This window comes from Mesorhizobium sp. P160187, from assembly GCF_057766425.1.
The window spans coordinates 2,397,387-2,455,057 of the sequence record NZ_JBYMDX010000003.1; the positions used below are offsets into that span (position 1 = coordinate 2,397,387).

The window sequence follows — 57,671 nt, forward strand, 5'->3', positions numbered from 1 at the left end:
CGCAGATGGGCATGTTCCAGGTCTATCGCGTCGCCGGCGGCGAGGCAGGCATGCGCCACTTCATGGCGCAGTTCGGGCCGTGCCTGAAATGGCCGTGGACCAAGCTTATGGATGTGCCGGAGTTCAACGACGAGCTGGTCGATCTTATCGCCTCCCAGTCGGACGACCAGGCGCACGGCCTGTCGATCCGCGAGCTGGAAAAGATCCGCGACGACAATCTGGTCGCGATCATGGATGCTCTGTCGAAACAGAACAAAGGCAAGGGCTGGGGCGCCGGCGCCTTGCACAAGGACTATACCAGGCAGCTGGCCAAGCTGGCAGCGAAGAAGCCGGCCGCATCCAGGGCCGCCGAAAAGGCCAAGGCATCGAAGCCGGTGAAGAAGGCGGAAAAGCCGAAGAAAAAGAAGAAGGGCTGAGGACCATGGATTTCGGTCTTTCGGAGGAACAGAAGCTCATCGTCGAGACGACGCGCGCGTTCGTCGAGAATGAGCTTTACCCGCATGAACGCGAGGTCGAGCGCACCGGCGTGCTGCGCCGCGAGTTGATCGAGGAGATCAAGGTCAAGGCAGTCGAAGCGGGGCTCTATGCGGCCAACATGCCGGCCGATGTCGGTGGCGCCGGCCTCGATACGGTGACCTGGCTGCTCTACGAGAAGGAACTCGGCCGCGCCAACTATGCGCTGCACTGGACCTGCGTCGCGCGCCCCTCCAACATCCTGCTCGCCGGCACGCCCGAGCAGCGCGAAAAGTACCTGTTCCCGTGCATCCGCGGCGAGAAGTGGGACTGCCTGGCGATGACCGAGCCCGGCGCCGGCTCCGACCTGCGAGGCATGAAGGCGACCGCGGTGCAGGACGGCGACGACTGGGTCCTTAACGGCACCAAGCATTTCATCTCCCATGCCGATCTTGCCGATTTCGCGATTTGTTTCATGGCTTCGGGCGAGGAAGAAACGCCGCGCGGCAAGCGCAAGAAGATCACCGCCTTCTTCGTCGACAAGGGCACCAAGGGGTTCACCGTGCGCGACGGCTACCGTAACGTCTCGCATCGCGGCTACACCAACGCCATCCTCGAATTCGACGATTGCCGCCTGCCGGCAAGCCAGGTGCTGGGTGAGGTCCACAAGGGCTTCGACGTCGCCAATTCCTGGCTCGGCGCCACGCGCCTGCAAGTCGGCGCCACCTGTCTCGGCCGCGCCGAGCGGGCGCTCGGTCATGCCATCGAATATTCCGCGCAGCGCCAGCAGTTCGGCCAGCAGATCGGCAAGTTCCAGGGCGTGTCGTTCAAGCTCGCCGACATGGCGACCGAATTGAAGGCGGCGGACCTGATGGTGTTCGAAGCCGGCTGGAAGTACGATCAGGGCACCGTCACCGATCAGGACATGGCCATGGCGAAGCTGAAGGCTACCGAAATGCTCGCCTTCGTTGCCGACGAAGCCATCCAGATCCATGGTGGCATGGGGCTGATGGACGACCTGCCGTTGGAACGCATCTGGCGCGACGCCCGCGTCGAGCGCATCTGGGAAGGGACGTCGGAAATCCAGCGCCACATCATTTCGCGGGCGCTGCTGCGCCCGTTCGGGGCATAACCCATGCACAAGCTTGAGCGTCTGTTGCGCCCAAAATCCATCGCGGTGTTCGGCGGGGCCCAGGCCGCCGCCGTCGTCGCCCAATCGATCAAGATGGGCTTTGTCGGCGAAATCTGGCCGGTGCATCCGAACAAGGACGAGGTCGCCGGCCGTAAGGCCTATCGCTCGGTCGCCGAATTGCCCGGGGCGCCCGACGCCGCCTTTGTCGGCGTAAACCGGCATCTCACCATCGAGGTGATCAAGGCGCTGGCCAAGCGTGGCGCCGGCGGCGCCGTCTGTTTTGCCGCGGGCTTTCTTGAGACCGAGGCCTATGACGATGACGGCGAGCGGCTGCAGGCCGAACTGGTGGCTGCCGCAGGCCAGATGCCGATCATCGGGCCGAACTGCTACGGCCTGATCAACTATGCCGATGGCGCGCTGCTATGGCCCGACCAGCATGGCGGCATCAGGCTGCCCGAAGGCGCCAAGGGCGTCGCCATCATCACTCAGTCCTCCAACATCGCCATCAACATGACGATGCAGAAGCGCGGCCTGCCGATCGCCTTCCTGATGACCGCCGGCAACCAGGCGCAGACCGGCCTCTCCGAAATGGCGCTCGGCCTGATCGAGGACGAGCGCGTCACCTCGCTCGGCCTGCACATCGAAGCCTTCGATTCGGTAGCCGGCTTCGAGAAGCTGGCGGCGCGGGCGCGCGAACTGAAGAAGCCGATCATCGCCATGAAGGTCGGTCGCTCCGAACAGGCGCGGCAGGCGACGGTCTCGCACACGGCATCGCTGGCTGGCTCGGACGCTGCCTCGGGCGCATTCCTGCGGCGGCTCGGCATTGCCCGCGTCGATTCCATCCCCGCCTTCATCGAGGCGCTGAAGCTGCTGCATGTCACCGGGCCGCTGCCCGGCTATCGTCTGTCGTCGATGAGCTGCTCAGGCGGCGAGGCCTCGGTGATGGCCGACAGCGCCGAAGGCCGCTGGGTTAACTTCCCGGAGCTCACCAGCAAGCACCGCGCCCATGTCAAATCGACGCTCGGGCCGCTGGTCGCGGTCGCCAACCCGTTGGACTATCACACCTTCATCTGGAACAACGAGCCGGCGATGACCGCAACCTTCACCGCCATGGTGTCGGGCGGCTTCGACCTCAACATGCTGGTGCTCGACTTTCCACGCCCCGACCGCTGCTCGGTCACCGACTGGTGGGCGACGCTGCGCGCCTTCGAATCGGCGCTGAAGACCAACAAGGCGCATGGTGCGATCGTCTCCTCGCTGCCGGAGAACCTGCCGGAGGAATACACCGCCGAACTGATGGCGCGCGGCATGGTGCCGTTGTTCGGCATTTCCGAGGCCATGGACGCCGCAGGCGCGGCAGCCTTCATCGGCTGGGCCTGGGCCGAGCCGCAGGCGCAGCCGATCGACACCACGGCTGCAGGTGCGGCCGGAGGCGACCATGTCACGCCTGATGAGGCCGAGGCCAAGGCGCGGCTGATCGAGGCCGGCTTGCCGGTGCCGAAGGCCGAACGCGCCGCCAATGCCGTCGAAGCGGTGATTTCGTCGATGGCGCTCGGCTTCCCGGTGGCGTTGAAGGCGCTTGGCGTCACCCACAAGTCGGAAGTCGGCGCTGTCAGGCTTAACCTCAAGGACGCCGAATCCGTCAGCACCGCGGCGCACGATCTCTTGCCGCTCGGCACCGGGCTCTATGTCGAGCGCATGGTGCGCGACGGCGTCGCCGAGCTGATTGTCGGCTTTACCCGCGACCCGATGTTCGGCGCCGTCATGACGCTGGGAACTGGCGGCTTGCTGGTCGAGCTGTTGCGCGACAGCGTGACCTTGATGCTGCCGGCAACGCGCGACGATATCGAGGCGGCGCTACGCGGCCTGAAACTGTTCCCTCTGCTTGAGGGCTATCGCGGCCGGCCGAAGGCCGATGTCGCCGCGGCCATCGACGCCATCGCAGGCATTGCCGGCTTCGTGCAGAAGAATGCCGGCGAGATCGAGGAACTCGACATCAACCCGCTGATCGTCTGCGCCGAAGGCAAGGGCGCCTGGATTGCCGACGCGCTGCTGGTGCTGGGAGAGAAGAAGAATGTCTGACGTCATTTCAACTCGCCGCGAAGGCACCATCCTCGAGGTCACGCTCGACCGGCCCAAGGCCAACGCCATCGACCTGAAAACGTCGCGGCTGATGGGCGAGACCTTCAAGGCGTTCCGCGACGATCCGGAACTGCGCGTCGCCATCGTCAAGACCGCCGGCGACAAGTTCTTCTGCGCCGGCTGGGATTTGAAGGCAGCAGCCGGTGGCGATGCGGTCGACGGCGACTATGGCGTCGGCGGCTTTGCCGGCCTGCAGGAGCTGCGCGACATGAACAAGCCGGTGATCGCCTGCGTCAACGGCATGGCGGTGGGCGGCGGCTTCGAATTGGCGCTGTCCTGCGACCTCATTTTCGCCTCCGACCATTCCTCCTTCGCCCTGCCCGAAATCCGCGCCGGCACGCTGGCTGATGCCGCGACGATCAAGCTGCCCAAGCGCATTCCCTACCATGTCGCCATGGACCTTCTGCTCACCGGCCGCTGGATGGATGTGGCGGAAGCGCATCGCTGGGGCCTGGTCAACGAAGTGCTGCCCAAGGACAAGCTCGAGGAGCGCGTCTGGGAGATCGCAAGGCTGCTCGCCAGCGGCCCGCCGCTGGTGTTCGCCGCGATCAAGGAGACGGCGCGGGTGGCGGAGGCGCTGACCTTCCAGGACGCGATGAACCGCGTGACGCGCCGGCAATTGGCGACGGTCGATGCGCTGTATGGCTCGGAGGACAATATGGAAGGGTTTCGCGCGTTCGCAGAAAAGCGCGACCCGGTGTGGAAGGGGAAGTAGCCTCTTTACCCTCCCCTCGATGGGGAGGGTCGGACCGAAGGTCCGGGGTGGGGTGATGCGCCACCACCCCCACCCGCCGCTTCGCGGCGACCTCCCCCATCAAGGGGGAGGTAAAGGAGCTGCATGACCGACTACAAAACCCTCATCGATGCCGAGACCTGGGCCTTCATCGAGCGGACCAATTCCTATTACCCGCCCGATACGATCGACTACACCATCGCCCAGCAGCGTGCGATTTATGACCGGATGTGCCGCGAGTTCTTTGCCGGCTATCCCAATGGTGTGACGGCGGAAACGACTTTCATTGCCAACCGATCACACGACATCCCGATCCGCATCTATCGCAGCGCTACCCCGAACACGGCGGCGATGGTGCTCTACATCCATGGCGGGGGTTTCATCCTCGGCGGCCTAGACAGCCATGACGATGTCTGCGCCGAGCTCTGCGCCCGCACCGGTTACGAGGTGGGTTCCATCGATTACCGGCTGGCGCCGGAGCATTTGCACCCGGCCGCTTTCGACGATGCTTTACGTGCCTTCGAATGGGCAGCCAAAACCTACGACCGCCCTATTCTGCTGTGCGGCGACAGCGCCGGCGGCAATCTCTGCGCGGCTGTTGCTCACGCAAGGCGTGGCCATGCCAAAAAGCCGATCGGCCAGGTGCTGATCTATCCGGGCCTCGGCGGCGACCGTTCGAAGGGCTCGTATGTCACGCACGCCGAAGCACCGATGTTGACCATGCGCGATCTCGAATTCTACAAGCACATCCGCACCGGCGGCGCTGACGGTACTGGTGACATCACCTTGTCGCCGCTCGCCGACACCGATTTCACCAAACTGCCGCCAACCGTGCTGATCACCGCGCAATGCGACCCGCTGTCGTCCGACGGCGAGGCCTACCGCGACCGCATCCTTACCGCAGGCGGACACGCCAGCTGGTCCGAGGAGCCGGGGCTGGTGCATGGCTATCTCCGGGCCAGGCACACGGTCGGCCGGGCCCGCGCCTCCTTCAGCCGCATTGTCGAGGCGGTTTCCGTGCTGGGCAAGGGCGACTGGATCTGGTGATCCGGCTCAACCGCGGACAAAGGCGATCAGCGCCTCGGCCATGCGATCGTTGAACTCCCGGCGAAAGCGGTTTTTCTTCAGCCATTCCGGATTTGAGCCGACGGTCTTGTTGGCATCGACGACAATACCTTTGCCGTCGACGATGAAATAGTCGATGGCGCCGAAATCCAGATTGAGCCTTTGCCGCACCGCCAGCACCTCCGGCGGGACGGCGCCGCCCACCTCATTGCTCAGGATTTTTGAGCCGGCGCACAACACATCGTCGTAGACCTGCCGCATGTTGACCTCGGCACCGAGCAGGAACATGTAGCGGTGCTTGACGATGGGCAGGTCGAGCGTATCGAAAGCGAACTTTTCCACCATCAGGCGATTGTTGCGCCATACATCCCGCGGAACCTCGCCGATCGTCTGGTAGACCTTATAGGGCGGGCAAAGGCGGTCCTTGTAGCCGGGTTCGAAGAGCTTGCGGATGGCATGCGCGCTCCTGGTCAGGCCGTTGCGATGCTGCCACCAGCGCTGCTCTGGTCGGCCGCTGGAGTTGAGGACCGTCTTGACGACAACCGGCCCCTCGTGGCTGTCGCCTGCCTCCAGCTTCAGTGTCGAATAAAGGTGCCGGTGGATGGACAGCGCGCGGCCATTGATGGTGCGGTCGTAGAGGTGGCCGAGCCCGCGGTACGTTGGCGGCACGACTGTCAGGTCGACATGCAGAAAGGCCACCGGCGCCCGATCTCGGCCGGCTGGCCGGTCGAGCAGGCGCACTTTCAATCCAGCCTGTTCCAGGTAAGGCAGCAACTGCGCGATGCTATAGCTCCGCACCAGTCGGAAATTGCGCAGGCTCTCTACATAGACATCGAGATCGGCGGCAGACACCGAACGCTATTCCTTGATATCGACGCCCGAGAAATCATGGTGATCAAAGGGGTCCATGACATAGCCCGTCACCTGTTCGCGCATCGGCATCGAGACCACGGAGTGGGCGATAGCGACCCACGGCATCTGCTCCCTGAAGATCGTTTGCGCCTGCGAATAGAGTTTTGCGCGGGCAGCGGGATCGACGATCCCGGCTGCCTGCTTGAGCAGATCGTCGAAGGCCGGAAAACACCAGTTGGCACGATTGGTGGTGCCGACGCCGGCACAGCCAAGCGGCACCGACAGGAAGTTGTCGGGGTCGCCATTGTCGCCGGTGAAGCCGAACAGCATGGCGCCGTCGCGGTCGCGTGACTTCGAGCGCGCAAGGTATTCTGTCCACTCATACGTCACGACTTCCACGTTGACACCGATCTTTGCCAGGTCGGACTGGATCATTTCGGCCATACGCTGCGCATTCGGGTTGTAGGGACGCTGCACCGGCATCGCCCAGATCTTCATGTGCAGGTCTTTTACGCCGGCATCGGCGAGCCCCTGCCTGGCGGCAGCGGGGTCGAAGACATGATCGGGGCTCGTCTTGTCATAGGCCCAGGAGGTCGGCGGCAGCGGATTGCGTGCGACTTCACCGGTGCCGCGGAACACGACGTCGACCAGCGCCTGGGTGTCGATGGCCATGGCGATCGCCTTCCTCACCCTTGGATCGTCGAAGGGCTTCTGCAAGGTGTTGAAGGCGAGGTATCCCGTATTGAGGCCCTCCTGCCGCATGACCTTGATGCCGGGTGTCGCCTTGATCGCCTCCAGGTCGGCCGGATTTGGATAGGGCATGAGATCGCATTCGCCGGCGCGCAGCTTTTCCATGCGAATGCTGGCATCGGTGGCAATGGCGAAGACGAGATCGTCGATCGTCGGCTTGCCGCGCCAGTAGTCCGGATTGGCCTTGTAGCGGATGACTGCATCCTGCTGGTAGTCGACAAGCTGGAATGGACCCGTCCCGACCGGCTTCAGCGCCAGGTCGAGAAGCCGCTTCTCGGCGACGAGCTTGTCGGCATATTCCTTGGAAACGAGCGAAGCGAAATCCATCGCCAGGTCGGCAAGCATCGGCGAATGCGGCGCCTTCAGCGTCATCACCACAGTATGGTCGTCAAGCTTGCGCCAACCGGCGACAAGATCCGGCATGCCGATGCCGTCGAAGTAAATGTACTGGCGTTTGGCGTAATTGTTGAACGGGTTCTGCGCGTTGGCCTGCCGGTCGAAGGTAAACAGCACATCATCGGCGTTGAAGTCGCGGCTCGGCGTAAAACCCTCGACGCTGTGGAACTTCACGCCGTGCCGCAGGTGGAATGTGTAGGTGAGGCCGTCGTCGGAAATCTCCCAGCTTTCGGCAAGGCCGGGGCGCACCTTGGTGGTGCCGGGATCGAACTCGACCATGCGGTTGTAGAGAGCGGTGGCCGAGGCGTCGCGGGATCCGGAGGCGAGTGCGGGATCGAACGTATCGGGGCTAACCTCGGTGCAGTAGACCAAGGTCTTGGCTACGGATTGATGGACCGGCAACGCACATGGAAAAAGCGCCGCCAGCAAGAGAACGAAGTGCCTGCGTGTCATGATCCCCCCAGGGTTGGGAAGACGCTAGCAGAAGCCGGCACTGACGGTAAGTAAGCCGGCCGGTCTTTCGCGCGCCAAGACTGTTTTCCACCTTGAGTTGACACAAGGAATTGGCCGCGCCTATGTGAAATGGCGGACAGACCCGGCCGCCGTTTTGCATGAACCTTTCCGCTTCAGCCTGCGACTGACGACCAGGCGCCGCATGGTGCGGGCCGGAAAGGATGCCCCCATGACCAGGACCCCAGAGGCTCCACGGTCTCCGGGACTGACGCAAGCTCAGCGCGACCACCGCCTTCGGGATGGAGTCGATGCGCTGGGCTTTCGGCTGATTCCGTTGACCCTGCGCAGGAGCAGGCGTATCGTGAAGATGAGGAAAGCAGACAATTCGATCAGGGACGAACGTGCCGGAACGCCGCGCCTTGCCCTGTTTCGCGCGGCCGCACCGGATGTTCCTCCCGAAAACTTCGGGGGGAGTTTTATGTCCTGCGATCGCGGCGCGTCCATGTCGTCTCCAAGCGGCGGTTTGCGCCGTTCGCTCCATCTGGGCGGCGGTTTGCTTGCCCTGGCGCTGAACGCCGCGCTCTGGTTGGGCACAGCCGCCCAAGCGCAGGAAACCCGGATCATCTATCCCGGCTCGATGGCGGTCACCGGATTTTCCGGCACCGTCATTCCCAATTTCGACTCTGCCGATTCCGAAAGGGGGGGGCTGCCGCCCGGCGTCGACCCGGTCGACGAAACCTTCATCGACACGACGCGCGCCACCTTGCGCGTCTTCGACGTTTCGGCGCTCGGCGGACCGGCTTCCGGCCAGCTCGTCTACACGCCGCCGCCTTTCGAGGTGACGGCCGAACAGATCGGCCAGGTATTCGCCATCACCTATGATGACGGTATGCGCGACGGCGTTCCCTCGGGCGTCCCCAATCTCTATGCCGGCGCGACCTCGCTGCACGGCATCCGTATCGTCACCCCGGACGAAGATGCCGACGGTCGGCCCGAGCGACAGCGCCGCGGCACCGCAGGCGCCGTCTTCATGGACGGCCAGTTCGGCACCGAAAGCGGTGGCGGTCCGGGCACGATCTGGAAGATCGACGGCATCACCGGCGCGGTCTCCAAATTCGCCGACATTGACACCAACAGCGGTTCCGGCATCGGCGACATCAGCTTCGACAGCAATCACCGCGAGTTCTTCGCCAGCGATCTCGACACCGGCCTCATCCACCGCCTCGACGCCAACGGCACGCTGATCGACACATTCGATCACGGCGTTGCCGGGCGGCCGGCGCATGGGCTGGCTCCCGTCGCCGATGACGGTGCGGTGATGGACATACAGGGTGCTGCCTTCGACTCGGAAGACCCCGACACATGGGGCTACACGCAGGACGAACGCCGCGTCTGGTCCGTCGCCTATCATGGCGGCCGGCTCTATTATTCGGTCGGCGAAAAGGCCGAGATCTGGTCGGTTGGCATTGCCCGCGATGGCAGCTTTGCCGGTGATCCGCGCTGGGAGCTGACGGTCAAGGCCGACAAGGACTACGCCGTCACCGACATCGCCTTCGACAACCAGGGCTTCATGTATCTGGCGCAGCGCGGCCCGGTCGAGAATCGCTACGATTACAGCCAGTTCGCCGATTCCGGCAAGGGCGAGGTCATCCGCTACTGGCGCGAAAACCCGGACGATCCGGCGACGGAATCGGTCTGGGTGGAAGAGCCGCAGGAATATGCAGTCGGCTTCCCGCAAGGCAACCGGCAGTCGGCCGGTGGGCTCGACCTGCAATATGGCTATGACGCCGACGGCAATCTCGACACCGGCGTGTGCACCGACACGCTGGTCAACACCGGCGACAAGCTGCGCGACAACCCGACACTTGCCGACCAGCTCGCCGCCGGCGGGCCGCTTGCCGTGCACGGCGTGCAGATCACGCCGACGCCGTTGGTCAAGCCGGCCAACGTGCCGCCTTTCGGCTCGTGGTTCGTCGACTTCGACGGCTATTTCGAAGACCCAGAAGTGGAAGGCCATGTCGGCGACGTCGAGGTCTGGCACCCCTGCGAAGGCCGGGCCGGCTATTATGAAGAGATCCCCGGCGGTTATCTGCCGCCGTTCTATCCGCCGGACTTCCCACCGCCCGGCGATCTGCCTCCGTGCATCGATGTCGAGGATGTTCAGTTCTACTGCACGCCTCGCGGCCTCCAGGCCGACCTCTATCTCCATGACCATGCCGGCTTTGGCGGCGATTCGATCAAGGTCCAGCCTTCCAGTGAGACAAAGTCCAGGACACCAGGCGTCGGGGTGACATCACCCCAGTCGCATGCTCCCGGCAAGCCTTACACGGTCGACATCACCGGCCATTCTCCGGGCGACAGAGTCGATGTTGGACTTTGCTTCTACAGGCAGTCCGACAAGGACAAGGGTGGCTACTACCCTTGCTGCAAGATGACTTTGCCGCTCAGAACCCCAGCCGTCAGCTGCGAACGTTGAGGAGGGGAAGATGAAAAATCTCGCACTTTCCCCGACCGCGAACAGCAGTCAATCCACCGGCAAGCAGCCAACCGTCATGGAGACCATCATGAAACCCCCGTCATATGCCAGGCGCGGCGCGCGCTGGCTGATGGCGGCCGGTATCGCGGTCGCCATGTTCACCCCTGTGGCAAGCCACGCCGAAGATGCAGTCCCGATCACTCCGGAACTGCGGCTCGACCTCGACAATTCAAAAATCGTCAATCCGAGGCCGGAACGGATCGTGCCGTTCTTCACCAAAACAGGCACACAGAGGAGCTGCGACTACGTCGTCTACTCCCTGAGCTTTGGCCTGCGCGGCGACTCGCAAGGCTTTGCCGACCCAAGCTTTTCGGCCAGGCTGAAGAAACTCCAACTCGACTTCAAGGATCAGCTTCCGCACGGTCTTGCGATCGTCAACGTCAACGTGTCCGGCGACGGCACGGATGCGTCTGGCGGACCGCTGCCGGGTGCGACAATCAGCACCTCGGCTAATCCGAACGATACGGCAACGGTTTCCGATTTCCGGATTTCCACCACCGATCTCGACGGCGCTGGGGCTGGCAATGAACGCGTCATCAATTTCAAGATCACCGCCAAGATCGACCATGCGGCGTTTCCTTCGCCGACCATCGTCGACAACCAGGGCATGATCAAGGTGACGCCGGGCGTCGGCACGGGGGCCATCATCCCGTCGCAGGATCCGGGCAAGCCCGACGACGGCGACTACAAGACCGGGGCCAAGACCTCGATCAAGATCGACCTCACCAACTGTGACAAGCGGCCTCCGCCTCCCGACCGGGAATGTTTCAAGGTGGAGCGCGGCACGGTCGATTGCGTGCAAGGCGGCGGCGCGTTCATCTACCACATGCCTGTCGGCCCGGAGATGGGCGGAAAATGGGTGCAGGTATCGACGACGACCCCAGGCATCACCATCATCCCCGACACGCAATTGGTGCCGGCGGGCGGCGGTGTGCTGAACTGGAAGATCGTCGGTGCATCGCCCGGCGACGTCATCCACCTCATCGTCACCGGCATCGAGACCTATGCCGGCCCGAAGGAGGGTTGGGGACTATGCTGCACGCAGACCATCGACATCGTCATCCCGCGTGACTTGAGATGTCCCCCCAAGGACAAGGAACCGGACCTCAAGGTCGAGAAACGCGCCGACGTGACGCGTTGCACAATGGGGGGCGGCTGCGACTTCACCATCAAGGTCACCAATGTCGGCGACGGGCCGTATCACGGCAAGATCGTGCTCGACGAGGTGACGCTGCCGGCCGGCTCGACTCTGGATTCAGGGCCCAATCCGCCCTGGGTATGCATGCCCGGCGTGACCCCGATGACGTGCACCTATCCGGTGACCACGCTCAATCCGGGGGCCTCCATCAACCTCAAGCTCGGCTTCAAGCCGGCGGGTGGTTGGCAAGGCAGCGCGCTGCGCAACTGCGCCACCTATAATTACGGCGCCAGCGGCAAGCCGCTGTTCGGCAGCCAGCAGAACGATCGCGGCTGTGCCTCGATCCCGATCTGCCGGCGTGGCGACCGCGACCGCGATTGCCGGCCCCCGGTCGACAAGAAGGTCGACCTGATCCTGAAGAAGCGTGCCCGCATCCCGGTCTGCACACCCGACGGCATCTGCTACTTCGTGATCGACATCATCAACAATGGCAGCGTCCCCTATAATGGGCCGCTGACGGTTATCGACAATTACCCGGGCGGCGCGCCGGCCTCTTCGACCTTCGGCCCGTCTCCGCCCTGGACATGCGGACCGAACGGTCCCGGCCAGTTCCGCTGCGACAATGCAGGCATCGTGCTGATGCCGGGCGCCTCGACGCCGATCGTCGTCAGGGCGGTCATGCCGGCCGGCTACCAGTCGGATTCGGTCGAGAACTGCGCGGCGCTGAAGCCCGTCCCCGGTGAGGTCGACCTCACCAACAACAAGGCCTGCGCCAAGGAACGCTTCCGTCATCCCAATGGCGGCAAGCCGACCCTACGCATCACCAAGGTCTGCAATGGCTCGCTCGCCGGTGCGGCGGTGGTTTCCTGCCGCATCACCGTCATCAGCCTTGGCACCTCTGCCCCCACCGGTCCGGTGCGGGTCAACGATGCTGCCACGCTGATATCGGGTGGCGCGCCGGTCCAGATCCAGACCGTCACACCCGACGGTGCGGAATGGGCCTGCGGAGCGGTTCCGGCCAATGCGCTGTCATGCCAGATACCCGGCGCCGCGATGACGCCCGGAACCTCCAGGCACTTCGACGTGACGGTCTTGGCCAATGGCGCGTTCGAGAACTGCGCACGCGGCTCATACGGCCCGGCCCCTGGAGACGACGTCGTCTACCCGATCGGCCAGGCCTGCGCCAAGGGCGGCGGCACGTCCACCATCAGCGTCAAGAAGACCGGCGATGCCGAGTGCCAGCCGGGGCAACCCTGCTCGTTCGAGATCACCATCACCAATGATGGCCAGACCGCCTTCTCCGGTCCGGTCCGCATCGGCGATGCGATCGGGGTGGACGGGCTGGGGCGGCTGCAAGGCGTCGCGATCACCTCGATCGAACCGCCCTTCGGCTGCTCGCCCGAACCGACGACCTTGCCGTTGACCTGCATTGCCAACCTGACGCTCGGCGCCGGGGAAAGCCATGTGCACAAGGTCACCGTGGTCCTTCCCGACGCTCCCTTGGTCAATCTGCGGGGCAACGTCAGCGGCCAGAACTGCGTCGGCGTCTTGTCTCCCGACACCAGGGTGCAAGGCGGCGGCGACGTACTGCCCGGCGACCTGACCAACGTCCAGGGCGATCGCGGCAAGGCCTATGCCTGCCATCCGTTCACCATCAAGCGCGAGGTGAAGAAGGAATGCTCGCCAGGCTTCGTCATGAACGATGCCGGCCGGTGCGTGTGTCCGGAAGGCACGACGTTCCGCAACGGCCAGTGCTCGCCCGACGGCGGCGTCATCATCCAGCCGAAGGATCCGAGGCCCTGCGTGCTGCTCAAGGGCCAGATCCGCACCGAGGATGGACGCTGTGTCTGCCCGCGCGGAACCGAGCTTGAGAACGGCGCTTGCGTCAAGACCGACAAGCCTGGCTGCACCATCCCCGGTTCGGTCCCGACGTCGGACGGCAATGGCTGCTACTGCCCGGAAGGTACGCATCTCGACCGACAGGCAAATGCCTGCGTGCGCGACAAGCAGAAGCCCGAGCAGTGCGGCATACGCGGCCAGGTTCATGACGCCGATGGCGATTGTGTCTGCCCGCGTGGGACAGAGGTGCGCAATGGAGCCTGCCGGCCGATCCGGCCAAAGCCTGAACAATGCTCGATCCGTGGTCAGATCCAAAACGCCAATGGCGATTGCGTCTGCCCGGACGGCACAGAAGTCAGGGGCAAGGTCTGCCGGCCGATCCGGCCGAAGCCCGAGCAGTGCTCGATCCGCGGCCAGGTCCACGACGCCAACGGCAATTGTGTCTGCCCGCGGGGTACCGAGGTGCAAGGCAATGCCTGCCGGCAGAAGAAGCCTGTGCTGGAACAGTGCGACATACGCGGCCAGGTGCACAACAAGCGCGGCGAGTGTGTTTGCCCGCGCGGCACCCAGGTGATCGACGGCGCATGCCGTAAGCCGAGGCCGCAGGTGGGAGACTGCGCCCCGGGCTCGCAGATGGTCGGCGGCCAGTGCGTGCCGATCATCAGGCGGCGCTGCCCCGAAGGCACCGTTGGTCGGTTCCCGAACTGCAGAGCCATCCGGCAGCAGCCGTCGCTCGATCCGACCCTGTTGCTCAATCCAGGTGTCCTTCAGCAGTTCATACCGAAGCGCACGCCGCAGACGCAGGTACAGCCGCAAAGGGATCCGGCGGCCAACTTCAAGCCATAGGATCTGGATACGAGTCAAAATTCAGAGCCCCGTCGGAGCGATCCGGCGGGGTTTTCCTTGGGCGCGCTGCGGCGATCGGGCGGCCAGGTATTCGCCGAACCCGCTGCCGGGCGCAGCAAATACCGACTTTCCCTTTTCGGGATCATGGTCTAGAGCAGTTCATCGTTTCGTGGAAACGCCGAACCGCTCTATCTCTTTGTTTTCACGCAATTCCGGACGGAAAGCCGTTCCCACTTTTCCTGGAATTGCTCTAGCAGTCGTCAAGGCCGCGCCCGCAAACAGGGCGCCCAAAGGGGCCGCATCATGAGCAGGAAGACCCTGATCGCGCCATCGGTGCTGGCGTCGGATTTCTCGAAGCTCGGCGACGAGGTCGAGGCGGTGACGGCGGCCGGCGCCGACTGGATCCATCTCGACGTGATGGACGGGCATTTCGTGCCCAACATCACCTTCGGCCCGCCGGTGATCAAGGCCATCCGCAACCGCACCAAGGCCTTTTTCGACTGCCATTTGATGATTGCGCCGGCCGATCCTTATCTGGCCGCCTTTGCCGATGCCGGCTGCGACGGCATGACCGTGCATGCCGAGGCCGGACCGCATCTCGACCGCTCGCTTCAGACCATCAAGGGTCTCGGCAAGAAGGCCGGCGTATCGCTCAATCCGGCGACGCCGGAAAGTGCGATCGAATATGTGCTCGACCGGCTTGACCTGATCCTGATCATGACCGTCAATCCGGGCTTTGGCGGCCAGGCCTTCATCCCGGCCATGGTCGACAAGGTCAAGCGGGTGAAAGCGCTGATCGGCAACCGGCCGATTCGCATCGAGATCGACGGCGGCGTGTCGCCGGAAACCGCCCCCCTGGTCACATCAGCCGGCGCCGATGTGCTGGTGGCAGGCGCCGCCATCTTCAAGGGCGGCAGCGTCGAAGCCTACCGGGCCAATATAGAAGCCATCCGAACCGCGGCCGACCGGGCTGCCGGCTGACATCAGTTCCAGGGCAAGTTCCCGGCTGGTCGGTTCTCCTCGGCCTGATCTCCCTGCCTGATCCTTCGATCTCCCAAAAAGCCGTCAACGGGTGGCAGCCGCAAGGGCATCGCGGCAAGCGACAGGATCGCGGCATCCGGCACTAGTTTTGGCCCATAAATCTAGTGGATAACTGCCGAAGGGATCTGCATGCGGGGAGAGGTCAATCCGGCGGCATGACGCGCGTTAAGAAAAAATTATCCGTATTCGGGATCTCGAAGCTGTTTCTCGAGGGCACCTGCCATGCTGGCAGACAAACTTTCTTCAGAAGAACAAGTTTTTCACGATTTTAGTTACTTCCGGCGGATAAGATGCGGTCAACCTTCCTCTTTAAGTCGAATATCGTGATCTTTCGCTTGAGGGGCGGATGCCTTAGGAGTTACAGTAAATTTACAGGGGAAATCGTTTGCTTCGCGAACGGGCTAGCGGAGCATGGGAGAGCTACAGGAGTCGTATTGACCTACGGATCTGCCGATGTGAGCGAAGGCGCGGGACCCAAGAGCACACTCGCTAGTACGGTCTATCAACAGCTTCGCGACGATCTCCTGCGCGGCGTGTTTGAAAGTGAAAGCAAGCTTCGTGTCGAATGGGTGGTTTCCCGTTACGGCGCCGGCGCCTCACCGGTTCGCGAGGCCCTCAACCGACTTGCTTCGGAAGGCCTGCTCGGCCGCCACGACCAGCGCGGTTTCTTCATCATGCCGGTCAGTGCCCCGGAACTCGAGGAATTGACGCGCACCCGCTGCTGGCTGGAAGAGCGGGCGCTGCGTGAATCCATTGCCAACCGCACCGGCGAATGGGAAGAGCAGCTCGTGCTGGCCTTGCATCGCCTGGCGCGTGCCCCGCGCCGCTTGCCGGAGGATCCGTCCTCGAACAATCCGGAATGGGAAAAGCTGCACCGCGCCTTCCATCGGGCACTGATCGCAGGCTGCCGCTCGCATTGGCTGACCGGCTTTTGCGACCAGCTTTCGGATCAGGCCTCCCGTTACCGGCTGATCTCCCAGGACGGCAGCGAGCGCGACGAAATCAGTGAACATCGGCTGATTGCGGAGCGCACGGTGGATGGCGATGCCGATGGCGCCGTTGAAGCCCTCCTCAGCCACTACCGTCTGACGGCAGCCATGTGCATGGAGCGCTTCAACGACAGCGGCGATCCACGCGTGAGCGCCACCAAGGCGCTGCGCAGCCGCAGATAGAAGCGCTTCCGGTCCGCTATCCAAAATCCGCCCGCTATCCAAAATCGCCCGTTATCCAAGTCCGCTTGCCTTCATCTGATCGGCGGCAAACCCGATTTCACGTTTTTGCCGGACGGAGGCGAAATCGTTTCCTTTGTTCCAAGGCCATCCGGCTCTAAATCAAAGGGATAGAGCATGATGTCCTCCGAAAAACCGCTTCACACTTTTCGGCATCATCTCTAGGGAATGCGCATGACCAATCACCTGTTCGACGCGTTCCGCGGCCGGATTTCAGCCTCCGAGCGCATCCTGATGGCGACCGATGACGGACGCGCGATCGCCTATGGCGACATGTTGGCGCAATCGGCACAGCTGGCACATGCGCTGAGGCATTTTGGCGTCGAGCCGGGCGACCGCGTTGCCGTGCAGGTCGAAAAAAGCCCCGAATGCATTTTCCTCTACCTCGCCTGCCTGCGCGCCGGCGCGGTCTTCCTGCCGCTCAACACCGCCTACACGCTGGCCGAACTCGGCTATTTCTTTGGTGATGCCGAGCCGCGGCTGGTCGTCTGCGACCCGGCCCGCGCCGGCGCTATCGCGCCGTTGGCGCAGGCGTCGGGTGCTGCCACCGTCACGCTTGGCAGCAATGGTGAGGGCTCGCTGACCGCACTGGCGGCACAACAGCCCACGGATTTCGACGCCGTGGCGCGCGGGCCGGACGATCTGGCCGCAATCCTTTACACATCCGGCACCACCGGACGCTCCAAGGGCGCCATGCTCAGCCATGAAAACCTGGCCTCCAATGCGCGCGTGCTGGTCGAGCAATGGCGTTTCACCGGGGATGACGTGCTGATCCACGCGTTGCCGATCTTCCATACGCACGGCTTGTTCGTCGCCACCAACGTCACCCTGATGGCCGGCGCCTCGATGCTGTTCGAGCGGAAATTCGACGCCGGCCGCATCGTCTCGCTCTTGCCCCGCGCGACAGTGATGATGGGGGTGCCGACCTTCTATACCAGGCTCCTGCAGCAGGACGGGCTGGATGCCCAGGCGGCGAAGAACATCCGCCTGTTCGTTTCCGGCTCGGCGCCGCTGCTCGCCGAAACGCACAAGGCCTGGCGCGAGCGCACCGGCCACGCCATTCTCGAGCGCTACGGCATGACCGAGACCAACATGAACACGTCGAACCCCTATGAGGGCGAGCGTCGGGCCGGCACGGTCGGCTTCCCGCTGCCCGGCGTTTCGCTGCGCATCGCCGACCCTGACAGCGGCGATGCGCTTGGCCAGGGTGAAGTCGGCATGATCGAGGTCAAAGGTCCGAATGTCTTTTCCGGCTATTGGCGCATGCCGGAAAAAACCAAGGCGGAGTTTCGCAAGGACGGCTTCTTCATCACCGGCGACCTCGGCATCATCGACGCGGACGGCTACGTCCACATCGTCGGCCGCGGCAAGGATCTCATTATCTCCGGCGGCTACAACATCTATCCCAAGGAGATCGAGAGCGAGATCGACGCCGTTGCCGGCGTCTTGGAAAGTGCCGTCATCGGAATTGCCCATCCCGATTTCGGCGAAGGCGTCACCGCTGTCGTGGTGCGGGCGCCGGCATCGCGGATCACCGGGGCCGAGATCGTTGGCGCCATTGCCGGCCAGCTGGCCAAATACAAGCACCCGAAGCAGGTGATCTTCTCGATGAGCTGCCGCGCAACACGATGGGCAAGGTGCAGAAGAACCTGCTGCGCGAGACCTACAAGGGTCTCTACGGCTAATCCATAGCCGGCTAATGTCTTTGCCCAAGCGCTTCGCCTGGACATCTCTGTTCGCGGTTCGGCAGTGGCGCCTTTTACCTGCGCGGCTTTTTCACCCGAGTGCTGGAACCCCACAAAGCGCGGTTCAGCAGGCTGCGTTTGCGCTTGCGCGGGATGAGGTCGACGTCGCTGACGAGCTTGGCGCCGCCCTCCCGCCGCTCCAGGGTGATCTTGCGGCTGTGGAAGGCTTCGAGCTCCGCACGATGCGCCACGCTGATGATGGTGACGTCAGGCAGTTCGCGGATCACCGTCAACATCATCGTGTCCTGGCTCTTCTCGTCGAGCGCCGAAGTCGCTTCATCCAGCACCACGATATCGGGGCGATGCAGCAGCAGGCGCGCGAAGGCGAGGCGTTGCTTTTCGCCGCCCGACAGCGTCTGGTCCCATGGCGCCTCTTCCTTGATCCTGCCGGTGAGATAGCCAAGCCCCACCTTGTCGAGGGCAGCCTTGATTTGCTTGATGGTCCACTTGTCCGCCGCCGCGGGATAGGCGACCGCGCGGCGAAGCGTTCCGGAAGGGATGTAGGGGCGTTGCGGCAGCATGAACAGGCGCCTGTCGGTGTGGAAATTGACGCTGCCGCCGCCCCATGGCCACAGGCCCGCGACGGCCCGCACCAGCGTCGACTTGCCTGAACCGGATTCGCCTGAAACCAGCACCCGCTCGCCCGGCTCGATCACGACCTCGGTTTCCTTGACCACGGAGGTGCCGTCGTCGAGTGTCACGGAAAGATTGTCGAGGCTGAGGATGGCGCCGTCTTCCGCTTCGCCCCGGTTGATGCGTCCGAGCGCATCGCTCTGCTCGGCGCGCTCGAGCCCGTCGAGCGACATCATCAGCGAGGCAATGCGCCGCGCGGAGGCGTTCCAGTCGGCGAGGCGCGGATAGTTGTCGACCAGCCAGCCGAACGCGCCTTGCACGATGCCAAAGGCAGACGCCGCCTGCATCACCTCGCCAAGCGTCATCGAGCCTTCGAGGAATTTTGGCGCGCACAAAAGGATCGGCACGACCGGCGCAAACAGGCTCGATCCCTGCGACACCGCCGCCGTGCGCATGTGCTGTCCGGTCAGCAGAGCCCATTGCCTCAGCACGTGGCCGAAATTTCTGTCGATGCCGCTGCGCTCCTCGTCCTCGCCTCCCAGCAAGGCGATGCTCTCGCCGTTTTCGCGCACGCGCGTCAGCGTGTAGCGCAGTTCGGCCTCCGCCTGGTTCTTCCGCTCGGAGAGCTGGACGAAATCGCGGCCGATGACCACCATCGAGGTCGAGGTGATGGCGGCATAGATGATCGCGGTGATGACCAGAAAGCCGGGAATGGTGATGCTCTCGCCGCCGATCGGCAGGGTGAGCGCGCCGCCGATGGTCCACAGCACGACGATAAAGGTCGAGGCCGACAGGAACGCGTTGAGGACGCCGGCGGTGAAATCGACCGGCGACTCGGTGGCGATGCGCAGGTCCTCGGTCATGCGGGCCTCGGGGTTCTGGTGGTCGCCGCCCACGAGGTTCAGCTGGTAGTAGCGGCCGTTTGCCAGCCAGCGCGCGACCACCCCGGTGGTCAGCCAGGAACGCCAGCGGCGCTGGATCGTCATGCGCAGGTAGACCTGCGCGACGACAAGGCTGCCGCTGCAGATCACCAGCGGCACGAATACGGCGCTGAGGAGATAGACCGTGCGGGCGTTGCGCTGCTCGAGGGCATCGAACATCGAGCGGTTCCAGACATTGATGCCATACTGGAAACCGATGTTGATGCAGATCAGCAGCAGCACTCCGATCGTCAAAGGCCAGGCGAGCTTGTCGCCATGCCTCCCCCAATAGCCGCGCCCGCTGATCCAGAAACGCCGCAGCAGATATTTCTTGCGCGCCTGCTCGGCCTGCTCAGGCGTCAGCTTGGGATCGGGTTCGACGGCATCCGGCGGCGGCGCAGCCTCGCCAACGGGCTCGGAGGCGGCTTCCACTGTCGATGCTTTTTTCTCGCGCGGCGTGTCCTCGCGCGGTCCATCTCCGCGCGTTTGCCGTGACGGCTTTTCCCGGCGCGACTTCGTGGCATCGCGCGCTCCGACACCGTCGGTCGGTTCCGATTTGGGTTTTGCCTCGGACATATGCCCCGACAACGACCTCCATATCAAAAGGTTTCATGGTATGCGCCTGCCCGACGTTTCAGGAAACGTCCGTCATTGCGGATATAAAAGCCCAACGACATGCTCTGCCATGGCGAGGCTGGCGGTAAGGCCAGGGCTCTCGATGCCGAACAGATTGACGATCTGACCGCCCCCGTGGTCAGCCGGTCCCTGGATGACGAAGTCGGCGGGCGGCTGGCCCGGACCGGACAGTTTCGGCCTGACGCCGGCATAGGCCGGTTGCAGGGCGCCGTCCGCCAGGCCGGACCAGTAGCGCCTGATTTCGTCGTAGAAGGCAGCGCCTCGTGCGGGATCGACGGTATAGTCGACGCGATCGATCCATTCGACATCCGGGCCAAAGCGCGCGCTCCCCGACATGTCGAGGGTCAGATGCACGCCGAGGCCGCCATGGACCGGCACCGGATAGATCAGCCGCGAAAAGGGCGAGCGGCCGGAAAGCGCGAAATAATTGCCGCGCGCCAGCCACAGCGGCGGAACACGGTCTTGCGGGAGGCCTTCGATGCGGCCGGCGAGCGCCTGCGCGTCGAGGCCGGCGGCGTTGATGAAGGCGCCGGTCTTCAAGGTGAAACCCTCGCCATCGGCGTCGCGCGTGTCGATCCGGATGCCGTCCGCTTCGATGCTCGCGCCTGAGACAACGGTGAGCAAGGCGAAAGATGCGCCGGCCGCTTCCGCGTCTCCACGCAATGACAGCATCAGCGCCTGGCTGTCGACGATGCCGGTTGACGGCGACAGCAGCGCGCCGGCGCAGCTCAGCGCCGGTTCCAGGCTTTCGGCCTCTGCGCGCGTCAAAAGCTTGAGGTCACCGACTCCGCATTGCGCCGCGTTGATCTGGATCGCCTGCAGTTTGTCCAACTGGTCGGGTTCGACGGCAACGATCAGTTTGCCGGTGCGATGATGGGCGACGTCGTGCTCGCGGCAATAGGCATAGAGACGCTCGCGGCCGTTGACGCAGAGACGGGCCTTCAGGCTGCCCGGCGTATAATGAAGCCCGGCATGGATGACTTCCGAATTGCGCGAACTGGTGCCCGTGCCGATGGCTGCGGCCTTCTCGACCACCAGCACCTCGCGGCCCGACAGCGCCAGCGCGCGGGCAATGGCGAGGCCGACAACACCGGCGCCAGCGACAACGCAGTCGACATCATGCATAAGTGGACTTTAGCGCGAACTTCCCGCGCCTGCAAAAACCTTGTCGCCGCCAATCCACGCACCGGTGACGTCGAGGGCGTCCGACAGAGCGACGATATCGGCAGCCGTGCCATTGGCGAAGCGGCCGATCCGGTGGGCCTGGCGGACCGCCTGCGCCGGATAGAGCGAGGCCATGCGCAACGCTTCCGACAGGTCCAGCCCGACGATCCGGTGGACGTAGCGAACCGCCGAGATCATATCGAGATCGGCGCCGGCCAGCGTGCCGTCGGCCAGCCGCAGACTGCCATCCTTGCGATAGATGATGCGGCCGTTGAGGGTGAACGATGTCATGTCGGTGCCGATCGTCGCCATGGCGTCGGTGACCAGCACGATCCTGCCCGGCCCCTGCTTGGCGCGCAGCGCGATTGCCATGGTGGCGGGATCGACATGGATGCCGTCGGCGATGATCCCGGCCGACAGACTGCCTATGTCGATGGCCGCACCCGCCAGCCCCGGCTCACGGTTGCCGATCTGGCTCATGGCGTTGAACAGATGTGTGACCACGCTGGCGCCGGCATCGGCAAAGGCTCTGGCCGTGGCGTAGCCGGTGTCGGAATGGCCGAGGCTGACAATCACACCGGCCTTGGCCAAGGCCGCAACGCGGGCAGGCTCGACGGATTCAGGCGCTATCGTCGTCAGCAGCACCGGCAGGTTTTTGCGTGCCGCGACCAGCGCCGCTTCATCCGCATCCGTCATCGGCCGGATCAGCGCCGGTTCATGCGCGCCCTTGCGGGCGACGGAGAGATGCGGCCCTTCGAGATGCAAGCCGAGAAATCCCGGCAGTTTTTGCCGTGCCGCCCCGGTGCCGGCGGCAATGGCCGCGGCGGTGATGTCAGGCGTATCTGTGATCAGCGTCGGCAGCAGTGCGGTCGTGCCGAACGGCGCATGCGCCCGGCAGATTGTTGCCAGCGAGGCGACATCGGGATGGTCGTTGAGCATGACGCCGCCGCCGCCATTGACCTGCAGGTCGACAAAACCCGGCACCAGCATGCCGCCCCCGGCGTCGATGCGGGCAACGCCCGACGGAATGGCGCCGACGGGATGAATGCCTTCGACCACATCGCCGTGCACGACAAGGGCGGCGTTGTCATGCCAGTCGTCGCCATCGAAAATTCGGGCGCCAGTCAGGGCAAAACGGTCGCTCATACGGTTTCCGTCACCTTGCGCAGATTGCGCGGTACATCCGGATCGAGGCCGCGATGGCGGGCGAAGGCTTCGACGAAGCCGTAGAAGGAGACGATCAGCGTCAGCGGGTCAGTCAAGGGATGACCGGTGGCGACATGCGGCAGCCGCGCCGCGCTCTTGGCTTTGTCCGAGGTTACAAAAACGGCTGCACCCTTGCCGGCAAGGTTGTCGGCAGCCTCTGCCACGGACGGCTCGGAGGCATCGCGGGCGGCGAGCGCCAGCACCGGGAAGCCTGGCCCGACCAGGGCCAGCGGGCCGTGCATGACTTCGGCGGCGCTATAGGCCTCTGCATGCATGCCGCAGGTCTCCTTGAATTTCAGCGCCGCCTCGTTGGCCATCGCCGCCGACGGGCCACGGCCTAGGATGAACAGCGATTGCGGCGTCTCCAATGCGCCGGCCAGCGCCATCCAGTCGCAGGCGATCGCCTTGCTGAAATGCTCGGGCAGGCGGGCAAGGGCGGCCAGCAGTCTGTCGTCGCCGGTGCAATGCGCCATCAGCGCCAGGCCGGCGACCGCCGAATTGACGAATGTCTTGGTCGCCGCGACGCTGCGCTCGGGGCCGGCCAGAATGTCGATGGCAAAATCCGAAGCCCGCGCCAGCGGCGAATCGGCGGTGTTGGTGATGGCGACGGTGAGCGCACCGCCGGCTCGTGCCGTCTCGGCCAGGGCGACGATATCAGGGCTTTTGCCGGATTGCGAGATGGCGAGGCAAGCCGAACCGGCGAGCTTGAGCTTGGCGCCGTAGATCGAGGCGACCGATGGACCGACCGAAGCGACGGCCAGGCCGGCGGTCAGTTCGACGGCATATTTCATGAAGGTGGCGGCATGGTCGGACGAACCGCGCGCGACGGTAACGACGAAGCTCGGATCGCGCTCGCGAATGCCGCGTCCGGCCTCGGTCAGCACCGCCGCCGAGCCATCGAGCAGACGCGCGACGGCTTGCGGAATTTCGTCGATCTCGCGCCGCATATGGGTGGTCTTGGGGATCATGGTCGGCCCTCTTCGCTCGGCCCTGTCAGGCGCAGTTCGGCGACGAAATCATAGGCGTCGCCGCGGTAGATGGAGCGGGTGAACTCGATCACCTTGCCGCTCGCGAGATAGGAAATGCGTTCGATGTGCAGGCCGGCAATGCCGGATGGCACTTCGAGCAGACGCGCATCGGCGTCGCCGAGATTGGCGGCCGATATGCGCTGCACCGCCCGCACCGGCCGGTTACCGGTCAGTTGCAGCGCCGCATAGAGTGACGAGCCTATCCCGGCCGGATCCGGCAGCACGCTGGCCGACAACGAGGCGCGCTCGATGGCCAGCGGCGTGTCGTTTGCGATGCGCAGGCGCGCCACGCGCGCCACCAGCTCGTTCGAGGACAGGCCGAGCACCATCATCTCGTCGGGCGAGGGCGGGTAGAGGTCGCGGTCGAGCCAGGCTGAACGCACCGCCATGCCGCGCCTTGCCATGTCCTCGGTGAATGAAGTGAGCCTGGACAGCGACTGCTCGACGCGCTCCATGCGCGGCGCCACGAAGGTGCCGGAGCCGTGGCGCTGCACGAGGATGCCGCCCTTGACCAGGTCCTGCACCGCCTTGCGGACGGTGACGCGCGAAATGTCGGCCTTGGTGGCGATGTCGCGCTCGGAAGGCAGCGCATCGCCCGGCCCGATCAGGCCGCGATTGACGGCGTCCTCGATGCTTTTCCTGAGCTGCAGGTAGAGCGGGGCGCCGCTCTGCGACGACTGCCTCAGCGTGGCGAAGATCTGGTCGGCGGCATCGCTCATCGCGTCGCCTCCGCTTTGACGAAGATGCGGGCCGCCATCTGCACGGCGCCGCCCAGCGCATCGTCGAGCGGCGCTTTCAGCAGCGCCTGGTAGCGCTGAGAAAGGCGCGGCCCATAGAGCGGCGCCAGCCCGCCGAGCAGGCAGAGCGGGGCGTCATCAGAGAGGTCGAGCGCGTGGAGCGACGCCTCGACATCGGCAACCGACTTGTCCACGATCCAGTTGGCGACGCTGTCGCCCTTCTCGGCATGCTCGAAAACCTTGGGCGCGAAGCCGCCGAAATCGCCGGGCTTGGCATTGGTGGTGAACTCGACCACGTCTTCGGGATTGTTGCGGAAAATGGCCATCATGCTGTCGGTCAGGGCTGAGCGCGGCCGGACGCCGTCATGGGCGAGCAGCGTCTGCTCCAGCAGGTCGCGGCCGATCCGGGCGCCGCTGCCTTGATCACCGACCTGAAAGCCCCAGCCGCCGATGGCGCGCGACGTGCCGCCCTTGCGCGCCATATAGGCGGTGCCGGTGCCGAGGATGGCCATGGCGCCGTCACCAGAGCCGACTGCCCCTTCGAGCGCGATCTCGGCGTCCGTCTCGACGCGGCTGATGCTGAACGGGAGGATTGCTTCAAGCTGCTGGCGGTAGGTGCCGACATTGGCGCCGGCAAGGCCGAGAATGGCTGGTGTCTGCGGGATCAGGTCCGGATCTTGCCCGGCGGCGATGAAGGCCTGACGAGCAGCCTCGACGATGTGGGTGCGAGCGCCGGTGAGATCGGTGCGGATGTTGGCGGCGCCGCTTTTGGCACGGCCAACGACAACGCCATCGCCTGTCGCAAGGGCTGCCCTGCAGCTGGTGCCGCCGCCGTCGATACCGAGCACGAATTTCACGCGATGTCTCCTCCGGGCGGATAATACCAATAAAATACCAATAGCCAAGGGATTAATTTCCGTTTCAAAAAGATTAAGGCGTATCAGGTTGAAAAATCCGGGAATTTTGCCGGCTCAACGCTTTCCAGTTCGCAATTTCGTTAATGCGTGTGGACAAGTGGTATTTTTTTGGTATTGTTCTTCCATCGGAGGGACAGGGATGGCCGAACCGCGCACCGAAGCGCTTCACAGCAATGCCGAGGGACTGGACATCCAGGCCCCGGACGCCATCCTTTCTTCTTTGGTCAATGCGCAGATCGAGGCCGCCAAGGCTGTGCGCGACGCCATTCCCGCCATCGCCGCCGCAGCCGAAATCATCGCCGGGCGGCTGAACGGCGGCGGCAAGCTCGCCTATGCTGCGGCCGGCAGCTCCGGCCTGATGGCGCTGGCCGACGCGCTGGAGTTGCCCGGCACCTTCGGCATCAAGCGCGAACGCATCGCCATCCTCATCGCCGGTGGCGACGACGCTTTCAAGACCCTGGCCGGCGGACCGGAAGACGACACCGACGAAGCCTCGACGGCAATTGCCGGCGCCGGCATCGGCAAGGGCGACTGCCTGATCGCGATTTCGGCCAGCGGCTCGACGCCCTATGCGGTGCAGGCGCTGAAGGATGCGCGCAGCCGGGGCGCGGCAACCATCGCCATTGCCAACAACAAGGACACGCCCCTGCTCAGGCTGGCCGACGTCGCCATCCTGCTCGAGACGCCACCGGAGGTGATTGCCGGCTCGACGCGCATGGGCGCCGGCACTGCCCAGAAGATCGCGCTCAACATGCTGTCGACGCTTACCGCCATTCATCTCGGCCATGTCCATGACGGCTACATGGTCAATCTCACCGCCGACAACATCAAGCTGCGCGACCGCGCGGCTCGCATCGTCGCCGCTATCAGCGGCCGCGACCGGCAAGACGCCGTGCGGCTGCTCGAAGCGAGCGGCGGCGTCGTCAAGACAGCCATTCTGCTCGCCGCCGGCGCTGCCAACGCCGTTGCGGCCGAGAAGATACTGGAAGGGACCGGCCAGAAGCTGCGGCCAGCCCTTTCCGCGATCGAGGGGAACAAGGGCGCGAAGGCCCCTGTTCTCAAAACCGAACCTGAAAAAGGTCAACAGGGAGACTAGCATGACAACGAAATTACTGACGGCACTGCTTCTCGGCACCAGCATTCTCGGCACCGCCGGGTTGGCTCACGCCGATGACGTAACGCTCAATATCGAAAGCTGGCGCGGCGACGACCTTGCCATCTGGAAGGACAAGCTGATCCCGGCTTTTGAGGCCAAGAACCCGGGCATCAAAGTGGTGTTCGCACCGTCGGCGCCGACCGAGTATGACGCCGCACTCGGCGCCAAGCTCGCCGCCGGCTCGGCTGGCGACCTGATCACCTGCCGCCCGTTCGACAAGTCGCTCGAACTGTTCAAGAAGGGCAACCTTGCCGACCTGTCGGCGCTGCCCGGCATGGAAAACTTTTCGCCCGTTGCCAAGGCCGCCTGGCAGACCGACGACGGCAAGGCGAGCTTCTGCGTGCCGATGGCCTCGGTCATTCACGGCTTCATCTACAACAAGGACGCCTTCGACAAGCTCGGCCTCAAGGTGCCGACGACGCGTGACGAGTTCTTCGCCGCGCTCGACAAGATCAAGGCCGACGGCACCTACATCCCGATGGCCATGGGCACCAAGGATCTCTGGGAAGCCGCGACCATGGGCTATCAGAACATCGGTCCGAACTACTGGAAGGGCGAAGAGGGCCGCGCAGCGCTGATCAAGGGCGACCAGAAGCTGACCGACAAGGACTGGGTTGCTCCCTATGAGGAACTGGCCAGGTGGAAGCCTTATCTCGGCGACGGCTTCGAGGCCCAGACCTATCCGGACAGCCAGAACCTGTTCACGCTTGGCCGCGCCGCCATCTACCCGGCGGGATCGTGGGAGATCGGCCTGTTCAACACCCAGGCGCAGTTCAAGATGGGCGCCTTCCCGCCGCCGGTCGAGAAGGCCGGCGACACCTGCTACATCTCCGACCATACCGATATCGGCATGGGCCTGAATGCGGCGTCGAAGAATGCCGACGCGGCCAAGACCTTCCTGTCCTGGGTCGCCTCGCCGGACTTCGCCACCATCTACGCCAACGCTTTGCCGGGCTTCTTCAGCCTGAATTCCACCCCGGTGAAGATGGAAGACCCGCTGGCGCAGGAATTCGTCTCCTGGCGCGACAAGTGCAAGTCGACGATCCGCTCGACCTACCAGATCCTGTCGCGCGGCACGCCGAACCTCGAGAACGAAACCTGGGTTGAATCGGCCAACGTTATCAACGGCACCGACACGCCGGAAGCTGCCGCCAAGAAGCTGCAGGACGGCCTCGACAGCTGGTACAAGCCGGGCAAGTAAGCTCAGAGACAGACAGGGCCCCAAGTGGACGGCCCTGCGTTTTTCGATAGCATCATCGACTGCGAACGACGGCGCCGCCCCTCATCCGCCTGCCGGCACCTTCTCCCCGTATAGTGACGGGGAGAAGGATCAGCCGAAACGCAGGCGCCCCCTCTCCCCGTCCTTCACGGGGAGAGGGTAAGGGTGAGGGGGCAGCGCTGCCGTCGAAGGCATTGCTAAACCTCGGCGGGGACCGCACTCATGGCCGCACAAACACGACCGAAACGACCGTTCCGCTGGCATATCGGCGTCTTCCTGGCGCCGGCGCTGCTGGTCTATACGGCGATCATGATCCTGCCGCTCGCCGGCACGCTGCAGCTGTCGCTGTTCCGCAATGTCGATCAGCATCAGGTGTTCGTCGGTTTCACTAATTTCCGTACGTTGTTCGGCGACCCCAACTGGTCGGTCGGCTTCTGGAACGCGCTGCGGAACAATACCTGGTTCTTCATCATCCACATGGTGGTGCAGAACCCGATCGGTGTCATGCTAGCGGCATTGCTGTCCAGCCCGAGGCTGAGATTCGCCGCCTTCTACCGCACCGCGATCTTCGTGCCGACCATCCTGTCCTTCGTCATCGTCGGCTTCGCCTGGAAACTGATCCTGTCGCCGTTATGGGGCGTGGCGCCGCATCTGATGGACCTGGTCGGCTTGAAAAGCCTGTTCACGCCTTGGCTGGGCAAGGAGCGATATGCGCTGACCGCGCTCAGCCTGATCTCGGTGTGGCAGTTCGTCGGCATCCCGATGATGCTGATCTATGCAGCCCTTTTGTCGATCCCCGAAGAGGTGATCGAGGCGGCCGAATGTGACGGCATCACCGGCATGTCGCAGTTCTGGAAGATCAAGCTGCCGCTGATCCTGCCGTCGATCGGCATCATCTCGATCCTGACCTTCGTCGGCAATTTCAACGCCTTCGACCTGATCTACACCGCGCAAGGGGCGCTCGCCGGCCCGAACTATTCGACCGATATTCTGGGCACTTTCCTCTACCGCGCCTTCTTCGGCTTTCAGCTGCAGACCGGCGATCCCAATATGGGCGCGGCGATCGCCACGATGATGTTCCTGATCATCCTCGGCGGCGTCTGCGTCTACCTCTTCCTCGTCCAGACGCGCCTGCGTCGCTACCAGTTTTAGAGGGGCGAGATGTCGAGCTTGAACACCCCCCTCTGGCCTGCCGGCCATCTCCCCCGCAAGGGGGGAGATTGGCAGCTCTGGCCTTGCCGCTCGTCTTGCAACGTTGGCGATTGGCGAAAGCAGTCGCGGCATCTGATCTCCCCCCTTGCTGGGGAGATGTCCGGCAGGACAGAGGGGGGTGCCTTGGCGCCAACCTCGCCTGCCTTGGCTCGTCAGGAGACCTTCCAATGAGCACCGCCACTCGTTCGCTGCCCCGCACCATCGGCGCCCACGCGATCCTGCTGACCTACACGGCGATCGCGCTGTTTCCGGTGATCCTGGTCATCATGAATTCGTTCAAGTCCCGCGCCGGCATCTTCAGCGAACCGCTGACGCCGCCGACGCCAAAGACCTTCGACCTGATCGGATATACCACCGTGATCGGGCAGGGCGACTTCATCCACTATTTTCAGAACAGCCTCGTCGTCACCGTCGCCTCGCTGTTCTTCGTGCTTCTGTTCGGCGCGATGGCGGCGTTCGCGCTGTCGGAATACCGCTTCCGCGGCAACACGCTGATGGGGCTTTACCTCGCGCTCGGCATCATGATCCCGATCCGGCTCGGCACCGTCGCCATCCTGCAATTGATGGTGGCGAGCGGGCTGGTCAACACGCTGACGGCGCTGATCCTGGTCTACACCGCGCAGGGGCTGCCGCTGGCCGTCTTCATCCTGTCGGAATTCATGAAGCAGGTGTCCGACGATCTGAAGAATGCCGGCCGGATCGACGGCCTGTCGGAATACACCATCTTCTTCCGGCTGGTGCTGCCGCTGGTGCGGCCCTCGATGGCGACGGTCGCCGTCTTCACCATGATCCCGATCTGGAACGATCTGTGGTTCCCACTGATCCTGGCGCCGTCGGAAGAGACCAAGACGGTGACGCTCGGCGCGCAGTTGTTCCTCGGCCAGTTCGTCACCAACTGGAACGCCATCCTGGCCGCACTCTCGCTGGCGATCATGCCGGTGCTGACCCTCTACGTCATCTTCTCGCGGCAGCTGATCCGCGGCATCACATCCGGAGCCGTCAAGTGAGCGGAGCCCTACAAATCTCTGCTGGAGCCTTCACCCCACCCGGCGCTGCGCGCCGACCTCCCCATCAAGGGGAGGTAAAAGGTCGTGGCTTCATTCACGACCGCCAAAGGGCGACTTTCGGAGAAGCTTCTTTGGCAGTGAGGGTGTTCGCGCCAACGTCCTACCTCCCCTCGATGGGGAGGTCGGCGCGAAGCGCCGGGTGGGGTGACACCCTCTCAGAAGGAACAACTGGAACATCTGGAGTAGTTAGGTGACCTCTAAATCGCCCCTTCGCGTCGTCGTCGCAGGCCTCGGTAATATGGGGCGTAGCCATGCGCTGGCCTACCACACTAATCCGGGCTTCGAGATCGCGGCACTCATCAACCGCTCCGACGTGCCATTGCCGGAAGGACTGTCGGGCTATGACATCCGTCGTTCCTTCGACGACGCGTTGCGCGATGAAAAGCCGGATGTCGCCTGCATCGCCACCTATTCCGACAGCCATGCCGACTATGCGGTGAAGGCATTCGAGGCCGGCTGCCACGTCTTCGTCGAGAAGCCGCTCGCAACGACGGTGGCGGACGCCAAGCGCGTCGTCGCCGCGGCCAAGGCCAACGGCCGAAAATTGGTGATCGGCTACATCCTGCGCCACCACCCGTCCTGGGTCAGGCTGATCGCCGAGGCGCGCAAGCTCGGCGGCCCTTACGTGTTTCGCATGAACCTCAACCAGCAATCGTCAGGCCCGACCTGGCAGACGCACAAGCAGTTGATGCAGACGACGTCGCCGATCGTTGATTGCGGCGTGCACTATCTCGACGTGATGCTGCAGATCACCGACGCCAGGCCGGTCGAGGTGCGCGGCATGGGGCTGCGGCTGACCGAGGAGATCGCGCCGACAATGTACAATTACGGCCATCTCCAGGTGCTGTTCGACGACGGCTCGGTCGGCTGGTACGAAGCTGCCTGGGGACCGATGATTTCGGAAACGGCGTTCTTCGTGAAGGACGTGATGTCGCCCAATGGCTGCGTGTCGATCGTCATGAAGGAAGGTGTGAAGTCGGACGACATCGACACCCACACCAAGACCTCGACCATCCGCCTGCACAGCGCTGCGACGGGTGCGGACGGCAAGTTCGCCAGGCCGGACGAGATGCTGTCGATGGACGGCGAACCCGGCCACCAGGACCTCTGCGACCTCGAACAGGCCTTCGTGCTGAAGGCGATCCGGGAAGACATCGACCTGACCCGCCACCTGGACGACGCGGTGAAATCGCTCGCCGTCTGCCTTGCCGCCGATGAGAGCGTGCGCAGCGGCGCCCCAGTTAAGCTCTAGTAGGGCAAACTCTAGAACAAGGACGAAGCCGTGGGCTCGCTGGTAATCGAGAATGTGAAGAAGGCCTTCGGGCCGGTCGAGGTGCTGAAAGGCATCAACCTCGAAGTGACCGACGGCGAATTCGTCGTCTTCGTCGGCCCATCTGGCTGCGGCAAGTCAACCTTGCTCAGGGTCATCGCCGGGCTGGAGGATTCGACCTCCGGCAGGGTGGTGATCGACGGCGCCGATGTCTCGGCCACGCCCCCGGCAAAACGCGGCATCGCCATGGTGTTCCAGACGTACGCGCTCTACCCGCATCTGACGGTGAAGAACAATATGGGCCTCGGCCTCAAGCAGGCCGGCACGCCCGCCCCGGAGATCGAACGCCGCATCGGCGTCGCCTCGTCGATGCTGTCGCTGGAACCGTATCTCGAGCGGCGGCCGGCGGAACTGTCGGGCGGCCAGCGCCAGCGCGTCGCCATCGGCCGCGCCGTGGTGCGTGAGCCAAAACTGTTTCTCTTCGACGAGCCCTTGTCGAACCTCGATGCAGCGCTGCGCGTCAACACGCGGCTCGAGATCGCGCAGCTGCACCGGCGGCTGAAGGCGACGATGATCTACGTCACCCATGATCAGGTCGAGGCCATGACGCTGGCCGACAAGATCGTCGTGCTCAACGCCGGCCAGATCGAGCAGATCGGCGGCCCGATGGAGCTTTACAATTCGCCGGCAAACGAGTTCGTCGCCGGCTTTATCGGCTCGCCGAAGATGAATTTCATCGACGGCGCCAGATTGGGCGAGACGGCCAAGACGATCGGCGTGCGGCCGGAGCATCTGACCGTGGATCCAAGGTCCGGCGCGTGGAAGGGAACGGTGGTGCATGCCGAACATCTCGGCGCCGACACCAACCTCTATCTCGACTGCGAAAAGGCCGGGCTGATCACGGTCCGCATTTTCGGTGTCTACGACGCCGAGCCAGGTGCGACGCTGTATGCAACGCCGGAGCCGGGTAAGACATACCGGTTTGGGGCGGACGGGAAGACGATCAAGTAATCCTTCGCCGACAGCAACCACGGCGATCATACCGTACCGAGCAGCACCGCGCCGTGGATCGCCGCCTGCCAGCCCAGGGCCGCCCAGCGTATGTCCAGAGGCTCTACAACAAGCGAATGCGGCAGGCTCTCCGCGATGCGCTGCTTGAGCGCCTTGCGGGGATAGGCCTTCATGTCGACGATACCGCCGCCGATCAGGATCGTCTGCGGGGAAAACAGGGCTGCTGCCGTTGCGACGGTCACCGCCTGCTGCCAGACGATCTCATCGAGCCATTCGCGCAGCGATGGCGGCTGCCCGGCCGCCGAAAACAGATCGGCCACCGGGATATCGTAGTCTGTCGCGAGATCGACAAGCGTTGCCCCTGAGGCGTAGGTCTCGACCCGGTTTGGCGGTCCGCTTTCGTCAGGCCGGTAGATCGGCATATGGCCGATTTCCAGCGCCCAGCCGCCGCCCCTGAAAATGCCGTCCTTGCCGAGATAGGCCGCACCGATGCCGGTGCCGAGATAGACCGCCAGCACCTCCTTTTGCCGCTTCACCGCGCCGGCAACGCTTTCGCCCAGCAATTGCAGCACGACGTCGCATTCGAGCCGCACGGGAACGCGGAGCCGCGATGCCAGTTCCGTACCCAGCCGGATACCGTTCAGTTCGGGAATGTTGGCCGTGTGCAGCACCGTGTCGAAGTCGCGGTCGATGAACCCAGGCACCGTCGCAACGACCCGTGCAGGTTTGAGCCCGGCATCGCGGCAGGCTGCGGTGACCGCATCGGCCAACCCCGCCACAGGCGCGCCCTTGCGCAGTTGCGCGGTCGGGTAGGTGCGGGCGAAATCCACCGGGTGGCCGCGATCGGCAAAGCCAACCTTGACCGACGTGCCGCCGATCTCGACCACGGCGATGGTCTCATCCGTCGTTTTGTCGGTCATGCGAGCGGTTCCAGGAATTCCGAAAGACAGGCGCGGAATTCCAGCCGGTAGGCGGCGCGATCCTGCGATTTGGCTGTGATGGTGCAAAGCCGGGCCGACGGAATGAGTCCGGCCAGCGTCTGTGCGTCGTCCAGTCGATGGACGAGGTCATGGTCATGGCCGATGACAAGAGTCGGCACCGCGATAGCGCGGATGTCCGCCTCGCTCACGCCGGGACCATCGCCGGCGATCGCCGAAAGCAGCCTGCCGAACAGAACCGGGTCCGGGCGAGTGAAGAAGCCTTGCAGGCTGCCGAGATTGTCCGGCGCCAATCTGGCCAGTTCGCCGGCAACAGCGCTGTCATCGAACAGACGCCTTGCGTCTTGGGGCGAATGCCGCATCAAGAGATCGCCGACCACGGCATAGGGCCTCATATTGGCCGGTGCAGCCTGGGATACCCACGCAGGCCGGGCGAGCACCAGCGCCCGCACCCGCGCCGGCCTGTGCACCGCCAGGCGAAGCGCCAGCGCCGCGCCCATCGAGATGCCGCCGACGACGGCCGGGCCGAGGCCGAGATCGTCGGCCAGTGCATCGACGTCCTCGGCAAACGTCGCGATCGAAAGCCGCTCGACCGGCCCGTAGCCGGATCCACCCTGGCCACGGCATTCGAGCGTCACCCGCCGTGTCTGCGGCAGGTCGGGAAACACGTCGGCGACCTGCGTCTCGTCGCCGCCCAGCCCATGCTGGAAGATGACGGAAAGGCCGACGCCGACGTCCCGGTAGGCAAGGTCGACGCCATCTCGGCTGAAGGTCTTTTTCACGTGTCGTCGCTCGCTTCCAGCACGGTGCGCAGAAAGGCGCCCACGCCGGGCGCCTCGGCCTCTGTCAGGCCATGCGTGATCAGGGGTCCGTCGAAGCCAGCGGCTTTCAGGCGGCCGATGAAATGCGGGAAGTCGACCACGCCCTTTCCGGCTGCGGCAAAACTGCCATCGGCATGGCGGTCCTTGGCATGGGCTAGGCCGATTTCACCCGCCAGCAAGCCGACGGCCTCGTCGATCAGGCGATGGCGCTCCGCGCTGTCGGCCACTTCGAACAGATTGGCCGGGTCGAGCACGATGCGCAGCCGCGTGCTGTTCATTTCGTCCAGCAGGCGGCGTGCGGCCCGGGCGTTGGAGACGACATTGGCCAGTTCCGGTTCGATGCCAAGCTCGATGTCGAAGCGCTCGGCAATCGCAATCGCCGCTTCCATGTCCATCCGCAGATCGCTCCATGCTGCCTCGCTCGCATTGTCGGGATGCCAGCGCCACTGATCCTGCGCATCCCTTGTGCCGGTGCACAGCGTGATCAGACGGGTGCCCATATCGGCGCATGACGCGGCCAGGACCTCAAGCCGGGCGAGTCCCTGGATCCGAACCGAGCGATCCGGGTGGATCATGTTGTAGGTTCCCGAAACCGCCGCGATCGAAACCCCGGTTTCACCGCTCGCCTCAGCGACGGACCGGGCCGCGCCGAGCTCAATGCTGTCCGGCATCGACGGCAGTCCAAGGCACGCCATGTTGAACTGCGCCGCCGTGTAGCCGCCGTCCGCCACCGCGCGCAGCACCGGCAGAGCGCCGGTGGTGGCGAAGGTCTTGGCGAAAATCCCAAGCTGCATCACACCACCCCGTCGACATCGGCCAGACGGACGGCGCGGCCGCCGGCAGCGGCCGAGCGGGCGATGGCCGCCATGCCCCTGACCGAGGCGATGCCGTCCTCGATGCCGGCGCCGATCATCGGCGCGCCATTCAGCACGACATCGGCAAAGCCTTCGAGCTGGCGGCGATAGAAGTGGCCATCCGCGCCAAGCGTCCGATGCCAACTGCCATCGGCCTCGCGGAAAATGTCGACCTCGCTGCTCTTGTAGTACCAGGGGTTATACGTCTTCGCGAGAACGCTGCCGTTCTGGCCATAGATCTGGAACCCTTCGTGCCAGTCCATGCGCACGGCGACCGTCAGGTCGAGATGGCCGATCGTGCCGTCGGCGAAGATGGTGGTGATGAACCAGCAATAGGCGCCATAGCGCTCGGTGAGCCGGGCCTCGACCGCCTCGATCGGCCTGTGCAGATGGCGCGCCGTATCGAGGAGATGGCTGCCATGCGCCAGCATGTAGTATTGGCGCAGATCCGCCTTGGGATTGACGGCAGGCTTGCGCGCCTTGGCGCTGGTGATGATCAGCGGTTGCACCGCATCGGTCATCGGGTAGCGGTGGGTGCTGTCGCAGTACCAGCCCTTGAACGCCAGCCGCTCGCCCATTTCGTCGTCGACGAAAGCCTTGGCCGCCTGGATGCCGGGATCGAAGCGCTTCATATGGCCGACCTGAAGCACCTTGCCGCTCTTGTCGAGCGTGGCCCGCAAGCCTTCGACCTCCTCGACCGAAACGCCCAGCGGCTTTTCGCAAAGCACATGCTTGCCGGCATCGAGCGCCAGTTCCGCGGCCTTGACGTGAAAAATGTCCGATGTCGCGATGATGACGGCATCGAGATCGGGATCGGCCAGCATCAGGCCGTAGTCGGCATAGGATTTTTCAGGCGCGTAGGTCGCGGCCATCCTGTTGCGCAGATCGTCGGCGACATCGCAGATGGCATAGAGATCGGCATTGCGTGCCTTGGTGCAGGATTCGAAATGCGCCGCCTGGGCAATCGGACCGCAGCCGAGCACGCCGACACGCAGCCGCCTTTCGTCTTTGCGAGGCATGGAATCTCTCCTGATTAGCGCGCGGCGAGGCCGCGAAGTTGAAATTGCGGATCGCCCGACAAAGCTGCCTGATGCAGCAGACAGGCAGCGCCCAATGCCGGACCGTCGGCGCCGACGCGCGACAGTTCGACTGTGGGAACCGGATAACCTTCAGCCAGGAAGTCCGAGAGGAAAGCTTCCACCTGTTTGGCGACAAAGGGATAGACAGCATTGACCGAGCCGGAGAGGATGATGCGCTCCGGCTGCAAGGTGCAGGCAAGTGTCGCCAGCCCGCGACCGAACCAGAGCGCCCAGTCGCGCGCGGTGGCAACGGCTGCCGGATCGCCATCGGCCAATGCCGCCACAAACTCATGCAGGCCGGCGCGCAGTCCGCTTATGTGCAAATAGCGAGCCAGCAACGCATCCTTGCCGACATAGGATTCCAGCCGCCCCGGGCGCTTCGCGTCGAAGACAAAACCTTCGTCGCCAATGCGAAGATGACCGATTTCGCCGACGCCGCCGAGCCGGCCGCGATGCAGCCTGCCGGCATTGATGATGCCGCCGCCAACGCCGTTCTCGATCAGGATGACCAGAGCATCCTCGCCGTCCTTTCCTGGCCGCGACCGGTATGTCTCGGCCACCGCCACGGCATTGGCATCGTTTTCCAAGAGGATTGGAAAGTCCGCGCCAAAGGCAGTGCGCAAAAGCTCCGCCAGATTGACCCCGTGCCAGCCAAGGATGGTGGCATGGTATGAAATCCCGTCGGCGGCGGGGAAGCCGGGCACGGCGACATTGAGCCCGTAGGGGCGCGTACCCGCAGGCAATTGCGAGCGGATCTCGGCGACGAGTTCCCCGATGATGTCGACCGCGGCTTCGGGCGTGCTACCGGGGCCGGCAAATGCCCTAGAGGCGCTCGCACGCCGCGCGCCGGCAAGGTCGACAGCCACGACTGCTATCCAGTTGACGCCGATATAAGCGCCAAGGAAGAAGCCGCCATTGCCGTCGATCTCGACCAGGATACCGGGACGGCCGACCCGACCCTCGCTATCCTGCTCGTCATCCGTTCCATCCGACCGCTCGCGCGCCAGACCGGCTTCGGTCAGCCCCAGCACCAGGGCGCCGGTGGTCGACCGGGTCAGGCCGAGATCGCGTGCGAGCGCCGCTCGGCTCGACGCGCCGGCACGAAACAGCGCCCCAAGTGCCCGCGTTTCGTTCGGCCGAAGATCGGTCGACACCAGCACGTCGTTCTCCACAATTTGTTTGATTGGCATACTAATAGAATTTCTAGGCGGTTTGAAAGGCCAACGTTGGGTGCATTGCACCAAATTATTCAGCATCCGCAAGCCATTGACCCAAGTTTCAAACATGATTTGTATCAGAAGCTTACAAATGGGAGGATGCGATGCCGGTTCTAGCGCGTCTCGAACACATCGTGAAGGATTTCGGTGCCGTTCGCGCGCTGGACAATGTCTCGCTCGACATCAATGAGGGCGAGGTTCTCGGCATGATGGGCGACAATGGTGCCGGCAAATCGACGCTGGTCAAAACCATCGCCGGAAATTTCCAGCCGACGTCAGGCACCCCCCAAGCCTGTCCTTCGGCCGCATCGGCCGGGGGACATCTCTTCGAAGGCAGGCTTGTCAGTTGCCCGCTTCGCAATCAGAGACTGCTTGCGTCTCTCCAGCAGGCGATCAGATGACCGTCGCCGGCCTGCCTGACGGGTGGTTGCGCCTTTCGGCAATCGGGCAGCGCGACAGGACAGCGCGCGGCAAAGGAGCATCCGGAGGTCTCGGCATCGTGTGCCGCGACGTGGAGCTGAGCCGGAGCCCTCGGCGCCGTCTCATCCGAGGATGCGGCCAGAAGCAGCTTCGTGTAGGGGTGGTTGGGGCCACGGAAAATCTGCTCGGATGACCCCGTCTCGACCAGCCGGCCGCGATAGAGCACGCCGATCCTGTCGGCCATATAGCGCACCACCCTTAGGTCGTGGCTGATGAACAGATAGGTGGTGTCCTTGTCGCGCTGCAGGTCGTTGAGCAAATTGAGCACGGTCGCCTGCACGGAAACGTCGAGCGCAGAGGTCGGCTCGTCCAACACCACGAGCTTCGGCACGCCGGCAAAGGCGCGCGCAATCGCCGCCCGTTGGCGCTGGCCACCAGACAGCGATCTCGGCTTCTGGTCGACGGTCGTAGCGGCAAGACGAACCGAGGCCACGAGATCGCCGACACGCTGCTTTATTTCGTTGCGGCGCAGCCCAGCCAGCCGCCGCAGCGGGCGGCCCAGAATCCTGCCGATCCGCTGGCGCGGGTTGAGCGTGCGGTCGGGTGACTGGAACACCATCTGCACGTCGCGCCGTTCGCTCAGGCTTCTTTTCTCGACGCGCGGCGCGACAGTGCTGCCGAACAGTTCGACCGACCCAGCGTCCGGCGTCTGCAGGCCAGTCACGATCCTTGCCAATGTCGACTTGCCGGAGCCGGATTCGCCGATCAGCCCGAACGTCTCGCCCTGGGCTATCTCCAGGTCGATATCGTGCAGGACGGCCTGGGAGCCGAAGGCGTGGCTGATGCCTTTGCAGGCGACGGCGATCGGACGTGCGGCTTCCGGTTGATCGCTGCGGACAGGCTTCGACGGGCTGGTTGTGTGCATCTCGGCCAGCCTGCCGTCGCGCTTGGTGAAGTTGAGCGCCGGGATCGAGGCGATCAGCGCCTTGGTGTAGGCGTGAACAGGGTTCTCGAAGACATCGTTGGCGATGCCGCTTTCGACCACCGTCCCCGACTGCATCACGGCCACCCGATCGCAGGCCCGGCGGACCATGTTGATGTCATGGCTGATCAGCAGAACGCTGGTTTTGTGATCGCGGCGCAAGTCCTGCAGGATGGCGACGATCTCGGACTGGACGCTGGCGTCAAGCGCCGTCGTCGGCTCGTCCAGCACCAGCAGCGACGGGTCGAGCGCAATGGCAATCGCGATGTTGGCGCGCTGCTGCATGCCGCCCGACAATTCATGCGGATAGAGATCGAGCACCCGTTCCGGATTGCTCACCCTGACACGGCTCAGCAGTTCGGCGGCGCGGGTGCGTGCTTCGTCCTGCCGAACCTGGCGATGCCGCATGATCGTTTCGGTGATCTGCCGGCCGATCGTCATGGCCGGATTGAGTGCCGCACCTGGATGCTGGTAGACAGCCGCGATGCGATCGCCCCTTAGCCGGCGAAGCTGCTCGCCGGAGAGACTGCGGATCTCGCGACCCTGGAATTCGAGCGCCGACGCGGCGATCCGGGCGTTGCGCGGCAGATAGCGCAGAATAGCGAGAGCCACCGAGCTCTTGCCCGATCCGGACTCGCCGACAAGGCCGAGCGCTTCGCCTTCGCCGATGGCGAGCGACACGCCGTTGACGGCCGGATGCGATCCCCGGCGTCCATCATAGGCGACGGTGAGCTGCTCGACGTTCAGAACCGATGACGACATGTCTTGCTGAAACCACTTTCTTTCGGCGCGGTCTTCGAGGGCAATCGCTTCCGCTTTCGCGCCGCACAATCTCTATAAAATTACTCGAATTAAGCTGGAGCGCAATCTACCTTTCATCGCTCAGGAGAGATTGTCGCAGCCGGTCGAGGCGTCGCGACGGTCCCTTGGAGCAGTTCTGCAAGGAGGCCGACATGGCACGCGACCACATGATCCTCAGCGCGTTTTTCTTCAACCCGCAGGGCGATCATCGTATGTCATGGCGCCATCCGCGCGCGCCCGGCCGCGAAGTGCTCGACTTCGACTTCTACCGCGATCTCGTCCAGTCTGCCGAGCGCGCCAGGATCGATACGATCTTCGTCGCCGACCATGTCGCGATCTGGGATTCCGTACAGAGCGGCGTAGCCCATTACGCCAATGCCCGCCTGGAACCGCTGACGCTGTTGTCGGCGCTTGCCGGCGTGACCAGGCATATCGGCCTCATCACAACCGCCTCGAGCTCCTACAGCGAGCCCTACAATGTCGCCCGCATGTTTGCCTCGCTCGACCATATCAGCAAGGGCAGGGCGTCTTGGAATGTGGTGACGTCGGCCATGGACGAGGAGGCCCGCAATTTCGGCCGCGACGGCAATATCGAGCACGCCTTTCGCTATGAGCGCGCCACCGAATTCCTCGATATCGTCAAGGCGCTGTGGGACAGCTGGGAAGACGAGGCGCTACTGATCGACAAGGCATCGGGCTATTTCGCCGATCCCGACAAGGTCCATGCGATCAACCACAAGGGCCCGCATTTCAAGGTGCGCGGACCGCTCAATGTCTCGCGCCCGCCGCAGGGCCATCCGCTGATCGTCCAGGCCGGCTCGTCCGAAGACGGCAAGAATTTCGCTACCGCGCACGCCGATGCGCACTTTGCCATCTACAGCACCAAGGAAGACGGCATCAAATATAGGCAGGACATCAACGAGCGCCTCGCCCGTTACGGCCGCAAGCCCGAGAGCTTCAAGATCCTGCCGGGCATCCTGCCGATCGTCGCAGCTTCCGAAGCAGAGGGACGCGAGCGGCAAGAGTATCTGCAGAGCTTGCTTCCCGATCGGGTCGGCATCGACCTTCTCTCGAGCTGGAGCGGTGTCGATCTCTCAGTCTTCCCGCCGGACGGCCCGCTACCGCCGCTGCCGGACGAAAGCACATTCAATGGTGGCCGCACCTCGCTCAATCGAGTCAAGGAATGGTCGAAGCAGAACCTCACTCTGCGCGAGATCGCTCGCAAGCTCGCCAACAGCGGTTCGGTGCCGACCGTCGTCGGCACACCGAACCAGATCGCCGATCAGCTGCAGGACTGGTTCGAGGCAGGTGCCGCCGACGGCTTCAACCTGATGTTCCCGCTGCTGCCGGAGGATTGGGTGAATTTTGCCGAGCAGGTCGTGCCGGAACTGCAGCGCCGCGGCGTATTCCCCACCGAATATGCGCCGGGGACGCTGCGGGACCGTTTCGGCCTGGCGCGGCCGGCCAACCGCTTCGCCGAACAGCGCGACAATGTGCGCGCCGTATCCTGACTTGGAGCAATTGGTATGACCGCAGCGCCAAAACTCCAGCCCCGCGAAGCCACGGCTCCGCAGCTCATCAATGTTCTGCACAGCCCCAAGCGCATTCGGGTCAAATTCGCCGGCCGCACCATCGCCGACAGCCGCAACGTCCTGGTGCTGCGCTCCAACCATTTCCTGCCGATCTATTTCTTCCCGGCATCCTCGGTGGACCGCTCGCTCTTGAAGCCGTCCGAGCATAGCCAGCCCCATCCCGTCGGTGGCGAAACCACCTATTGGAACCTGGAGACGGGAGAAAAAGCTTCGCCCAACGCGGCCTGGTCGCTTGTCGCGCCGCCGGATGAAAGCCTGTCGCCGCTGGCCGGACGCATCGCCTTCACCTGGAAAGCGGTCGACCAATGGTTCGAGGAGGAGGAAGAAGTCTTCGTCCACGCCCGCGATCCATACGCACGCATCGATGTGCTGCAGAGTTCAAGTCACGTCCAGATCTGGTTCGACGGCGAAGTGATCGCCGACAGCCATCGCCCGGTGCTGCTGTTCGAAACGCATCTGCCGACGCGTTTCTATTTGCATCCGGACGATGTCAGGCTCGACCGTCTGGTCGCCTCGGACAGCACGACGCGCTGTCCCTACAAGGGCATCGCCTCTTACTGGTCGGGCCTGCGCGCCGACGGCTCGGTGAGCCCTGATATCGCTTGGAGCTACCGCGATCCCATTGCCGAAATGCCCAAGATCAAGGGCCTCATCGCCTTCTACCCGCAAGCCGTCGACCGCATCCATCTCGACGGCGAACCAGTCGCTTAAGCCATTCAACAGTCATTTCAGACAGGGGTTTCAAAATGACCAAACGCAACGACATCGATACGCTTCGCAATCTGTCCGGCGACATCTGGAACGTCGCCGTCGATGAGCACCAGGCCGGCTTCCTCAAGCGCCGCGATCTGCTGAAATACGCAGCCTTGATCGGCCTCACCGGCTTTGCCGCCTCGCAGGGACTTGCTGGTTTCGGCACGGCGCGCGCTGCCGGCGCCGGCGGCACGGTCCGCGTTGGGCTCGGACAGCCGACCAAGGCGATCGATCCCGTCTCCATCACCGATCCGGCCAGCATCGGCGTCATCAGCCAGGTCGGCGAATATCTCATCCTCGACGATCCCAAGGACGGTCTGCAGCCCAAGCTCGCTCTGTCGTGGGAGGCCGACGAGACCGCCAGCCGCTGGACCTTCAAATTGCGGCCGGGCGTAAAATTCCACGACGGCCGCACCGTCACCGCCAAGGATGTGGTGGCGAGCTTCGAGCGGCTGGTCGATCCGGCCAGCGGTTCGTCCGCTTTGTCGGCCTATAAGGGCATCCTGTCCAAGGGCGGCGCCAAGGTCGTCGACGACCAGACAGTCGCCTTCGATCTCGACGGGCCCAACAGCAACTTCCCCTTCTATGTCTCGTCCGACGTCTACAATGCCGTCATCCTGCCGGCCGACTATGCCGGCGATTTCGAGAAGAATTTCAACGGCACCGGCCCGTTCAAGCTCGAATCCTTCCGCCCCAAGCAGGGCGCCAGCTTCGTGCGCAACCCTGACTATTGGGGCGACAAGGCGCTGCCCGACCGCGTCGAAATCAAGTTCTTCGACGACGAGCAGGCGCAGGTGCTGGCGCTGCAGGCCGGCCAGCTCGACGTCATCCCGAGCACGACCCGGCTGGAATTGGCGATCGAGGGCAATCCCAACTTCAAGCTGCTCAGCGTGCAGGCAAGTTCGCATGACGAGGTGCATCTGCGGACCGACCAGGCGCCGTTCACCGACAAGCGCATCCGCCGCGCCTTGGCGCTCACCATCGACCGCGAGGCGGTGGTCAAGGGCTTGCTCAAGGGCCGCGCTATCGTCGGCAACGACACCCCGTTCGCGCCGATCTTCCCCTCGGCCGATCCGTCGGTGCCGCAGCGCAAGCAGGACATCGCCGAGGCCAAGCGCCTGCTTGGCGAAGCCGGCGTGCCGAACGGCTTCCCGGTGACGCTGACCACCGAGCGCGCCTATGACATTCCCGATTATGCCGTGCTGATCCAGAATTTTGCCAAGAAGGCCGGCATCGACATCAAGCTCAACGTGCTGCCGCAGGACGCCTATTATGGCTCGGCGAAGTTCGGCTCGTCGCCATGGCTCGATTCCAATCTCGGCATTACCGATTTTGGCCATCGCGGCACGCCCGACATCTTCCTCAATGCCACGCTGAAGAGCTCGGGCGCCTGGAACGCCGCGCATTTCAACAACCCCGCCTATGACGGGTTGCTGCTCGAATACGGCAAGGCCCGCGACCTTCAGGCGCAACGCCTTGCGGCGGGAAAGATCCAGACCTTGCTGCTCGACGAGACGCCGCTGATCATCAGCTACTTCTCGCAATATAGCCGGATCGTCTCATCGAAGGTCGAGGGCGTCCGCTTCACGGCAATCTCGCATCTGCTGCTCGACCGCGTGACGTTCGCCCAGGCATGATTGCGAGACGTCCAGCCACTCCGGGCACTAAAATCCGATGCTGACCGGCCGCACTGTGTCGGTGCGGGCAGCCTCGCTTCTGCTCACGCTGTGGCTGGTCAGCATGCTGGTGTTCTTCGCCGGGCAGGTTCTGCCCGGCGATGTCGGTCGCCTCATGCTCGGGCCGTTCGCCGATGCCGAGGCCGTCGCGGCGCTGAACAGGCAGCTCGGCGCCGACCAGCCGGTGCTCGTGCAATACTGGCACTGGTTCAGCAGCGTGCTGTCAGGCGATTTCGGCACCTCCCTGTCGCTGCGTCTGCCGGTGGCGCCCTTCGTTCTGGGAAGCCTCAAGCGCTCGGCGGCCCTTGCCGGAATTATCCTCGTCTTTCTGCTGCCGCTGGGCATCGGCGCCGGCATCGTCGCCGGTCTCAACCAGGGCCGCTTTATCGACCGCCTGATCGTACTCGCCGGCGTGTCCTTCGGCATTGTCCCGGACTTCGTCTCCGGCCTGCTGATGCTCATCGTCTTCGGCCTGTGGCTGAACTGGTTCCCGATCACCGGCGCTGCTCCCGATGGCGCCGGGCTCTGGGTCAGTGGCTATTACCTGATCCTGCCGGCGCTGCCGCTGGTGCTGAACCTTGCCGGCTACATCGCCCGCATGACGCGGGCCGGCGTGATCGAGGCGCTGGCCGCCGACTATACGCGCACCGCCGTCCTGAAGGGCCTCGAGCGTCGCGAGATACTCATCCGGCACGTGCTGCGTAATGCGCTGACGCCGACCATCGCCGTGCTCGCGACCCAGACCGGTTACATGCTGGGTGGTCTGGTGGTCATCGAAGCCCTGTTCGGCATACAGGGCCTCGGCAATATGGTGCTCAACGCCGCCAAGTCGCGTGACTTCCCGATGCTCGAAGCCGGCGTGCTGGTCATGGCGACCATCTTCGTGCTGTCGGCCGCGGCAGGCGATCTCGTGAATGCCTTGCTCGATCCGCGGCAGCGCCGCCGTGTGTCGCCATGATGGAACTGATGGAATTGCCGGAGCGCCGTACGCTGGGCTGGCGGGCAGCAAGTCGCATCCGCGAGACTGTTTCGCAGCTGCCGCCCTCGGTGATCGTTGGATCGCTGATCCTGCTGTTCTGGGTCGGCTGCGCCGTGTTAGGCAGCCTGTTTGTGCCCTACGATCCCTATGCCGAGGATTTCCTCGTCATGCTGGCGCCGCCTGATGCCGCGCACTGGTTCGGCACCGACCAACTTGGCCGCGACGTGCTGTCGCGCATCGTCGTCGGCTCGCGTGACATCCTGCTGGTCGCGCCGGCAGCAACACTGCTCGGCGTTGCCGCCGGCAGCGTGCTTGGCCTCGTGCTCGGCTATTTCGACGGGCTGATCGACGCCATCGGCGCCAGGCTGCTCGACACGCTGATGGCCTTTCCCTTCATCGTCCTCGTCACCATGGCGCTGGTCGCGCTTGGGCCATCGAACCTCACCGTCATCCTTGTGATCGGCATCGCCTATGCCCCGCTGGTGGCACGGACGGTGCGTGCCGCCGTGCGCGAACAGCGCGACCGCGACTATGTCAGCGCCGCCCGTCTCGGCGGCGAGAGCGCTCTTGCCATCATGTTCCTCGAGATCCTGCCCAATGTCAGGGAAACCATCCTCATCGAGCTGGTCACAAGGCTTGGCTACGCCTTCTTTTCGATCGCCACGCTGAGCTTCCTCGGCCTCGGCATCCAGCCTCCCTCAGCCGATTGGGGACTGGCGGTCGCCGACGGCTACGGCTTCCTGACCGGCGGCAAATGGTGGGTGGTGATCTTCAACTCGGCGGCCATCGTTTCGCTTGTCATGGCAACCAATCTGATCGCGCAAGGCATGGGCGCCTTCGAAAACAGCGACCGGTGAAGAGCGGAACACTCAGCAAAGCTGACGCGCAATCGCGGACCGTGCGCTAAAATCGTTCCTCGTGATTCGGCTCTGACAGGGCCTCAAAGCAAGGAACGGCATGAGCAAGGCCCTCATTACATTCGCATTGGTCGCGGTGCTCACCGCATTGCTCATGGCGCTCAGCCTGGCGGTGGCTAGGCACGGTTATCCCTATGGCGCGATCGGCGTGAGGCGGCTGGACGGCATTGCCGATGCCGGCTCGTTCCTGCCGCTCGCCGCCGTCTATTTCTTCGGCGCCATGCTGATGATGATCCTGCCGATCCGCGCCGCCGGCATCGTCTTGACCCATGCTGCGGATGCGCTGTTCTGGGCGGTGATCGCCTTGTTCGCGACCATTGTCGGCTGTCTCGTCGCCCGCTGGGCCTTCGGACAGAGCAGCGTGCTGTGGGCACTGCTGAACTGGCGTTTCCTGTTTGCCGCGGCCATCGTTGGCAGCCATTTCACCATGAACGAGCTGCGCCGCAACATCCTGCTCAGGAGCCTGTTTTTCGTCATCTTCGCCGCGGCGACGCTGGCTTGCCTGTTCTGGACTTTTCCGACCTGACAGGGCCGCTTCATATTGTCCATCTTGAGGTCGCGGCTTTCATAGCCGCGCGCCATCGGCTATCCAGTCCGCAGCCAGATTTCAGCCCTCACAGTGTCGTCATTTGTCTGATAAATAATTCAGGCATACGGCACCCCCAGCGAACCAATACAAGGAAACCGCGACATGAGCCTGTTTCGTAAAAATCTGATCGATGGCGAGTGGGTGGGCGAGGCCGGCTCGCGCAACATCAATCCCTCGAACACGGGGGATGTCGTTGGCGAATATGCCTCGGCCGGCGCCGAACAGGCAAAGCAGGCCATAGCGGCGGCCAAAGCCGCCTTCCCGGCCTGGTCGCGTTCGGCGCCGCTGGTGCGCCACGCCGTGCTGAAAAAGGCGTCGGACGAGATCATGGCGCGCAAGGACGAGATCGGCCGCGCGCTGTCGCGCGAAGAGGGCAAGACGCTGGCCGAGGGCATTGGCGAGACCATCCGCGCCGCCCAGATCTTCGACTTCTTCGCCGGCGAGACGCTGCGCCTGTCGGGTGAATTGGTGCCCAGCGTGCGCCCGGGCGTCGGCGTCGAGATCACCCGCGAGGCCGTTGGCGTCGTCGGCATCATTACGCCGTGGAATTTCCCGATCGCCATTCCCACCTGGAAGATCGCGCCGGCGCTCGCCCACGGCAACACCATCGTCTTCAAGCCAGCCGAACTCGTTCCCGAAAGCGCCTGGACCATCGTCGACATCTTGCACCGCGCCGGCCTGCCGAAAGGCGTGCTCAATTTGGTCATGGGCAAGGGCTCGGTGGTCGGCCAGGCCATGCTCGACAGCCCCGACCTCAACGCCATCACCTTTACCGGCTCGGTCGGCACCGGCAAACGCGTGGCCGCGGCAAGCGTCGAGCACATGCGCAAGTTCCAGCTCGAAATGGGCGGCAAGAATCCGATGGTCGTGCTCGACGACGCCGACCTCGCCACGGCTGTCGAGTGCGCCATCAACGGCGCCTATTTCTCGACCGGCCAGCGCTGCACGGCATCGTCGCGCCTGGTGGTGACCGAAGGCATTCACGACCGCTTCGTTGCCGCGCTCAAGGAGCGCCTGGAAAAGCTCGTCATCGGCGATGCGCTCGATGCCAAGACCCAGATCGGGCCCGTCGTCGATGCGAGCCAGCTGAAGCAGGACGAGGACTATATCGCCGTCGGCAGCCAGGAAGGCGCCAACCTCGCCTTCGGCGGCGAGCGGCTGGACCGCGAAACACCCGGCTTCTATCTCAGGCCGGCGCTGTTCACCGAGAGCACCAACGCCATGCGCATTTCGCGGGAAGAAATCTTCGGGCCGGTCGCCAACGTCATTCGCGTCAAGGACTATGACGAGGCGCTTGCGGTTGCCAATGACACCCCCTTCGGCCTGACCTCCGGCATCTGCACCTCTAGCCTCAAGCATGCCACGCATTTCCGGCGCAATTCCGAGGCCGGCATGGTGATGGTCAATCTGCCGACCGCCGGCGTCGATTTCCACGTCCCGTTCGGTGGCCGCAAGGGATCGAGCTACGGCCCGCGCGAGCAGGGCCGCTATGCCGCGGAGTTCTACACTACGGTGAAGACAGCCTACACCTTTGCCGGCTAATCGACGGTGAACCGATGACAGCGGCGAAAGAGGAACTGACCTGGCTCAACCCGCCGCCGCACCATGCTTTCGGTAATGGCATCGTGCATGTGCGCACCGGCGGGGAAACCGACTTCTGGCGCGAAACCTTTTACGGCTTCTGGCGTGACAATGGCCATTTCCTCTATCGTCCGGTTGAGGGTGACTTCAGCGCCGAAGTCACCGTCAAGGGCGACTACAAGGTGCTCTACGACCAGGCCGGGCTGATGCTGCGGCTGAGTGAAACGCACTGGATCAAGGCCGGCATCGAATACACCGACGGGCTGGCTTACTTTTCGGTGGTGGTCACCAACGACACCTCGGACTGGTCGCTGCTCAGCATTCCCACCGGCCCCGACGGCGTGCGCATCCGGCTGACCCGCCATGCCGAGGCGATCCGCATCCAATATCTTGATACCACCGATGGCAAGTGGAAGCCGGTGCGGCTGGCTTATTTCCCGATCTCCAAATCCGTCGATGTCGGCATGATGTGCTGCTCGCCGCAGCGCGAAGGGTTTGAGGTAACATTCTCCGGCTTTACTGTCGGCCCGCCGATTTCCAGGCAATTGCACGACTGACGGCCATATCGATGGCGGACTAACCGTCTGCCCGATGCTGGAAGAACTGCAAAAACAGCTCCCGTTCGGTGGTTATGTCGAGCTTCTCGTAGATGCGGCGGCGGTGGTTCTTCACCGTGCCGACGGCGATGCCGAGCCGTTCCGCGATGTTGGCGGTCGGATGTCCCGCCAGGATCAACTGCACCAATTCCCGCTCGCGCAACGACAGCTCCGGCCACAGGCTCGCCGGGATGGTCGGCTCCTGCCGGGGCGAGGCGCCGGGGCCGGTCGGCGCCGATGTGCGGGAGAACTCGGTGCCGCGCGCCTTGATGTCGAGCGCATGCAAGGCCTCGAACACCGGCAGCCGCTCGTCCAGCAGGGCGATCTCGCTCTCCTTGAAGGTGGAGGTCGAGCGGTCGAGGAAGATGCCGAGGCACCAGTCGCCGCCATCGGCCAGCATGATGCCGACCTCATCGCAGATTTCCGACTGCGCCAGGAAGCCGGCTATGTACTGGCCGCGCTTGGCCTCGTCATCGGCAAGCCGCTTCAGCGGCAGGATGCCCAGCCTCTGCTCACGCCGCCACGAGGCATAGAACGGGTCGAAGACGTAGTAATTGTCGAGATAGCGCCGGACCATCTCGTCGGAGAAGCGCCGGTGCTTGATGAATTCCGGCGTCTTCGTCGCCGAATATCGGGTCACGGTGACGAGATCGTGCTCGATGTCGGCGCCGATCAGGTCGATCAGGCGGTCGACATGCCTGTCCGTACCGGTGGCGGCAATCGCCCTGGCGAGCGGCCCCCAGATATTGCCCATGCGCATGCCCTTTTCTCAGCGATCCCGGTCCGGCGGTCATTGTGTCTTTTGGCACATGGCGCAAGGCCGCCCAAGGAATCTAGCTTGAGCATCCTAGAGCAATCCCGAGGCGACCGTGACACAACCCAACCTCACCAGTCCCATCGTCGGCAATCCAATCGTCATCGGCATCGACGCCGGCGGCACCATGACCGACACGATCCTTGTCGACCAGGACGGCCACTTCAAGATCGGCAAGTCGGCAACCACGCCCAAGAACGAGGCCGAAGGCTTCCTCGCATCGGCCGAAGACGCGGCCGACGCCTGGGGCATCTCGCTGGAGCAGCTGTTCTCCGGCGTCAACGTCGTGCTCTATTCCGGCACCGGCATGCTCAACACGCTGTTGTCGCGCACCGGGCGCCGGCTTGGCCTGATCACCACCAAGGGTCTGGAAGACATGATCCTGATGGGTCGGGGCCTGCAGGCCTGGGCCGACTATTCCTATGCCGACCGGCTGCATGCGGTGACCCACCATCATCCCGATCCGCTGGTGCCGCGCCGTCGCACCCATGGCGTCACCGAGCGCATCGACCAGTTCGGCGACATCGTGCTGCCGCTCTACAAGCATGAGGTCGCGACTGCAGCCAGGAAGCTGATCGCCGACAAGGTCGAGGCGATCTGCATCATGACGATCTTCTCGCACGTCAATCCGGTGCACGAAAAGCGCGTCGCCGAGATATGCCGCGAGGAGGTGCTGAAAGCCGGCGCCGACATCCTCATCTACACCAGCCACGAGGTCCGCCCGGTCATCCGCGAACAGTCGCGGCTGAACTCGGTGCTGATCGAAGCCTACGCGACGTCGCGCGGCCGCAAGCAGCTTAGGGGTATCGAGGACGTCTCGAAGAAATACGGCTTCAAATACGGCGTGCAGACGCTGCTGTCCTTTGGCGGCCTGACCTCGATCAACCACCCGCGCCTGCACGAAACCATGATCTCCGGTCCGATCGGCGGCATTCTCGGCGCGGCCTATGTCGGCAAGCTGATCGGCAACGACTCCCTGATCTGCTCGGACATGGGCGGCACCTCCTTCGACATGGGCGTGATTTCGCGCGGCCAGACGCGGATCGAGAACGAGCCGCTGATGGACCGTTTCAAGCTCAACGTGCCGACGCTGCATCTCGACACGATCGGCGCCGGCGCCGGCATGATCCTCAAGGTCGACCCGCTGACCAAGAAAGTCTCGCTCGGGCCGGAAAGCGCCGGTTCCGACCCCGGCCCCATCTGCTTCGCCAAGGGCGGCACTGAACCCACCATCGCCGATTGCGACGCCATACTAGGCCGCCTCAACCCGTATTATTTCCTCGGCGGCAAGGTCGTCTTGCAGGTCGAGAAGGCGCGCAAAGCGTTTGAGGAAAAATGCTCCAGCATCCTTGGCGTCGGTGTCGAGGAGGCTGCCGAAGGCATGATCGACATGCTGGAAGCCGATGCCAACAACGCGCTGCGCCGGGTCATCTCCGGCCAGGGCATCCATCCCTCGGAATTCACGCTGCTGTCCTATGGCGGCTCGGGTCCGCTGCATCTGGCCGGCTGCTCCAGGGGCATCGGCTTCAAGGACATCATCACCTTCCAGTTTGCCGCCGCCTTCTCGGCCTTCGGCTGCACCACCGCCGATTTCATGCGTCGGCATTCGGTCTCGACGCAGCACGACATCGGCGCCCGCGCAAGCGATGACGAGCTGCTCGCTTTCGGCAAGAAGGTCACCGACGTCTGGAATGATCTCACCAAGGCGGCGGTCGACGAGATGATCAGCGACGGCCATATCAGAGACAAGATCAAGACCGTGCCGTTCCTGATGATGCGCTACACCGGCCAGCTCGAGGATGTCGAGGTCATGGCACCGCTTGCCGAGGTCAATTCGGCTGACGACATGCGCAGGGTCATCGACGAGTTCGAGGCGGTCTACGCCAAGGTCAACCATCGCGTTTCGCGCTATGGCGAAGCCGGCTTCACCATCACCGAGCTCGGATTGATCGCCACCGCCGACAAGGTCAAGCCGGTGCTCTTGAAGCGCCCGCTCGGCAAGTCGGCCCCGGCAGCAGCGCACAAGGGCGTGCGCGAGGCCTATATCGGGGGACGCTGGCACAAGGCCAATCTCTACGAGATGGACCTACTGCAGCCCGGCCATGAGGTGATTGGTCCGGCCATCATCGAACATCCCGCCACCACGCTCGTTGTTCATCCGCAGGACCGTGTCCACGTCGATGAGTGGACGCTGCTGCATTACACCCATTCTTGAAAGGGCACCGCCATGTTGGACAGACCTGCCTCGGCCCTGCGCCTTCGCGAACGGCTGCTCGATTCAGAACGGCTGATGGAAGAGACCGGCTGCTATGACGGCATCACCGAGCTCACGCTACGCAACCAGGACCCGCTGAAATTCGAGACGCTGCACACCAAGCTGCGCGCCTATTGCGTCTCGGCCCGCGAAATGGCCCGCCGCATCTCGGCCTCGCCCGGCGTGCGCGAAGTCGGCGAAATGGTGGTGGCGATCTATACGCCCGAGGGCGATGCGATCGCGCTGTCCAACGGCATCATGGTCCACGTCCACACGATGAGCCGCTTCATCAAATGGATGATCAAGAACAATTACGAGGAAAACCCGAAGATCCGCGAAGGCGACATCTTTGCCAACAACGATGCCTTCATCGGCACCGTGCAGGTGCCCGACGTCATGGACGTGGTGCCGATCTTCCATGAAGGCACGCTGGTCGGCTGGGCCGGTGCGGTCTGCCACGAGCTCGAAGCCGGCGGCATCACGCCCGGCGGCGACGTCTGCCTGGCGCAGGAGCGCTTCACCGAAGGCCTGTTCGTCTGCGCCGAGAAGATCGGCGAGAATGACGAGATCCGCCGCGACTACGTCATCCGCTGCGAGCGCAATCTACGCATGCCGATCTACTGGGTGCTCGACGAGAAGGCCAAGGTCGCCTCCTGCATCGACATGCGCGAAAGCGTCAAGCAGCTGATCTCCGAGATCGGCCTCGACTACTGGATGAAGGTGTCGAAGGAGTTCATCGAGGAGGGCCGTCGCGCCCAGCTCGCCCGCACCCGCCAGCTCACCGTGCCCGGCATTTATCGTGGCCACACCTTCTACGGCCATGTCACGACGGGCAAGCCCGGCTTCCAGCTGCTTGGCGATCCCGACTGGCTCTACAACATCCCGATCGAGATGGAGATCACCACCGACGGCAAGATCACCATGGACTTCGAGGGCACGCAGCCCTGGGGCTACCATTCGATGAACTGCACGCCGGCCGGCATGGATGGAGGCATGTTCGTCACCTTGACCCAGCACATGAATTTCGAGGGCCTGGTCAATGACGGCGCCTGGATGGCGACCGAGCTGAAGCTGCCGCCCGGCACCTGGACCAACCCCGACAATGAGATGGTGGCGACCGCCACATCCTGGGCGCTGCTGCTGCCGGCCTATGGCGTGTTCCAGCGCCTTTTGTCGCGCGGCTTCGTCGCGCGCGGCTACGTCGAGGAAGCCTTCGTCGGCCAGGTCAACAGCCCGATGATCGAGATGGGCGGCGAAAGCCAGTACGGCACGCCGTTCGGCATGGCGCATTTCGAATGCGCCGCCGCCGGCTCCGGCGCGCTGGCCATCGCCGATGGCCTCGACACCGCCTATGTCGGCTGGAATCCGGAATCCGACATGGGCAACATTGAGGTCTGGGAACAGTCGATGCCGATGGTCTATATCGGCCGCTCGATCATGCCCAATTCGGGCGGCGCCGGCAAATATCGCGGCGGCTGTTCCTTCGTCTCGACCTGGCTGATCAACAAGACCTCGCACCTGCGACTGCACACCTCGGAACACTCCTCGCGGGTATTCGACAATGGCGGCATGTGTGGCGGCTATCCCGCGCCGACCTGCCAGAAGCATCGCGCGGTACGCAATTCCAACATCCATGAACTGGCGGCAAAAGGCGAACCGCTCGCGCATGCCCCAGGTATCGATCCGCATGTCTCCGACTACGAGAAGAACATCGGCGGCGACCATGCCGTGGTCGAAGGCCCCTACATCACCTCGCCGCACAAGTCGGGGGACATCTTCAGCCATTCCTACAATGGTGGCGGCGGTTACGGCGACGTGCTGGAGCGCGATCCGGTCAAGACCGCCTGGGATGTCGAGAACGGTTTTCTCACCCGCCAGGCGGCGGTCCAGATTTTCGGCATCGTGCTGAAGGACGACGCCGAGGGTTATCCGGTTGCCTATATCGACGCCACCGTCGAACGTCGTGCCGCCATGCGCAAGGAGCGTCTGGCCAAGGCGATCCCGGTTTCGGACTGGATCGCTGCCGAACGCGGCCGTGTCGAGAAGGCCGACTTCGCGCCCGAGGTGAAGAAAATGTATGCCAGCGCGATCAAGCTATCGTCGCGCTTCACCAGGGATTTCAGTGATTTCTGGACCGTCGACGCCAGATCGATCTTCATGCCGGGAGCAAAGGCATGACCTCATACAGCAAGGAAGTCCTCGGCGATCTCTCAGCCGGCAAGCTGCCCTGGCCGCAGACAAAGCGCATCATGAGCGCCTACAAGGACGACGACCGCTTCTTCAAGATGCTCGCCGTCTATCAGGACCGTGTCGCATGGAAGGACCCGATCCTGCTGCCGGTCTCGGATCACCTCTTCATCTGCCAAAGCGGCGATGAACGGATCACCCGCTGCGAATGCGGCCACTCCTTCGGCGACTACCGCAAGAACTGGAAGCTCAAGGCTGCGATCAACGTGCGAAACACCGAGGAAGCGCTGCGCGAGATCTATCCCAACAGCGATATCCCCGATCCGCAATGGATGGAAATTCGCGAATTCATCTGTCCACAATGCGGCACCATGCACGAAGTGGAAGCGGCGGCGCCGGGCTACCCGATCGTCCATGATTTCGAGCCAGATCTCGAAGGCTTCTACCGCGAGTGGCTGGGCAAACCGCTTTAGCGAAACTCGATGTTACGGCCGCGTTGCCGGCAAGGTAGCGCTCCTAGCCGGCGACGGACTATGAATAAACGCATCGTACGTCGCATCGGAGACTGCCCACCATGACAGACCTTTCCGGCCGCAGCGCCATCGTCACCGGCGGGTTTTCCGGCATGGGTTTCGCCATTGCTACGGCCCTGGCGCAAGCCGGCGCCAATGTCGCCGTCGGCTCCTACATCGCGCCCGCCGGCGCCGACAGATCCGACGCCGCCTACTATCCCGGCGCCGATGAACTCGAGCGCGTGCGGTTGGCCCTGTCGGCACACGGCACCAGGGTTTGTGCCGCCCATCTCGATGTCCGCGACAGCGAGGTGACCAACCGGTTTGCAGCCGACGCGCAGGCCGCCATCGGCCCGGCCGACATACTGGTCAATGCCGCGGGCACCACCGCCGAACAGCCGGTCTGCGGCCATTCCGACGCGCTGTGGGACAAGATCGTCGACACCAATCTCAGCGGAGCGTTCCGCGTCACCCGAGCTGTGCTGCCCGGCATGATCGAGCGCGGCTGGGGCCGTATCGTCAACATCGGCTCGACGGCGGCTTCCGTCGGCTGGAAGGACAACCCGGCCTACTGCGCCTCGAAGGCCGGGCTGCTCGGCCTTACCCGCTGTGTAGCGCTGGAAGGCGCCGCGCACGGTGTCACTTGCGTCATGATCAGCCCGACCTGGGTCGAGACCGAACTGATGCGCCGCAACGTGGCGCAGGTCGTCGAGCGTGAGGGCAAGGGCAGAACCGCCGAGGAAGCGATGGCCGAGATCGCCAAGGGCAATCCCCAGCAGCGCATGCTGCAGCCGCAGGAAATCGCGGCTCTAGCCGTGTTCCTGTGCTCGGATCTGGCCAAGGGCATCACCATGGAAAACATCCAGATCACCGGCGGAGCGCTGTGGTAGCGGCCACAGTTTGAATTTTCGAACGAGCGAGCCGCATTAACGCCATTTGTCGGTTGCATGGTCGTTTTGGCCCTGCCTGCGGCAACTTTACCCCTCGCGGCAAATTTACCATTGAGTGACAGGCGATAGAGGTTATATTGTGCACTGCACAATGGATGCCCGCTGATCGGGGTCCGGCAAGGGCAGGTTCCGGCGATCGCGCATGACGCAGAAAAGCCGACCATGGGCGCTTCAGCCCAGCCGAAAGGCGGCAGCATGAGAAATCCGGTACGGATATGAAGATCCCGAAATCCATTCTGATCGATCCGGACAACAACAAGGCCTATGCCGCCTTCGCCGTTGCGGTGTCGGTCTTTGCCTTCGCCTACTCCACCAATTTCGGCCAGATCCTGATCCTCGCCTACTATCTGGTATGGCTGCCGCTGCTGTTCGTCGATTACCGGCGTTTCGCCCGCGATCTCTCCAGCGCCTGGCTGCCGCTGCTGTTTGCGGCCTATGTCTGCCTGTCGCTGTTCTGGTCGCAAGCGGCCGGCACCAGCGCGCGGGCGGGGCTGCAATATTTCTCCCACATGCTGTGCGCCTACATCGCGGCGCGCACCATCAGCACGCGCACGCTGGTGCTGGGCTCGCTGATCGGCATCTTCATCGTGCTGCTGTATTCGCTGAAGGTTGGCGCCTATGCGCTCGACACTATCGACGGCACCACCAATTTCGTCGGCGCCTTCGGCTCCAAGAACCAGATCGGCTTCTTCGCCTCGCTCGGCATCTTCTTCTGCTTCGCTTTTCTGGCCTTCTACCGGCGCAACTGGATGAGCTTCGTCTGGACCGCGCCGATCATCCTGCTGTCGGTCTATATGCTGGCGATCGCCCACTCGGCGACGTCGGTCGCTTCGCTTCCGGCGGTGATCGGTGTCGTTGCCTTGCTTGCGATGAGCAAGGTTCTGTCACGCCGCTACCGCCGCGTGCTGTTCGTCGTCGGCGCTACCGCGCTGGTCGGCGGTGTGATGGCTGCGCTGAACCTTGGCCTGCTCGATGTCGTGCTCGGCATCTTCGGCAAGGATTCGACGCTGACCGGCCGCACCTATCTCTGGGAACAGGGCTGGGCCGCCGCGCAGCAGCGTCCGGTGCTCGGTTATGGCTATGCCGCCTACTGGATCCAGGGTTTTGCCGATCCGGAACGGCTCTGGGCCGAGTTCTACATCTCCACCCGCACCGGCTTCCATTTCCACAACACCTATATTGAGACGCTGGTCGAGCTCGGCTTCATCGGCGTGACGATGCTGGCGCTGATCATCCTGCGCTCCTTCTGGGGCCATGTTTCGAAGGTGGTGTTCGGTGACTGGAGCGCCGATTCAGTGGTGCTCGCCGGCGCGGTCGGCATGATGCTGATCCGCTCCTTCTTCGAGGTCGAGATCCTCGGCCCCTATTTCATGGCCTCGTTCATCGTCTATTACGGCCTGTTCAAGCTGCGCCCGGTGCCGCTCGCCAGGGCAAGGCGGGCCTATGTTCCGGTGCCGGACGAGAACACCGCCAACGGCCGCATGCCGGCGCGCGTCTGACTTGCTTATCTCAGGCGACGGCGCGCTTGCGCAGCATCAGCCGCTGCAGGAAGCGGCGCAACGGCTCGTCATAGAGGCGCGTGGCGATGTCGGCGATGACGATGACGGAAACCGCCATGACGATGCCGAACCAGGGATGATGCGCGAACGGGTCGATCGCTGCGGCCTTGCCCGCCCCGGCGATGATCATCAGCAGCGGCGTGTGGATGATGTAGATTGGGTAGGAAATCCGCCCCAGCCAGCCATAGAGGCCTGACAGGCGCGGCGCCGTCGGCGCAATAGTGCCGACCACCACCAGCGCCGGGAAAACAAAGACGACGCAGGCGAGATCGTAGGCGACGCGCGCGCCGCCGACCGGCGCGATGGCAAAGACAACGAGCGTCAGTGCGATCGCGGCCTCTATCCACCAGCCGCGCCGCAGAAAGCCGAGCCCGCTTTGATAGCGTGTCATGGACCGGCAAAGCAGCACGCCCAGGAAGAACGAGAAACAGACGCGTGGCAGGCCGCTGATGATAGTCGATCCGGTCATGCCGAAGTCGAGGGTGCCGGCAATGATAGAGACGACCACCAGCAACACCAGACTGACGGCGATGAGCGTGCTCAGCACGCGTTTCGTCAGCAGGAAGAAGACGGCGACATAGGCTATGTTGACGATCAGCTCGAAGAACAGCGACCACGACGCGGGGTTGAGCGGAAAGATCGTGTGATAGGCATCGCTGACCAGCGGGATGAAGAACATGCCGGTCGTCAGCATGGTGCCGATCTCGGAGATCGGCATGTATTCCGCCGGAATCAGCCGGTTCTTGACGACGAGATAGAAGAAACCGAGCAGCGTGCCGGCGAGGTAGAGCGGGTAGAGGCGTATCAGGCGGATCGCCACGAAGGTGCCGACGCCCATGCCGTTTTCGATCTTGCGGTCATAGGCATGCGCGATGACGAAGCCGCTGAGCAGGAAGAACAGGTCGACGGCCAAATAGCTCGACGGCAGCACCTTGCCGGCGGCCAGGAACGGCGAGAAGTGGTAGAGCATGACGCTGATCGCCGCGACGCCGCGGATGGCATCGAGATTGAGGTAGACGTGGCGCGGTGCGGCGGGCTGCATGGAATGCCTTCAAGCGGTCGAAAAACGGAAGTTCCCGCCCGCACCCTGGCGCGAACGAGCCGAACTGGTTCCTCCCGCCTCCATCGCGCGGG

44 protein-coding genes and 2 pseudogenes (1 of these 46 only partly in view) are annotated in these 57,671 nt (G+C 63.9%); 30 read left to right on the forward strand and 16 right to left on the reverse strand.

What is annotated here, in order from left to right; genetic code table 11:
- From AC3CCE_RS15085 to AC3CCE_RS15105, 5 genes are all read left to right on the forward strand, one after another.
- Window positions 1–416: the 3' portion of a carnitine 3-dehydrogenase gene (locus tag AC3CCE_RS15085; RefSeq protein WP_023831232.1), read on the forward strand. Its footprint begins 679 nt before the window's first position; the window shows 416 of its 1,095 coding nt (coding positions 680–1,095); its start codon lies beyond the left edge, outside the window; its stop codon occupies window positions 414–416.
- A gap of 5 nt (window positions 417–421) precedes the next feature.
- Complete coding sequence (locus tag AC3CCE_RS15090) at window positions 422–1,585, forward strand: acyl-CoA dehydrogenase family protein (protein WP_352511101.1); 1,164 nt, start codon at window positions 422–424, stop codon at window positions 1,583–1,585.
- Window positions 1,586–1,588: 3 nt separating this feature from the next.
- Window positions 1,589–3,667: an acetate--CoA ligase family protein gene (locus AC3CCE_RS15095; protein ID WP_352511100.1), complete on the forward strand. Its 2,079-nt coding sequence runs from the start codon at window positions 1,589–1,591 to the stop codon at window positions 3,665–3,667.
- Window positions 3,660–4,442 (forward strand): carnitinyl-CoA dehydratase, encoded by a 783-nt coding sequence (locus tag AC3CCE_RS15100; protein ID WP_023819477.1) that lies wholly within the window; start codon window positions 3,660–3,662, stop codon window positions 4,440–4,442. The genes AC3CCE_RS15095 and AC3CCE_RS15100 overlap by 8 nt, the downstream gene beginning before the upstream one ends.
- Before the next feature lie 123 nt (window positions 4,443–4,565).
- Window positions 4,566–5,507 carry an alpha/beta hydrolase gene (locus tag AC3CCE_RS15105; protein ID WP_023689944.1) on the forward strand — a complete coding sequence of 314 codons (942 nt, stop codon included), beginning with the start codon at window positions 4,566–4,568 and terminating at the stop codon, window positions 5,505–5,507.
- 6 nt (window positions 5,508–5,513) lie between these two features.
- Here the strand turns inward: AC3CCE_RS15105 and AC3CCE_RS15110 are convergent, their stop codons facing one another.
- Window positions 5,514–6,377: a hypothetical protein gene (locus tag AC3CCE_RS15110; protein WP_352511098.1), complete on the reverse strand. Its 864-nt coding sequence runs from the start codon at window positions 6,375–6,377 to the stop codon at window positions 5,514–5,516.
- Between the two features lie 6 nt (window positions 6,378–6,383).
- Window positions 6,384–7,976, reverse strand: a complete 1,593-nt coding sequence (locus AC3CCE_RS15115) for an ABC transporter substrate-binding protein (protein WP_352511097.1) — start codon at window positions 7,974–7,976, stop codon at window positions 6,384–6,386.
- Window positions 7,977–8,178: 202 nt separating this feature from the next.
- Here AC3CCE_RS15115 and AC3CCE_RS15120 point away from each other — a divergent pair, with 202 nt between their 5' ends.
- The 5 genes and pseudogenes from AC3CCE_RS15120 to AC3CCE_RS15140 all read left to right on the forward strand — a co-directional run bounded on the left by AC3CCE_RS15120 (window position 8,179) and on the right by AC3CCE_RS15140 (window position 18,290).
- On the forward strand, window positions 8,179–10,452 hold the full coding sequence (locus AC3CCE_RS15120; protein ID WP_352624129.1) for a hypothetical protein: 2,274 nt from the start codon (window positions 8,179–8,181) through the stop codon (window positions 10,450–10,452).
- Window positions 10,453–10,462: 10 nt separating this feature from the next.
- Window positions 10,463–14,335: a DUF7929 domain-containing protein gene (locus tag AC3CCE_RS15125; RefSeq protein WP_352624086.1), complete on the forward strand. Its 3,873-nt coding sequence runs from the start codon at window positions 10,463–10,465 to the stop codon at window positions 14,333–14,335.
- Window positions 14,336–14,638: 303 nt separating this feature from the next.
- Window positions 14,639–15,316, forward strand: a complete 678-nt coding sequence (rpe, locus tag AC3CCE_RS15130; protein WP_023668852.1) for a ribulose-phosphate 3-epimerase — start codon at window positions 14,639–14,641, stop codon at window positions 15,314–15,316.
- Window positions 15,317–15,810: 494 nt separating this feature from the next.
- A complete protein-coding gene (locus tag AC3CCE_RS15135; RefSeq protein WP_023668851.1) occupies window positions 15,811–16,548 on the forward strand; it encodes a GntR family transcriptional regulator in 738 nt (245 codons plus the stop codon).
- Window positions 16,549–16,779: 231 nt separating this feature from the next.
- Window positions 16,780–18,290 (forward strand): annotated as a pseudogene (locus AC3CCE_RS15140) (malonate--CoA ligase).
- A 74-nt stretch (window positions 18,291–18,364) separates the two neighbouring features.
- Here the strand turns inward: AC3CCE_RS15140 and AC3CCE_RS15145 are convergent.
- From AC3CCE_RS15145 to AC3CCE_RS15170, 6 genes are all read right to left on the reverse strand, one after another.
- Window positions 18,365–20,419 (reverse strand): ABC transporter ATP-binding protein/permease, encoded by a 2,055-nt coding sequence (locus AC3CCE_RS15145; RefSeq protein WP_027049251.1) that lies wholly within the window; start codon window positions 20,417–20,419, stop codon window positions 18,365–18,367.
- A 72-nt stretch (window positions 20,420–20,491) separates the two neighbouring features.
- Window positions 20,492–21,604 carry an NAD(P)/FAD-dependent oxidoreductase gene (locus AC3CCE_RS15150; protein WP_352624083.1) on the reverse strand — a complete coding sequence of 371 codons (1,113 nt, stop codon included), beginning with the start codon at window positions 21,602–21,604 and terminating at the stop codon, window positions 20,492–20,494.
- A 9-nt stretch (window positions 21,605–21,613) separates the two neighbouring features.
- Window positions 21,614–22,789 carry an N-acetylglucosamine-6-phosphate deacetylase gene (gene nagA, locus AC3CCE_RS15155; protein WP_352500288.1) on the reverse strand — a complete coding sequence of 392 codons (1,176 nt, stop codon included), beginning with the start codon at window positions 22,787–22,789 and terminating at the stop codon, window positions 21,614–21,616.
- Window positions 22,786–23,817: an SIS domain-containing protein gene (locus AC3CCE_RS15160; protein ID WP_352624081.1), complete on the reverse strand. Its 1,032-nt coding sequence runs from the start codon at window positions 23,815–23,817 to the stop codon at window positions 22,786–22,788. The genes nagA and AC3CCE_RS15160 overlap by 4 nt, the downstream gene beginning before the upstream one ends.
- Window positions 23,814–24,596 (reverse strand): GntR family transcriptional regulator, encoded by a 783-nt coding sequence (locus AC3CCE_RS15165; protein ID WP_023668847.1) that lies wholly within the window; start codon window positions 24,594–24,596, stop codon window positions 23,814–23,816. Before AC3CCE_RS15165 ends, AC3CCE_RS15160 begins: the two co-directional genes overlap by 4 nt.
- Window positions 24,593–25,471: a glucosamine kinase nucleotide-binding domain-containing protein gene (locus AC3CCE_RS15170; protein WP_023703600.1), complete on the reverse strand. Its 879-nt coding sequence runs from the start codon at window positions 25,469–25,471 to the stop codon at window positions 24,593–24,595. Before AC3CCE_RS15170 ends, AC3CCE_RS15165 begins: the two co-directional genes overlap by 4 nt.
- Window positions 25,472–25,670: 199 nt before the next feature.
- On the opposite strand from AC3CCE_RS15170, the gene AC3CCE_RS15175 reads away from it, so the two are divergent.
- From AC3CCE_RS15175 to AC3CCE_RS15200, 6 genes are all read left to right on the forward strand, one after another.
- On the forward strand, window positions 25,671–26,627 hold the full coding sequence (locus AC3CCE_RS15175; RefSeq protein ID WP_023696935.1) for an N-acetylmuramic acid 6-phosphate etherase: 957 nt from the start codon (window positions 25,671–25,673) through the stop codon (window positions 26,625–26,627).
- A gap of 1 nt (window position 26,628) precedes the next feature.
- On the forward strand, window positions 26,629–27,888 hold the full coding sequence (locus tag AC3CCE_RS15180; RefSeq protein ID WP_023689958.1) for an ABC transporter substrate-binding protein: 1,260 nt from the start codon (window positions 26,629–26,631) through the stop codon (window positions 27,886–27,888).
- 240 nt (window positions 27,889–28,128) lie between these two features.
- Window positions 28,129–29,058 (forward strand): carbohydrate ABC transporter permease, encoded by a 930-nt coding sequence (locus tag AC3CCE_RS15185; protein ID WP_023668843.1) that lies wholly within the window; start codon window positions 28,129–28,131, stop codon window positions 29,056–29,058.
- A 227-nt stretch (window positions 29,059–29,285) separates the two neighbouring features.
- Window positions 29,286–30,125, forward strand: a complete 840-nt coding sequence (locus tag AC3CCE_RS15190; RefSeq protein WP_023668842.1) for a carbohydrate ABC transporter permease — start codon at window positions 29,286–29,288, stop codon at window positions 30,123–30,125.
- Between the two features lie 250 nt (window positions 30,126–30,375).
- Window positions 30,376–31,437 carry a Gfo/Idh/MocA family protein gene (locus AC3CCE_RS15195; RefSeq protein WP_352624077.1) on the forward strand — a complete coding sequence of 354 codons (1,062 nt, stop codon included), beginning with the start codon at window positions 30,376–30,378 and terminating at the stop codon, window positions 31,435–31,437.
- 30 nt (window positions 31,438–31,467) lie between these two features.
- The gene (locus tag AC3CCE_RS15200; RefSeq protein ID WP_023668840.1) at window positions 31,468–32,466 is read left to right on the forward strand and encodes an ABC transporter ATP-binding protein; all 999 of its coding nucleotides are present in this window, start codon (window positions 31,468–31,470) and stop codon (window positions 32,464–32,466) included.
- 26 nt (window positions 32,467–32,492) lie between these two features.
- Here AC3CCE_RS15200 and AC3CCE_RS15205 read toward each other — a convergent pair whose 3' ends face one another.
- The 5 genes from AC3CCE_RS15205 to AC3CCE_RS15225 are packed head-to-tail and all read right to left on the reverse strand — an operon-like array spanning window position 32,493 to window position 37,348.
- Window positions 32,493–33,386, reverse strand: a complete 894-nt coding sequence (locus AC3CCE_RS15205) for an ROK family protein (RefSeq protein ID WP_352624075.1) — start codon at window positions 33,384–33,386, stop codon at window positions 32,493–32,495.
- Window positions 33,383–34,186 carry an alpha/beta fold hydrolase gene (locus AC3CCE_RS15210; protein WP_352624073.1) on the reverse strand — a complete coding sequence of 268 codons (804 nt, stop codon included), beginning with the start codon at window positions 34,184–34,186 and terminating at the stop codon, window positions 33,383–33,385. The genes AC3CCE_RS15205 and AC3CCE_RS15210 overlap by 4 nt, the downstream gene beginning before the upstream one ends.
- Window positions 34,183–35,019: a sugar phosphate isomerase/epimerase family protein gene (locus tag AC3CCE_RS15215; RefSeq protein ID WP_352535477.1), complete on the reverse strand. Its 837-nt coding sequence runs from the start codon at window positions 35,017–35,019 to the stop codon at window positions 34,183–34,185. The genes AC3CCE_RS15210 and AC3CCE_RS15215 overlap by 4 nt, the downstream gene beginning before the upstream one ends.
- Complete coding sequence (locus AC3CCE_RS15220; protein ID WP_352624071.1) at window positions 35,019–36,098, reverse strand: Gfo/Idh/MocA family protein; 1,080 nt, start codon at window positions 36,096–36,098, stop codon at window positions 35,019–35,021. Before AC3CCE_RS15220 ends, AC3CCE_RS15215 begins: the two co-directional genes overlap by 1 nt.
- Window positions 36,099–36,112: 14 nt before the next feature.
- Complete coding sequence (locus AC3CCE_RS15225; protein WP_352624069.1) at window positions 36,113–37,348, reverse strand: ROK family transcriptional regulator; 1,236 nt, start codon at window positions 37,346–37,348, stop codon at window positions 36,113–36,115.
- Window positions 37,349–37,479: 131 nt separating this feature from the next.
- Between AC3CCE_RS15225 and AC3CCE_RS15230 the strand changes: the two are divergent.
- Window positions 37,480–37,659, forward strand: a pseudogene (locus AC3CCE_RS15230) (ATP-binding cassette domain-containing protein); the annotation flags it as partial.
- Between the two features lie 77 nt (window positions 37,660–37,736).
- Here AC3CCE_RS15230 and AC3CCE_RS15235 read toward each other — a convergent pair.
- Window positions 37,737–39,539 (reverse strand): dipeptide ABC transporter ATP-binding protein, encoded by a 1,803-nt coding sequence (locus AC3CCE_RS15235; RefSeq protein WP_352624067.1) that lies wholly within the window; start codon window positions 39,537–39,539, stop codon window positions 37,737–37,739.
- A 191-nt stretch (window positions 39,540–39,730) separates the two neighbouring features.
- On the opposite strand from AC3CCE_RS15235, the gene AC3CCE_RS15240 reads away from it, so the two are divergent.
- From AC3CCE_RS15240 to AC3CCE_RS15275, 8 genes are all read left to right on the forward strand, one after another.
- Window positions 39,731–41,089, forward strand: a complete 1,359-nt coding sequence (locus AC3CCE_RS15240; protein ID WP_352624065.1) for an LLM class flavin-dependent oxidoreductase — start codon at window positions 39,731–39,733, stop codon at window positions 41,087–41,089.
- A gap of 15 nt (window positions 41,090–41,104) precedes the next feature.
- Window positions 41,105–41,881, forward strand: coding sequence for a DUF427 domain-containing protein (locus AC3CCE_RS15245; protein WP_352624064.1), 777 nt, complete (start codon window positions 41,105–41,107; stop codon window positions 41,879–41,881).
- 35 nt (window positions 41,882–41,916) lie between these two features.
- Complete coding sequence (locus tag AC3CCE_RS15250; protein ID WP_023738076.1) at window positions 41,917–43,560, forward strand: ABC transporter substrate-binding protein; 1,644 nt, start codon at window positions 41,917–41,919, stop codon at window positions 43,558–43,560.
- A gap of 37 nt (window positions 43,561–43,597) precedes the next feature.
- On the forward strand, window positions 43,598–44,557 hold the full coding sequence (locus AC3CCE_RS15255; protein WP_352624062.1) for an ABC transporter permease: 960 nt from the start codon (window positions 43,598–43,600) through the stop codon (window positions 44,555–44,557).
- On the forward strand, window positions 44,554–45,435 hold the full coding sequence (locus AC3CCE_RS15260) for an ABC transporter permease (RefSeq protein ID WP_352624060.1): 882 nt from the start codon (window positions 44,554–44,556) through the stop codon (window positions 45,433–45,435). Before AC3CCE_RS15255 ends, AC3CCE_RS15260 begins: the two co-directional genes overlap by 4 nt.
- Before the next feature lie 100 nt (window positions 45,436–45,535).
- Entirely contained in the window at window positions 45,536–46,021 is a 486-nt protein-coding gene (locus AC3CCE_RS15265) for a hypothetical protein (protein ID WP_023694218.1), read from the forward strand.
- 165 nt (window positions 46,022–46,186) lie between these two features.
- Window positions 46,187–47,626, forward strand: coding sequence for an aldehyde dehydrogenase family protein (locus AC3CCE_RS15270; protein WP_023732561.1), 1,440 nt, complete (start codon window positions 46,187–46,189; stop codon window positions 47,624–47,626).
- 14 nt (window positions 47,627–47,640) lie between these two features.
- Window positions 47,641–48,222, forward strand: coding sequence for a DUF1349 domain-containing protein (locus tag AC3CCE_RS15275; RefSeq protein ID WP_023732560.1), 582 nt, complete (start codon window positions 47,641–47,643; stop codon window positions 48,220–48,222).
- Between the two features lie 19 nt (window positions 48,223–48,241).
- Here the strand turns inward: AC3CCE_RS15275 and AC3CCE_RS15280 are convergent, their stop codons facing one another.
- Window positions 48,242–49,021 (reverse strand): helix-turn-helix transcriptional regulator, encoded by a 780-nt coding sequence (locus AC3CCE_RS15280; RefSeq protein WP_352511076.1) that lies wholly within the window; start codon window positions 49,019–49,021, stop codon window positions 48,242–48,244.
- Between the two features lie 109 nt (window positions 49,022–49,130).
- Between AC3CCE_RS15280 and AC3CCE_RS15285 the strand changes: the two genes are divergently transcribed.
- The 5 genes from AC3CCE_RS15285 to AC3CCE_RS15305 all read left to right on the forward strand — a co-directional run bounded on the left by AC3CCE_RS15285 (window position 49,131) and on the right by AC3CCE_RS15305 (window position 56,477).
- A complete protein-coding gene (locus tag AC3CCE_RS15285) occupies window positions 49,131–51,290 on the forward strand; it encodes a hydantoinase/oxoprolinase family protein (protein WP_352624057.1) in 2,160 nt (719 codons plus the stop codon).
- A gap of 12 nt (window positions 51,291–51,302) precedes the next feature.
- Complete coding sequence (locus tag AC3CCE_RS15290; protein ID WP_352624055.1) at window positions 51,303–53,507, forward strand: hydantoinase B/oxoprolinase family protein; 2,205 nt, start codon at window positions 51,303–51,305, stop codon at window positions 53,505–53,507.
- On the forward strand, window positions 53,504–53,989 hold the full coding sequence (locus AC3CCE_RS15295; RefSeq protein ID WP_023668821.1) for an acetone carboxylase subunit gamma: 486 nt from the start codon (window positions 53,504–53,506) through the stop codon (window positions 53,987–53,989). The genes AC3CCE_RS15290 and AC3CCE_RS15295 overlap by 4 nt, the downstream gene beginning before the upstream one ends.
- A gap of 101 nt (window positions 53,990–54,090) precedes the next feature.
- Window positions 54,091–54,918: an SDR family NAD(P)-dependent oxidoreductase gene (locus AC3CCE_RS15300; RefSeq protein ID WP_023684241.1), complete on the forward strand. Its 828-nt coding sequence runs from the start codon at window positions 54,091–54,093 to the stop codon at window positions 54,916–54,918.
- 275 nt (window positions 54,919–55,193) lie between these two features.
- Window positions 55,194–56,477 carry an O-antigen ligase family protein gene (locus AC3CCE_RS15305; protein ID WP_023689977.1) on the forward strand — a complete coding sequence of 428 codons (1,284 nt, stop codon included), beginning with the start codon at window positions 55,194–55,196 and terminating at the stop codon, window positions 56,475–56,477.
- Window positions 56,478–56,487: 10 nt separating this feature from the next.
- On the opposite strand, the gene AC3CCE_RS15310 is transcribed toward AC3CCE_RS15305, so the two are convergent.
- Window positions 56,488–57,579 (reverse strand): acyltransferase family protein, encoded by a 1,092-nt coding sequence (locus tag AC3CCE_RS15310; RefSeq protein ID WP_023711268.1) that lies wholly within the window; start codon window positions 57,577–57,579, stop codon window positions 56,488–56,490.
- Window positions 57,580–57,671 lie beyond the last annotated feature (92 nt).

Excerpts from the sequence above, each read along its gene's own strand:
- AC3CCE_RS15090 (WP_352511101.1), top strand. The coding sequence starts at position 422 with ATGGATTTCGGTCTTTCGGAGGAACAGAAGCTCATCGTCGAGACGACG.
- AC3CCE_RS15095 (WP_352511100.1), top strand. The coding sequence starts at position 1,589 with ATGCACAAGCTTGAGCGTCTGTTGCGCCCAAAATCCATCGCGGTGTTC.
- AC3CCE_RS15100 (WP_023819477.1), top strand. The coding sequence starts at position 3,660 with ATGTCTGACGTCATTTCAACTCGCCGCGAAGGCACCATCCTCGAGGTC.
- AC3CCE_RS15105 (WP_023689944.1), top strand. The coding sequence starts at position 4,566 with ATGACCGACTACAAAACCCTCATCGATGCCGAGACCTGGGCCTTCATC.
- AC3CCE_RS15115 (WP_352511097.1), bottom strand. The coding sequence starts at position 7,976 with ATGACACGCAGGCACTTCGTTCTCTTGCTGGCGGCGCTTTTTCCATGT.
- AC3CCE_RS15120 (WP_352624129.1), top strand. The coding sequence starts at position 8,179 with ATGGTGCGGGCCGGAAAGGATGCCCCCATGACCAGGACCCCAGAGGCT.
- AC3CCE_RS15125 (WP_352624086.1), top strand. The coding sequence starts at position 10,463 with ATGAAAAATCTCGCACTTTCCCCGACCGCGAACAGCAGTCAATCCACC.
- rpe (WP_023668852.1), top strand. The coding sequence starts at position 14,639 with ATGAGCAGGAAGACCCTGATCGCGCCATCGGTGCTGGCGTCGGATTTC.
- AC3CCE_RS15145 (WP_027049251.1), bottom strand. The coding sequence starts at position 20,419 with ATGTCCGAGGCAAAACCCAAATCGGAACCGACCGACGGTGTCGGAGCG.
- AC3CCE_RS15150 (WP_352624083.1), bottom strand. The coding sequence starts at position 21,604 with ATGCATGATGTCGACTGCGTTGTCGCTGGCGCCGGTGTTGTCGGCCTC.
- nagA (WP_352500288.1), bottom strand. The coding sequence starts at position 22,789 with ATGAGCGACCGTTTTGCCCTGACTGGCGCCCGAATTTTCGATGGCGAC.
- AC3CCE_RS15160 (WP_352624081.1), bottom strand. The coding sequence starts at position 23,817 with ATGATCCCCAAGACCACCCATATGCGGCGCGAGATCGACGAAATTCCG.
- AC3CCE_RS15165 (WP_023668847.1), bottom strand. The coding sequence starts at position 24,596 with ATGAGCGATGCCGCCGACCAGATCTTCGCCACGCTGAGGCAGTCGTCG.
- AC3CCE_RS15175 (WP_023696935.1), top strand. The coding sequence starts at position 25,671 with ATGGCCGAACCGCGCACCGAAGCGCTTCACAGCAATGCCGAGGGACTG.
- AC3CCE_RS15180 (WP_023689958.1), top strand. The coding sequence starts at position 26,629 with ATGACAACGAAATTACTGACGGCACTGCTTCTCGGCACCAGCATTCTC.
- AC3CCE_RS15185 (WP_023668843.1), top strand. The coding sequence starts at position 28,129 with ATGGCCGCACAAACACGACCGAAACGACCGTTCCGCTGGCATATCGGC.
- AC3CCE_RS15190 (WP_023668842.1), top strand. The coding sequence starts at position 29,286 with ATGAGCACCGCCACTCGTTCGCTGCCCCGCACCATCGGCGCCCACGCG.
- AC3CCE_RS15205 (WP_352624075.1), bottom strand. The coding sequence starts at position 33,386 with ATGACCGACAAAACGACGGATGAGACCATCGCCGTGGTCGAGATCGGC.
- AC3CCE_RS15215 (WP_352535477.1), bottom strand. The coding sequence starts at position 35,019 with ATGCAGCTTGGGATTTTCGCCAAGACCTTCGCCACCACCGGCGCTCTG.
- AC3CCE_RS15220 (WP_352624071.1), bottom strand. The coding sequence starts at position 36,098 with ATGCCTCGCAAAGACGAAAGGCGGCTGCGTGTCGGCGTGCTCGGCTGC.
- AC3CCE_RS15225 (WP_352624069.1), bottom strand. The coding sequence starts at position 37,348 with ATGCCAATCAAACAAATTGTGGAGAACGACGTGCTGGTGTCGACCGAT.
- AC3CCE_RS15235 (WP_352624067.1), bottom strand. The coding sequence starts at position 39,539 with ATGTCGTCATCGGTTCTGAACGTCGAGCAGCTCACCGTCGCCTATGAT.
- AC3CCE_RS15240 (WP_352624065.1), top strand. The coding sequence starts at position 39,731 with ATGGCACGCGACCACATGATCCTCAGCGCGTTTTTCTTCAACCCGCAG.
- AC3CCE_RS15245 (WP_352624064.1), top strand. The coding sequence starts at position 41,105 with ATGACCGCAGCGCCAAAACTCCAGCCCCGCGAAGCCACGGCTCCGCAG.
- AC3CCE_RS15250 (WP_023738076.1), top strand. The coding sequence starts at position 41,917 with ATGACCAAACGCAACGACATCGATACGCTTCGCAATCTGTCCGGCGAC.
- AC3CCE_RS15255 (WP_352624062.1), top strand. The coding sequence starts at position 43,598 with ATGCTGACCGGCCGCACTGTGTCGGTGCGGGCAGCCTCGCTTCTGCTC.
- AC3CCE_RS15260 (WP_352624060.1), top strand. The coding sequence starts at position 44,554 with ATGATGGAACTGATGGAATTGCCGGAGCGCCGTACGCTGGGCTGGCGG.
- AC3CCE_RS15265 (WP_023694218.1), top strand. The coding sequence starts at position 45,536 with ATGAGCAAGGCCCTCATTACATTCGCATTGGTCGCGGTGCTCACCGCA.
- AC3CCE_RS15270 (WP_023732561.1), top strand. The coding sequence starts at position 46,187 with ATGAGCCTGTTTCGTAAAAATCTGATCGATGGCGAGTGGGTGGGCGAG.
- AC3CCE_RS15275 (WP_023732560.1), top strand. The coding sequence starts at position 47,641 with ATGACAGCGGCGAAAGAGGAACTGACCTGGCTCAACCCGCCGCCGCAC.
- AC3CCE_RS15280 (WP_352511076.1), bottom strand. The coding sequence starts at position 49,021 with ATGCGCATGGGCAATATCTGGGGGCCGCTCGCCAGGGCGATTGCCGCC.
- AC3CCE_RS15290 (WP_352624055.1), top strand. The coding sequence starts at position 51,303 with ATGTTGGACAGACCTGCCTCGGCCCTGCGCCTTCGCGAACGGCTGCTC.
- AC3CCE_RS15295 (WP_023668821.1), top strand. The coding sequence starts at position 53,504 with ATGACCTCATACAGCAAGGAAGTCCTCGGCGATCTCTCAGCCGGCAAG.
- AC3CCE_RS15300 (WP_023684241.1), top strand. The coding sequence starts at position 54,091 with ATGACAGACCTTTCCGGCCGCAGCGCCATCGTCACCGGCGGGTTTTCC.
- AC3CCE_RS15305 (WP_023689977.1), top strand. The coding sequence starts at position 55,194 with ATGAAGATCCCGAAATCCATTCTGATCGATCCGGACAACAACAAGGCC.
- AC3CCE_RS15310 (WP_023711268.1), bottom strand. The coding sequence starts at position 57,579 with ATGCAGCCCGCCGCACCGCGCCACGTCTACCTCAATCTCGATGCCATC.